Annotated in this window: 55 protein-coding genes and 3 pseudogenes (1 of these 58 running past the window's edge); 14 read left to right on the top strand and 44 right to left on the bottom strand. The window is 26.7% G+C overall.

Going from position 1 to position 57,671, the window contains the following annotated elements; translation table 11 throughout:
* The first annotated feature begins 978 nt into the window (after window positions 1-978).
* The 4 genes from BQ2505_RS06040 (at window position 979) to asrC (ending at window position 4,684) form a co-directional block, all read left to right on the top strand.
* A complete protein-coding gene (locus tag BQ2505_RS06040; protein WP_074016874.1) occupies window positions 979-1,668 on the top strand; it encodes a Crp/Fnr family transcriptional regulator in 690 nt (229 codons plus the stop codon).
* Between the two features lie 153 nt (window positions 1,669-1,821).
* On the top strand, window positions 1,822-2,895 hold the full coding sequence (asrA, locus tag BQ2505_RS06045; RefSeq protein ID WP_074016875.1) for an anaerobic sulfite reductase subunit AsrA: 1,074 nt from the start codon (window positions 1,822-1,824) through the stop codon (window positions 2,893-2,895).
* Window positions 2,896-2,897: 2 nt separating this feature from the next.
* The gene (gene asrB / locus BQ2505_RS06050) at window positions 2,898-3,701 is read left to right on the top strand and encodes an anaerobic sulfite reductase subunit AsrB (RefSeq protein WP_074016876.1); all 804 of its coding nucleotides are present in this window, start codon (window positions 2,898-2,900) and stop codon (window positions 3,699-3,701) included.
* An 8-nt stretch (window positions 3,702-3,709) separates the two neighbouring features.
* On the top strand, window positions 3,710-4,684 hold the full coding sequence (gene asrC, locus BQ2505_RS06055) for a sulfite reductase subunit C (protein ID WP_074016877.1): 975 nt from the start codon (window positions 3,710-3,712) through the stop codon (window positions 4,682-4,684).
* A 57-nt stretch (window positions 4,685-4,741) separates the two neighbouring features.
* Here asrC and BQ2505_RS06060 read toward each other — a convergent pair whose 3' ends face one another.
* The 10 genes from BQ2505_RS06060 to BQ2505_RS06105 form a co-directional block, all read right to left on the bottom strand.
* On the bottom strand, window positions 4,742-5,170 hold the full coding sequence (locus BQ2505_RS06060; RefSeq protein ID WP_074016878.1) for a flavodoxin: 429 nt from the start codon (window positions 5,168-5,170) through the stop codon (window positions 4,742-4,744).
* Window positions 5,171-5,402: 232 nt separating this feature from the next.
* Window positions 5,403-6,047, bottom strand: a complete 645-nt coding sequence (gene tsaB, locus BQ2505_RS06065) for a tRNA (adenosine(37)-N6)-threonylcarbamoyltransferase complex dimerization subunit type 1 TsaB (protein ID WP_074016879.1) — start codon at window positions 6,045-6,047, stop codon at window positions 5,403-5,405.
* Complete coding sequence (gene tsaE / locus BQ2505_RS06070; protein WP_074016880.1) at window positions 6,028-6,495, bottom strand: tRNA (adenosine(37)-N6)-threonylcarbamoyltransferase complex ATPase subunit type 1 TsaE; 468 nt, start codon at window positions 6,493-6,495, stop codon at window positions 6,028-6,030. The genes tsaB and tsaE overlap by 20 nt, the downstream gene beginning before the upstream one ends.
* Window positions 6,496-6,506: 11 nt before the next feature.
* On the bottom strand, window positions 6,507-6,971 hold the full coding sequence (gene rfaE2, locus BQ2505_RS06075) for a D-glycero-beta-D-manno-heptose 1-phosphate adenylyltransferase (RefSeq protein WP_074016881.1): 465 nt from the start codon (window positions 6,969-6,971) through the stop codon (window positions 6,507-6,509).
* Complete coding sequence (locus BQ2505_RS06080) at window positions 6,958-7,575, bottom strand: NUDIX hydrolase (protein ID WP_074016882.1); 618 nt, start codon at window positions 7,573-7,575, stop codon at window positions 6,958-6,960. The genes rfaE2 and BQ2505_RS06080 overlap by 14 nt, the downstream gene beginning before the upstream one ends.
* A gap of 124 nt (window positions 7,576-7,699) precedes the next feature.
* Window positions 7,700-7,981 carry a hypothetical protein gene (locus BQ2505_RS06085; RefSeq protein ID WP_074016883.1) on the bottom strand — a complete coding sequence of 94 codons (282 nt, stop codon included), beginning with the start codon at window positions 7,979-7,981 and terminating at the stop codon, window positions 7,700-7,702.
* 51 nt (window positions 7,982-8,032) lie between these two features.
* Window positions 8,033-8,785 carry a hypothetical protein gene (locus BQ2505_RS06090; RefSeq protein ID WP_074016884.1) on the bottom strand — a complete coding sequence of 251 codons (753 nt, stop codon included), beginning with the start codon at window positions 8,783-8,785 and terminating at the stop codon, window positions 8,033-8,035.
* An 8-nt stretch (window positions 8,786-8,793) separates the two neighbouring features.
* A complete protein-coding gene (locus BQ2505_RS06095) occupies window positions 8,794-10,992 on the bottom strand; it encodes a heavy metal translocating P-type ATPase (RefSeq protein ID WP_074016885.1) in 2,199 nt (732 codons plus the stop codon).
* A gap of 6 nt (window positions 10,993-10,998) precedes the next feature.
* Entirely contained in the window at window positions 10,999-11,385 is a 387-nt protein-coding gene (locus BQ2505_RS06100; RefSeq protein WP_074016886.1) for an HMA2 domain-containing protein, read from the bottom strand.
* 12 nt (window positions 11,386-11,397) lie between these two features.
* The gene (locus BQ2505_RS06105) at window positions 11,398-11,892 is read right to left on the bottom strand and encodes an HMA2 domain-containing protein (protein WP_083232324.1); all 495 of its coding nucleotides are present in this window, start codon (window positions 11,890-11,892) and stop codon (window positions 11,398-11,400) included.
* 240 nt (window positions 11,893-12,132) lie between these two features.
* Here BQ2505_RS06105 and brnQ point away from each other — a divergent pair, with 240 nt between their 5' ends.
* Window positions 12,133-13,407, top strand: a complete 1,275-nt coding sequence (brnQ, locus tag BQ2505_RS06110) for a branched-chain amino acid transport system II carrier protein (RefSeq protein ID WP_074016887.1) — start codon at window positions 12,133-12,135, stop codon at window positions 13,405-13,407.
* Window positions 13,408-13,644: 237 nt separating this feature from the next.
* Here brnQ and BQ2505_RS06115 read toward each other — a convergent pair whose 3' ends face one another.
* The 8 genes and pseudogenes from BQ2505_RS06115 to BQ2505_RS09140 all read right to left on the bottom strand — a co-directional run.
* Window positions 13,645-14,283, bottom strand: a complete 639-nt coding sequence (locus tag BQ2505_RS06115) for a cyclodeaminase/cyclohydrolase family protein (protein ID WP_074016888.1) — start codon at window positions 14,281-14,283, stop codon at window positions 13,645-13,647.
* Between the two features lie 22 nt (window positions 14,284-14,305).
* Window positions 14,306-15,544 (bottom strand): imidazolonepropionase, encoded by a 1,239-nt coding sequence (hutI, locus tag BQ2505_RS06120; protein ID WP_074016889.1) that lies wholly within the window; start codon window positions 15,542-15,544, stop codon window positions 14,306-14,308.
* Window positions 15,545-15,690: 146 nt separating this feature from the next.
* Window positions 15,691-16,656, bottom strand: coding sequence for a glutamate formimidoyltransferase (gene ftcD, locus BQ2505_RS06125; protein WP_074016890.1), 966 nt, complete (start codon window positions 16,654-16,656; stop codon window positions 15,691-15,693).
* A 116-nt stretch (window positions 16,657-16,772) separates the two neighbouring features.
* A complete protein-coding gene (locus tag BQ2505_RS06130; RefSeq protein ID WP_074016891.1) occupies window positions 16,773-17,138 on the bottom strand; it encodes an HIRAN domain-containing protein in 366 nt (121 codons plus the stop codon).
* 26 nt (window positions 17,139-17,164) lie between these two features.
* Window positions 17,165-17,950, bottom strand: a complete 786-nt coding sequence (locus BQ2505_RS06135) for a hypothetical protein (protein ID WP_074016892.1) — start codon at window positions 17,948-17,950, stop codon at window positions 17,165-17,167.
* A gap of 151 nt (window positions 17,951-18,101) precedes the next feature.
* A complete protein-coding gene (locus BQ2505_RS06140; RefSeq protein ID WP_235817375.1) occupies window positions 18,102-19,142 on the bottom strand; it encodes a transposase in 1,041 nt (346 codons plus the stop codon).
* Window positions 19,132-19,236: a helix-turn-helix domain-containing protein gene (locus BQ2505_RS09095; protein WP_235817376.1), complete on the bottom strand. Its 105-nt coding sequence runs from the start codon at window positions 19,234-19,236 to the stop codon at window positions 19,132-19,134. Before BQ2505_RS09095 ends, BQ2505_RS06140 begins: the two co-directional genes overlap by 11 nt.
* Window positions 19,223-19,360: pseudogene (locus BQ2505_RS09140) on the bottom strand (transposase); the annotation flags it as partial. The pseudogene BQ2505_RS09140 and the gene BQ2505_RS09095, both read right to left, overlap by 14 nt.
* Window positions 19,361-19,381: 21 nt before the next feature.
* Between BQ2505_RS09140 and BQ2505_RS06150 the strand changes: the two are divergent.
* The 5 genes and pseudogenes from BQ2505_RS06150 to BQ2505_RS06170 form a co-directional block, all read left to right on the top strand.
* Window positions 19,382-19,621 (top strand): annotated as a pseudogene (locus tag BQ2505_RS06150) (hypothetical protein); the annotation flags it as partial.
* A 111-nt stretch (window positions 19,622-19,732) separates the two neighbouring features.
* Entirely contained in the window at window positions 19,733-21,376 is a 1,644-nt protein-coding gene (locus BQ2505_RS06155) for a malolactic enzyme (protein ID WP_262360292.1), read from the top strand.
* 24 nt (window positions 21,377-21,400) lie between these two features.
* On the top strand, window positions 21,401-22,366 hold the full coding sequence (locus BQ2505_RS06160; RefSeq protein WP_074016894.1) for an AEC family transporter: 966 nt from the start codon (window positions 21,401-21,403) through the stop codon (window positions 22,364-22,366).
* A gap of 83 nt (window positions 22,367-22,449) precedes the next feature.
* Window positions 22,450-22,527, top strand: a pseudogene (locus BQ2505_RS08950) (diguanylate cyclase); the annotation flags it as partial.
* A gap of 14 nt (window positions 22,528-22,541) precedes the next feature.
* Window positions 22,542-22,877, top strand: coding sequence for a nuclear transport factor 2 family protein (locus BQ2505_RS06170; protein ID WP_074016895.1), 336 nt, complete (start codon window positions 22,542-22,544; stop codon window positions 22,875-22,877).
* A gap of 296 nt (window positions 22,878-23,173) precedes the next feature.
* Here the strand turns inward: BQ2505_RS06170 and BQ2505_RS06175 are convergent, their stop codons facing one another.
* Genes BQ2505_RS06175 through aroB form a run of 8 tightly spaced genes read right to left on the bottom strand, consistent with a single transcriptional unit; the run spans window position 23,174 to window position 31,753 of the window.
* On the bottom strand, window positions 23,174-23,860 hold the full coding sequence (locus tag BQ2505_RS06175) for a Bax inhibitor-1/YccA family protein (RefSeq protein ID WP_074016896.1): 687 nt from the start codon (window positions 23,858-23,860) through the stop codon (window positions 23,174-23,176).
* 15 nt (window positions 23,861-23,875) lie between these two features.
* Window positions 23,876-26,371 (bottom strand): AMP-binding protein, encoded by a 2,496-nt coding sequence (locus BQ2505_RS06180; protein WP_074016897.1) that lies wholly within the window; start codon window positions 26,369-26,371, stop codon window positions 23,876-23,878.
* A gap of 9 nt (window positions 26,372-26,380) precedes the next feature.
* Complete coding sequence (locus BQ2505_RS08840) at window positions 26,381-26,530, bottom strand: hypothetical protein (protein WP_187367084.1); 150 nt, start codon at window positions 26,528-26,530, stop codon at window positions 26,381-26,383.
* Window positions 26,531-26,538: 8 nt separating this feature from the next.
* Window positions 26,539-27,231 (bottom strand): response regulator transcription factor, encoded by a 693-nt coding sequence (locus BQ2505_RS06185; protein ID WP_074016898.1) that lies wholly within the window; start codon window positions 27,229-27,231, stop codon window positions 26,539-26,541.
* Between the two features lie 21 nt (window positions 27,232-27,252).
* On the bottom strand, window positions 27,253-28,074 hold the full coding sequence (locus BQ2505_RS06190; RefSeq protein ID WP_074016899.1) for a tRNA lysidine(34) synthetase: 822 nt from the start codon (window positions 28,072-28,074) through the stop codon (window positions 27,253-27,255).
* A 30-nt stretch (window positions 28,075-28,104) separates the two neighbouring features.
* Window positions 28,105-28,890 (bottom strand): Cof-type HAD-IIB family hydrolase, encoded by a 786-nt coding sequence (locus BQ2505_RS06195; protein ID WP_074016900.1) that lies wholly within the window; start codon window positions 28,888-28,890, stop codon window positions 28,105-28,107.
* Between the two features lie 9 nt (window positions 28,891-28,899).
* Window positions 28,900-29,760 carry a rhodanese-like domain-containing protein gene (locus BQ2505_RS06200; RefSeq protein WP_074016901.1) on the bottom strand — a complete coding sequence of 287 codons (861 nt, stop codon included), beginning with the start codon at window positions 29,758-29,760 and terminating at the stop codon, window positions 28,900-28,902.
* Window positions 29,741-31,753, bottom strand: a complete 2,013-nt coding sequence (gene aroB / locus BQ2505_RS06205; protein WP_074016902.1) for a 3-dehydroquinate synthase — start codon at window positions 31,751-31,753, stop codon at window positions 29,741-29,743. The genes BQ2505_RS06200 and aroB overlap by 20 nt, the downstream gene beginning before the upstream one ends.
* 111 nt (window positions 31,754-31,864) lie before the next feature.
* Here aroB and BQ2505_RS06210 point away from each other — a divergent pair, with 111 nt between their 5' ends.
* The 3 genes from BQ2505_RS06210 to BQ2505_RS06220 all read left to right on the top strand — a co-directional run bounded on the left by BQ2505_RS06210 (window position 31,865) and on the right by BQ2505_RS06220 (window position 34,288).
* Window positions 31,865-32,842 carry an aldose epimerase family protein gene (locus BQ2505_RS06210; RefSeq protein ID WP_074016903.1) on the top strand — a complete coding sequence of 326 codons (978 nt, stop codon included), beginning with the start codon at window positions 31,865-31,867 and terminating at the stop codon, window positions 32,840-32,842.
* An 88-nt stretch (window positions 32,843-32,930) separates the two neighbouring features.
* Complete coding sequence (locus tag BQ2505_RS06215; RefSeq protein ID WP_074016904.1) at window positions 32,931-33,584, top strand: ribonuclease H1 domain-containing protein; 654 nt, start codon at window positions 32,931-32,933, stop codon at window positions 33,582-33,584.
* An 8-nt stretch (window positions 33,585-33,592) separates the two neighbouring features.
* Window positions 33,593-34,288: a YwaF family protein gene (locus BQ2505_RS06220; RefSeq protein ID WP_074016905.1), complete on the top strand. Its 696-nt coding sequence runs from the start codon at window positions 33,593-33,595 to the stop codon at window positions 34,286-34,288.
* Between the two features lie 156 nt (window positions 34,289-34,444).
* Here the strand turns inward: BQ2505_RS06220 and BQ2505_RS06225 are convergent, their stop codons facing one another.
* The 10 genes from BQ2505_RS06225 to BQ2505_RS06270 form a co-directional block, all read right to left on the bottom strand.
* On the bottom strand, window positions 34,445-35,806 hold the full coding sequence (locus tag BQ2505_RS06225; RefSeq protein ID WP_074016906.1) for an MATE family efflux transporter: 1,362 nt from the start codon (window positions 35,804-35,806) through the stop codon (window positions 34,445-34,447).
* A 202-nt stretch (window positions 35,807-36,008) separates the two neighbouring features.
* Window positions 36,009-37,754: an ABC transporter ATP-binding protein gene (locus BQ2505_RS06230; protein ID WP_074016907.1), complete on the bottom strand. Its 1,746-nt coding sequence runs from the start codon at window positions 37,752-37,754 to the stop codon at window positions 36,009-36,011.
* Complete coding sequence (gene lpxB / locus BQ2505_RS06235) at window positions 37,751-38,821, bottom strand: lipid-A-disaccharide synthase (RefSeq protein ID WP_074016908.1); 1,071 nt, start codon at window positions 38,819-38,821, stop codon at window positions 37,751-37,753. Before lpxB ends, BQ2505_RS06230 begins: the two co-directional genes overlap by 4 nt.
* Before the next feature lie 8 nt (window positions 38,822-38,829).
* Complete coding sequence (locus BQ2505_RS06240) at window positions 38,830-39,633, bottom strand: LpxI family protein (RefSeq protein ID WP_074016909.1); 804 nt, start codon at window positions 39,631-39,633, stop codon at window positions 38,830-38,832.
* Window positions 39,633-40,406, bottom strand: a complete 774-nt coding sequence (gene lpxA / locus BQ2505_RS06245; RefSeq protein ID WP_074016910.1) for an acyl-ACP--UDP-N-acetylglucosamine O-acyltransferase — start codon at window positions 40,404-40,406, stop codon at window positions 39,633-39,635. The genes BQ2505_RS06240 and lpxA overlap by 1 nt, the downstream gene beginning before the upstream one ends.
* A gap of 12 nt (window positions 40,407-40,418) precedes the next feature.
* Entirely contained in the window at window positions 40,419-40,844 is a 426-nt protein-coding gene (fabZ, locus tag BQ2505_RS06250) for a 3-hydroxyacyl-ACP dehydratase FabZ (RefSeq protein ID WP_074016911.1), read from the bottom strand.
* Window positions 40,845-40,939: 95 nt separating this feature from the next.
* The gene (lpxC, locus tag BQ2505_RS06255) at window positions 40,940-41,767 is read right to left on the bottom strand and encodes a UDP-3-O-acyl-N-acetylglucosamine deacetylase (protein WP_074016912.1); all 828 of its coding nucleotides are present in this window, start codon (window positions 41,765-41,767) and stop codon (window positions 40,940-40,942) included.
* A 14-nt stretch (window positions 41,768-41,781) separates the two neighbouring features.
* Window positions 41,782-43,980 (bottom strand): ATP-dependent helicase, encoded by a 2,199-nt coding sequence (locus tag BQ2505_RS06260; protein ID WP_074016913.1) that lies wholly within the window; start codon window positions 43,978-43,980, stop codon window positions 41,782-41,784.
* 66 nt (window positions 43,981-44,046) lie between these two features.
* Window positions 44,047-44,769: a LytR/AlgR family response regulator transcription factor gene (locus BQ2505_RS06265; RefSeq protein WP_074016914.1), complete on the bottom strand. Its 723-nt coding sequence runs from the start codon at window positions 44,767-44,769 to the stop codon at window positions 44,047-44,049.
* The gene (locus tag BQ2505_RS06270; RefSeq protein ID WP_074016915.1) at window positions 44,762-46,447 is read right to left on the bottom strand and encodes a sensor histidine kinase; all 1,686 of its coding nucleotides are present in this window, start codon (window positions 46,445-46,447) and stop codon (window positions 44,762-44,764) included. Before BQ2505_RS06270 ends, BQ2505_RS06265 begins: the two co-directional genes overlap by 8 nt.
* A gap of 195 nt (window positions 46,448-46,642) precedes the next feature.
* Between BQ2505_RS06270 and BQ2505_RS06275 the strand changes: the two genes are divergently transcribed.
* Window positions 46,643-48,067 carry a carbon starvation CstA family protein gene (locus tag BQ2505_RS06275; RefSeq protein ID WP_074016916.1) on the top strand — a complete coding sequence of 475 codons (1,425 nt, stop codon included), beginning with the start codon at window positions 46,643-46,645 and terminating at the stop codon, window positions 48,065-48,067.
* Between the two features lie 81 nt (window positions 48,068-48,148).
* Here BQ2505_RS06275 and purD read toward each other — a convergent pair whose 3' ends face one another.
* The 8 genes in view from purD to BQ2505_RS06315 are tightly spaced (at most 27 nt apart) and all read right to left on the bottom strand, a layout consistent with a single transcriptional unit that may run on beyond the window.
* Window positions 48,149-49,432 carry a phosphoribosylamine--glycine ligase gene (purD, locus tag BQ2505_RS06280; RefSeq protein ID WP_074016917.1) on the bottom strand — a complete coding sequence of 428 codons (1,284 nt, stop codon included), beginning with the start codon at window positions 49,430-49,432 and terminating at the stop codon, window positions 48,149-48,151.
* Between the two features lie 20 nt (window positions 49,433-49,452).
* Window positions 49,453-50,967, bottom strand: coding sequence for a bifunctional phosphoribosylaminoimidazolecarboxamide formyltransferase/IMP cyclohydrolase (gene purH / locus BQ2505_RS06285; protein ID WP_074016918.1), 1,515 nt, complete (start codon window positions 50,965-50,967; stop codon window positions 49,453-49,455).
* 3 nt (window positions 50,968-50,970) lie between these two features.
* Window positions 50,971-51,522, bottom strand: a complete 552-nt coding sequence (purN, locus tag BQ2505_RS06290; protein ID WP_074016919.1) for a phosphoribosylglycinamide formyltransferase — start codon at window positions 51,520-51,522, stop codon at window positions 50,971-50,973.
* Window positions 51,510-52,529 (bottom strand): phosphoribosylformylglycinamidine cyclo-ligase, encoded by a 1,020-nt coding sequence (purM, locus tag BQ2505_RS06295; RefSeq protein WP_074016920.1) that lies wholly within the window; start codon window positions 52,527-52,529, stop codon window positions 51,510-51,512. The genes purN and purM overlap by 13 nt, the downstream gene beginning before the upstream one ends.
* A gap of 21 nt (window positions 52,530-52,550) precedes the next feature.
* Window positions 52,551-53,933, bottom strand: coding sequence for an amidophosphoribosyltransferase (gene purF, locus BQ2505_RS06300; RefSeq protein WP_074016921.1), 1,383 nt, complete (start codon window positions 53,931-53,933; stop codon window positions 52,551-52,553).
* A complete protein-coding gene (gene purC / locus BQ2505_RS06305; protein WP_074016922.1) occupies window positions 53,933-54,646 on the bottom strand; it encodes a phosphoribosylaminoimidazolesuccinocarboxamide synthase in 714 nt (237 codons plus the stop codon). The genes purF and purC overlap by 1 nt, the downstream gene beginning before the upstream one ends.
* 27 nt (window positions 54,647-54,673) lie before the next feature.
* Window positions 54,674-55,147 (bottom strand): 5-(carboxyamino)imidazole ribonucleotide mutase, encoded by a 474-nt coding sequence (gene purE, locus BQ2505_RS06310; protein ID WP_074016923.1) that lies wholly within the window; start codon window positions 55,145-55,147, stop codon window positions 54,674-54,676.
* A gap of 12 nt (window positions 55,148-55,159) precedes the next feature.
* On the bottom strand, window positions 55,160-57,671 hold the 3' portion of the coding sequence (locus BQ2505_RS06315; protein WP_083232325.1) for a phosphoribosylformylglycinamidine synthase. Its footprint extends 1,229 nt past the window's final position; only the last 2,512 of its 3,741 coding nucleotides appear in the window; the start codon falls outside the window, past its right edge; it ends in the stop codon at window positions 55,160-55,162.

Consider the following 57,671-nt stretch of genomic DNA (forward strand, 5'->3'; position numbering starts at 1 on the left):
ATTTTCTAAATTAATATATATAATTAAACTTTATTTATAAAAATTAATAATTAAATACTTTATAAAATTACTTAATATATACTAGAATAATATATAGATGCATTTTTAAACTAAAATAATATAAATAAAAAAATAAATAAAAATATAGGACAAAAATTAGAAGAACTATAAATTTTTTTATTCTGTAGAAGAATATGGAATTAAAAATTAGAAAATGCTTAATTATTATTAATAAGATTAAAATAAATAAAATTTTGGATTCTATTTTTTTAAAAGTATGAAATTAAATAATAAAAATTAGACTCTAACGTCCGTATTAGTTCGAAGAGTCTATGTTTATTGAGCTTGCAAAACTCATACGGCTATCAAGAGACTTTATTTATGATAAAAAGTTTCGTATGATATGGAACATAAATAAGAAAAGAAAAATTATTTTAAAAGTTGATTTTGAAAACTGCATATAATAATAATTATATGCAGTTAAATATTTAAAATAAAAATTATTTTATAGAATAAAAATATAATAAAAAATATAGGTCTTTTATTAAGACTTATTTTTTTATTATATAGGAAAGTATAAATTTAATATAAAAATTAGTCTCCGACGTCCGTATTACTCTGGAGAGCATTTCGGTGAGCTCGGAAGAGTCATACGGCTGTCAGGAGACTTTATTTATACAAAAATTATAAAATTAAATAGCAAAATTAGTATCTGATCTACGTATTAGTTTGAAGTTGCTGTATACAACTATTAAAAGACTTTTTTTATTTAATATAAATTTTTAGATGCTTGTATATTTTGTTAATTTTTGATAGAATTTAAAATATATAAAATTTCTTTATTTTAATTTATAAATTAAATAAAGAAAATTAGTCTCTGACGTCTGTATTAGTTCGAAGAGCCTCTGTTTATTATCCTCATAGAACTCATACGGCTGTCAAGAGATTTTATTTGTATATATTCGATAAGAGGTTAATATGAAAATAAGTGATGATGATATAAAAACGATAGAAGTATTTAATGGCATCAATAGTAGCACAATAGAAGATATAAAAAAGAGTGCTGATATTATTCAGTTAAAAAAGAATAGAGCACTTTATTCGGATAGGCAAGTTATAGATTATGTATATTTTTTACTTTCAGGAAATATTAGTCTTATAAAGTCAAATGAAAATGGAGAAAGTAGAGTAATTTTTTTGCTTTCTTCGGGCTCTATGATTAATCAACCTTTAATGAGAAAAAATACTTCTGGTTTGGAGTGTTGGGGTTTTGAAGATTCTAAAATTATAAGAATTACTTTTGATAAATTTGATCAACTTATGTCTAAAGATTATACTTTAGCTAGAAATTGTATGTTGTTTATGGAAAGAAGAATTAGAAGGCTTTATAGACAACTTAAAAATTCTGTTACTCTCAGCATCGAAAAAAGACTTTCAGCAAAGTTATATAGACTTGCTCTTGAGCATGGTATAAAAGATAATTCCTTTGAAAATTATACTTTAATAAATTTGAATATAAGTGTTACTTATATGGCAAAGATGCTTGGTTATCAAAGAGAAACTGTTTCTAGAGCTATTAAAATATTGATGAAAAATGAAATTTTAAAAATGGAAGAAAGAAAGTTTTATGTAAATATGAAATTAGCGAATCAATTCTTTAAGAAATAACTAAAGAATTATATTGAAATTATTAAGATTTTTTATAAAAACTGTGATTTTTATTACAGTTTTTTTATTTGTAAAATGTTAAAATATTGAAACGTATGAAATTAAATTATATATATCTTATTTTCTATTAAAATGAGGAGGAAACGAAACTATATGAAATTTAAACTATCCATCGAGCAATTTGATGAGGGTCTTAAAAAACTTTCAGAAAAATACAAGATTTTTGCTCCTAAAACTTTTGAAAAAAGAGGAACATATTCAGATACAGATGTTGTAAGATATGCTCTTGTTAAAAGTTTTTCTGAAATGAACTGGGAAGATAAATCACACTTTCCAGCTAAGGAAGCATTATTGCCAGTTAATGAAGTTTTATTTTATTACACAGAAGATGAATACACAATCCCTAAGGAAGATGAAAGAGAAAATCTAGTTTTTTTAAGAGCATGTGATATGAATGCTATAAAAAGATTAGATCAAATTTATTTAAACAATGGTGCAAGTAAAGATTTTTTCTATACTAAAAATAGAAATAAAACAAAATTTATCGTTGTAGGCTGCACAAAAACTTTTAGAAATTGTTTTTGTGTAAGTATGGGTACAAACAAAAGTAGCAATTATGATGGAGCTATGAATATCAGAGAAAATGAAATTCAGTTAGAAGTTGTGAACGAATCTTTAAATGTATTTGATTATAACAGAGAAATAGACTTTGATATTGATTATGTTAGCTCAAATGAATTCAAAGTTGATTTACCAAAAGAAGTTGACTTTACATATATTTCAAATCATAAAATGTGGGATGAATATGATACTAGATGTATCGGTTGTGGTAGATGCAATTATAGCTGTCCTACTTGTACTTGCTTTTCTATGCAAGATATTAAATATAAGCAAAATAATAACATGGGAGAAAGAAGAAGAGTTTGGGCTTCTTGCCAAGTTGATGGTTACACAAATATAGCAGGTGGACACTCATTTAGACAAAAACAAGGTCAAAGAATGAGATTTAAAACTCTACATAAAATCCATGATTATAGAAAAAGATTTGGTGAAAATATGTGTGTAGGTTGTGGTAGATGTGATGATATGTGCCCTCAATATATTTCTATATCTGAGGCTTATGAAAAAGTTACAAATGCTATGAAAGAAAAAGAAAATGATGATAAATTAGTTTCTGAAGTATATGAAAAAGTTATTCAAGCAATACAAGATAAAAGAGAGGGATAAGAATGTGTAATTGTAGTAATCCATATATACCAAGTCCAGCTGAAATACTTGAAATTATAAAGCACACTGAAAATGAATGGACTTTTAGAGTTAAAGCTGATACGAGTCTAACAAAACCAGGACAATTTTACGAAATTTCTTTACCAAAATTTGGAGAAAGTCCTATATCAGTTTCTGGGATTGGAAAAGATTTTATAGACTTTACAATAAGAGCTGTAGGTAGAGTTACAAATGAAATATTTGAATATAAAATTGGGGACAAACTTTTTATTAGAGGACCATATGGTAATGGTTTTGATCTTAACGAATACAATGGAAAAGAATTGGCTATTGTTGTCGGAGGAAGTGCTTTAGCACCAGTTAGGGGAATTATACAACATGTATATAATAATTTAGATAAAGTAAAATCATTTAAATTAATAGCAGGTTTTAAATCTCCAAAAGATATATTATTTGCTAAAGATTTAGAAGAATGGTCTAAAAAATTAGATGTTATAGTTACAGTAGATGGAGCTGAAGATGATTATAAAGGTCCAAAAGGACTTGTTACAAAATATATACCAGATATAAAGTTTAATGATTTAAATAATTCATCAGCAGTGGTTGTTGGGCCACCTATGATGATGAAATTTTCTGTAGCAGAATTTTTAAAATTAAATTTATCTGAAAAAAATATTTGGGTTTCTTATGAAAGAAATATGCATTGTGGTATAGGAAAATGTGGTCATTGTAAAATGGATGCAACATATATTTGCCTTGATGGTCCTGTTTTTAATTATGAATTTGCAAAAAATTTAGTTGATTAGGAGGAAATATGATAAGAGATCTAAATACAAAAAAAGTTATGAAAAATGCTTTTAGAATAACTAAAACTAAATATAAAACAGCTCTTAGAGTTAGAGTTCCTGGAGGACTAATTAATCCTGAATGTCTAATGATAGTTTCTGAAATCTCTTCTAAATATGGAGATGGTCAAATTCATATGACAACAAGACAGGGATTTGAAATTCTAGGGATAGATATGGAGAATATGCCTGAAGTCAATAAAATGGCACAGCCTCTTATTGAAAAATTAGGCATTAATCAATCTGAAAAAGGTACTGGATATGGAGCAGCAGGAACAAGAAATATCTCTGCTTGTATAGGGAATAAAGTTTGTCCTAAAGCTCAGTATAATACTACAGAATTTGCAAGAAGAATTGAGAAAGTGGTTTTCCCACATGATTTACATTTTAAAATTGCTTTAACTGGGTGCCCTAACGATTGTATTAAAGCTAGAATGCATGACTTTGGAATTATAGGAACTTGTCTTCCAGAATACGAAATGGATAGATGTGTTACTTGTGGTGCATGTGTAAAAAAATGTAAAAAGTTATCTGTTAATGCTTTAAAAATTGAAAACAATAAAATTGTTAGAGATGAGAATAAATGTATTGGTTGTGGTGAATGTGTTATTAACTGCCCTATGTCTGCTTGGACAAGAAGCCCTAAAAAATATTATAAATTAATGATAATGGGTAGAACTGGTAAGAAAAATCCAAGACTGGCTGAAGACTGGTTAAGATGGGTAGATGAAGATAGTATTGTAAAAATCATTGAAAATACATATAAATATGTAACAGAATACATATCAAAAGATGCTCCTAATGGAAAAGAACATATTGGATACATTGTAGATAGAACTGGATTCGAAGAATTTAGAAAATGGGCTTTACAAGATGTAAAATTACCTGCTGAAGCAGTTGAATTAAAAAATATTTATTGGTCAGGTCCTAAATACGACTGGTAATTATAAATAAATAGTCCTTGATTCTCCTTTAAAAGGTTATCAAGGACTTTATTTTTATTAGATAGTTACTAATTTTTGACCAATTTTTCTTAATTGTTCTAATTCTTCATCACTAGGAGCTTCATTAGCTAAAACTGGCATATCAACTATATTAGCACCAAAACCTTCTAATTGAGCTTTCCAGTTGTCAGCGTATTCTCCGCCTCCCCAACCATAAGAACCAAATATATAAACTTTTTTACCATTGAATTTTGCTCCATCTTCTTCCATAAAAGGAACTAAGTAGTTTTCTTCAATAGTTTCTGCTCCTGTTGCAGATGAACCCATAACTATAACATCACTAGCAAAGATATCATCTTTATTCATTTCATCTACTTTGTAAACATTAACAGTTCCTCCTGCTGCTTTTATTCCTTCTTCAATAGCTTGTGCCATAGAGTAAGTATTTCCAGTTGAACTGTAATACACTAAACTTATTTTGTTCATATTTTCATATCCTCCTAAATTAAAATAATTATAAATAAAGTCTCTTGACAGCCGTATCAGTTTACGAGCTCAATAAACACAGGCTCTTCGAACTAATACAGACGTCAGAGACTAATTTTGCTATTTAATTTTATAATTTCTTATAGAAAAAATAAATTCTTTACTTATTAACTCATATATTTATTATACACTATTTTTTTAAATTTTAAAAGCTTAATTTTAATTTCTTTTATTATTGTTTTTCTGCTCTAGATTTACTAATATACTCAGGCTCTAAAGTATAAATATTATCTTCTTTTCTAGTTAATGATAATTCACATAAAATAGAAGCTCTAGGAAATGAATTATACCTAGAGAAAATAATTGCTCTCTCACCTAAGTTATTTTTTAAGATGTCAGTGTAATTAATTGCCCCATCTCCAACAAAAATATATTTTTTATTTGAATCCAATTCTTTTAATAAATCAATCAAATACCCATCAGCACACATATTATCATGCTTATAGTATACCCTTTCTTTTCTAGCATCAATCAATGGAATTACTTCCGTACAAGTATTATCTTCAGCAATAGCTTCTAAAATATCTAATTCATTAATTCCTACAAGCGGTTTATTTAAAGCCATAGCTAGTCCTTTGGCAATACCTAATGCAATTCTAACTCCAGTAAATGAACCTGGTCCTATAGCAACAGCAATTTTATCAATACTATTTATATTTAGTGAAGAAATCTTAAAAAGATTATCTATTATAGGCATAACAATATTAGAGTGATTTTTTTCAACACTTAAACTAGTTTCTGCTATCATTCCTTTTTTATCATCAAATATAGAACAAGTACAAATTTTTGTAGATGTATCAATTCCCAAAACCAACATAGTTTAAAAGTTCCTCCTCTTTTTTAGAATTTCCAATATATTTTATATTAACTTTTCTTTCATCATCTTTAGTAGAGTAAGAAAAATCAATTCTTATATACTCTTTTGGTAAGTCATCTAAAATAATATCAGCCCATTCTATCAATGCTACTCCACCATTATTAATGTAGTCTTCATAACCAATTTCATAAATCTCTTCCGAATTACAAAGTCTATACACATCAAAATGGTAAAGAGGTAATCTACCAGTTAAATATTCAAGAACATAATTAAATGTAGGGCTTTTTAAATTTTCTTTAACTCCAAATTCTTTAGCAAATGTTTTTGTAAAGGTAGTTTTTCCAGTTCCTAAATCTCCAATAAGAGCAATAACTGTATTTTCACTAGCATAGTTAGCAATCTTTTTTGCTAATGTATCTATCTCTGAAAAATTTAAAATCTTTTCCATGATTTCCTCCCTTATTTTTGATTAATCTTATTTATAATATTGGTAGTAGATTTACCTTCAACAAAATTTAAAATTACAACCTCTCCACCATAGCTTTCAACAATTTTAGTTTCCGGCAAATCATCTTTTTGATAATCTCCACCTTTAACATGTACTGAAGGCTTAAGGAAAGCTATTAAATCTTCAGGTGTATTTTCTTCAAAGATAACAGTATAATCAACAGATTTTAAACCATTTAAAACAAAAGTTCTATCTAGTTGAGAATTTACTGGTCTTGTTTCTCCTTTTAATTTTTTAACAGAAGTGTCAGAGTTTACCCCAACAACAAGTATATCCCCTAATTTTTTTGCTTCCTCTAGGTAAGTAACATGTCCTGAATGAAGTATATCAAAGCAACCATTAGTAAAGACAACTTTTTTATTTTGAGCTTTGGCATTTTCTATAATTTCTCTTGCAAGATTTTTATCTATATTCATACTTACAAACGTTTCCTTTCTCTTTTAAAATCTCAATAAATTCAAAAATAATTTCTGCAGTAATTCCCCAAATAGCCTCATTTTCATACATATAAATATATATTTTTCTATCTGGTAACTTCCAATTATTTATATACTTTTTCGTAAAATTATATTTTTTTACATCAAATCTAGCCTTATTCCAAATTTCAATATTTTCAATTATAGGTTTATTATTAATAAAAAATTCTATTGGAACTGCTAAAAGTTTTTGAACTTCATTTTTATTATAATCTATATCTTCTATATTAGTAATATTAAGTTGACAGATATAACATTCAATGAATGCTCCTATTCCAGCAAACATAATTCCAAACTTTTCAATATTGCTAATTTGCTTTCTTTTAATTCTTAATTCTTCAATAGTTTCTCTAATAGCTGTTTGATGAAATGTCTTATCCAACAAATCTTTTTTGCCTCCTGGAAAAGATATTTCTCCACCTTGTCGTATATTTTCAGCTCTTTTTTCTAATATAAAGCAATCTTTACCATTTATTTTTGCAATGCAAATCATAATAGCACTTTCAAAAAATTTACTTTTTGATATTATTCTTTCATTTGACATAAATACTCCAAAGTTTATTTTAATATATTTCCTATTATAGCACAGAGATTAAAATAAAAAAAGTCCTTTAACAGCCGTATGAGTTCTACCCAATACGAATGTTAGGACTAATTTTTACTAAAGATTATTCTACATCACTGATGATAACTTCTTCAGTTGCATCTTCAGTTGCTGATTTTTCAGCTATTAAATCTTCGATATGTTCTTTCATTTCTGTAAGAGCTTCTATATCCATACTTTCAAAATTTGAAGAAGCAGAAGATTTTATATTAATCCCTTGACTTCTTAAAAAATCATCTATTTTAGCTTGATTTTTTTTGTAAAGATAAATTCCAAGTGCTGTAACTCCAACACCAACTGCTACTCCTACTAAATGATCTTTTGTAATTCCGTTTGTTCCAAACATATTAAAACCTCCTATTTAATTTTAAATTTATTATAATATTTTTGAGAAAATTTAATTTTTACTCAAAGTAATATATTTTTCATTTGATTGATATAAATGACTATTTCTTCTAAAAAAAGTTTGATGTATAAAATCAGATAAGTTCTCTACTGAATAATCATCTAATATAGTTGCTGTATATTGATGACCCTTATGTGTCTTTGTTCTAAATACTTTTACTATTTTAGATATATTATGAGATACAGTTAAATGTCTTCCAAAAGTAGTAAGCCACATAATTAATACAGAACTTAATTTTTGCTCAGTGAAGAATGATTTCAATAAATAAAGAGCTGGAAGCACTTCTATATCAAACATACCTCTTCTTTTAACTTCTCCATATGCATGTTCAAAAACAGATCCAACAGTTAATCCCATAGAAAACATATTCATAGAATTTTGAAGTTTTTCATCATTTTTATTAAAAATCATATTTATAGATGAAACTATTATTGAACCTAAAGCATACATAGAAAGTGGTGAAATTGATTTATACTCATGTTCTTCCACTATTTTTACAGGCATTAGTCCATTTTCTATTGAAAAACTTATAGCTGTTCTATAAATAATTTCTTGTAGAAATATTTCAGATGGCTCAAATCTTAATATAATAGTTTTTAAAACTTTATTGTATCTTAATTCTAAAAATTGTAAATTGTTTTTCATATTAGAGTAAAAATTTCTTATGTCTTTTATTGGAGCTGATAACTTTAATCTAACTCTATTAGGTAGCCTATGGACTACAGTTATCGATAATTTTTTCATTTTCCCTCCTAGTTACTCTTAATATCATATTTCAATAGTTTCAAAGAATTCATAACAACAAGTATAGTTGTAGAATTATGTAAAACAGATGCATAGATCGGAGCTAAAATTCCAGTTGCACCCAAAACTAAGGCAAAAGTATTAAGTCCAATTACCATTGCAAAATTTTCTTTAATTGTTTTTACTGTATTTTTTGAAAGCCCAATAACCCCCGGTACTAAAAGTGGATTATCTTGTGTGATTGTAATATCAGCAGCTTCCATAGCAACATCTGTTCTTGTACTTCCTAAAGCAACTCCAACATTTGCATATGATAAAGCAGGTGCATCATTTACCCCATCTCCTATCATGATTACATTTGAACCTTTAGATTGAAATTTTAGGATATTTTTTGCTTTATCTTCAGGCATTAGCTCAGACTCATATCTATCAATAGCCATTCTTGAAGCTATTGTTTCTGCTTGTTGTCTTAAATCTCCTGTTAGTAAAACAATATCATCTACTCCATAATTTCTTAATCTATTTATTGCTTTTTTTATGTTTTCTCTTGGAGGATCTGAAACTCCGATAATACCAATAATTTTATCATCTAGGGCTACATATATTCCAATTTCTCCTCTAGATATAACTCCTCTTTCAGCATCAGCAACTATATTTAAGTCAATTCCAGACTCTAACATAAACTTTTTGCTACCAACTCTAACAACTTTAGTTTTATCGACTTTTACTTCTACTCCTCTACTTACAATAGTTTTTATTTTCCCATGTTTTGGAATTTCTAGTCCTCTATCTTTTATTTCAGACATTATTGCAACTGCAAGAGGATGTGAAGATTGTTCTTCAGCAGCACCAGCAAGAGCTATCATTTCATTTTCTGATACAGAATTCCCAAAAACTTCTACACTTTGAACCTTTGGTTTTCCTTCTGTTATAGTCCCAGTTTTATCAAAAATTACAGTTTCTGCTTTTGATAATTCTTCAATAAAGTTACTACCTTTAACTAAAATACCATTCTTTGCTGCTGTATTTATTGCAGCTGAAAAAGCAACGGCAGTCGAAAGACGAATTCCACAAGAATAGTCTATGACAAGCATACTCATAGCTTTTCCTATATTTCTAGTAGTTGCATAAACTATTCCAGCTAAAATAAAGTTTAAAGGTATAAGTTGAGCAGAGAAAGTATCAGCATAATTTTGAATATCAGCTTTATTTGAATTAGCATCTTCAACTAATTTAATTATTCTCGAAACTGTTCTGTCATCTCCAACTTTTTCAGCTAGAATACTTATATTTCCACTTTTTATAATTGTTCCAGCATAAACTGATTCTCCTTCTCCTTTTTTAACTGGCATATATTCTCCAGTTATTGAAGATTGGTCTATAAGTGCTTCACCTTTTATTATTTTCCCATCAACACTTATTTTTTCTCCTGTTTGAACAACGATGATATCATCTTTTTGTATTTCTTCAATTGGAACTCTTTTTACATTATCTTCAGAAATTTCTTTCCAAACATAATTTTCTCCAACACTTAACATATCTTTAATTGCACCACGAGTTTTTTCCATAGTGTAAACAGTAAGTAATTCAGAAACTTCTTCTAAGAACATTATAGTCAATGCCGCACTTTCTTTTCCAAGTAGAATACTACTTATTATTGCACTAGAACTTAGAGTATCTGCATTAGGTCTTTTATTTTTTGCTAAAGACATTAATCCATTCTTTAACACTGGCATAGCTAAACCTATTGTAGCTAATGTATTATAATTAAAAAACTTTCTTAATCCTGTTGCTGTAACTGGATTTCTTGATTTTACAAAGATATTATAAGCTAAAAGTCCAGCAGTTGTAGCAATTTTTTGTATAATCTCTCTAGGAGATTCTTCTTGTAATTTTCTTTCTATTACATATTTTGATGCTCTCTCATTCTTTTCATTTTTACAAATTTCAAAGATATGAGCATTCAAAGTATTTTGAATAAGATTTATTAAATTTTGGTCACTTAGTGAAATATCTTCAAAATAAATAAGAATGCTTCCTGTAACTAGATTTATTTCAGCACTTTTAATATATTTTACTTGAAGTAATTGTTTTTCTATTTCAGATTTTAGTACTTTTCCCACAAATTTAAAAGCTTTACTTTTTATTCTAATTCTTCCTCTTAACCTATGAACTATTTCACAGGAAAGCAAATTATTATCTTTCATAGATTATTATTTTCCTCCCTCCAATTCATTTTTTAACATATTATAAAACTTTTTCACATTTTTTTCTACTTCATCTACAGACATTCCGTGATAAACTTCTTCATTATTTACAATTATTTCCCAAATTTTATTTAACCAGTTCACAATATCTTCTTCATTCAATTTTGTTTTATCATATTCTATTAAAACTTTACTTGTAAGATAAGAATATTCAATATTATTTATACCAGTTTTTAATTTTATGATTCCTGTAATATAACTTTCGTATTTTTTCATTTGTTCTGGGAATTTATCTAATGATGGAATAAGAAGTCTTACTCTTCCAGGAATACTATGAACAATTTTTACTTTATTAAACATTAAATAAGTTTTCTTTAATAAATTCTTTAACATTACTCCTCCCAATTAACTATTTTTTCCTAATAATCTATATGACCACCAAAGTAATGTTGCTCCACTAGGTAAAATAGGTTCAGTTTTAAATTTCTTAATACCATAACCAAGTAATATAAGACCAACTAAAGAATTTAAATCAAATAATCCCTTAGTTTTATTATATAAAGTTATATTAGCCACCTTAGCAAGCCCATCTAAATTTTCTTTAACTTTACCTTTTCTTTCTTTAAATAATTCTGAATCTAAATTAAGAAGTTTTAAAATAATTCCAAGCATAAACTGAGCATCTACTTGACTGTTATCAAATTCAATAGTTAGACTCCCTAAACTTTTTAAGATTTTATAACTCTTTACAACAGAAATTTTACTAAGATTTTCTCTTAAATTATTAATTTCTGTAATATTATTTTTTAGTTTAGTTATTTCAACCCTTATTCTATTTTTAGTCATGCTTTTTACTTCAAAAATTCCATAAAAATTAGGTAAAACTTTTAATTCATTCACAAAATCCCTCCTATATAAATATTTTTATATACAAAATATATTATAGTTTAATAAATATTTTAAAAACTTTTATTACTTTGATTATAACTTAATAATTTATTTTATGCAAGTATTTTTTTTATTTTTTAAATTAGAATTTAGGAGAATATATAAAAATATATTGATATATTTTACAATTTATAAAATTTAGTGTATAATAAATAGTTCACTTTTAACTAAAATAGAATAAGGAGTTTTTTAATGTATAAAAATAAAGATGTATTTTTAACTGGTTTCGCTTTGTTTGCTATGTTATTTGGAGCTGGAAATTTGATTTTTCCTCCAATGCTCGGATATGAAACTAACTCCACATGGCTTATAACCATAATAGCATTTGTAATAACAGGAGTAGGTTTTCCATTTTTAGGTATAATTTCTGTATCAATTGTTGGAAATAATATGGACGATTTTGCAAATAGAGTTTCCCCAATATTTTCTAAAATATTTGCAATAATATCAATACTTACAATAGGACCTATGCTAGCAATTCCAAGAACAGGAGCAACTGCGTATGAAATTACTTTTTTGTATAATGGCTTAGATAGTCCTATTTATAAATATGCTTACCTTATACTTTATTTTGCTATTGTCATACTTTTTTCTTTAAGAGCAAGTAAAGTTATTGATAGAGTTGGAAAAATATTAACACCTATACTTTTAATATTATTGATATTGATAATTATCAAAGGAATATTTGCAACTGATTTATATATAAATTCTGACACATATCCTCATGCTTTTAAAAGAGGTTTTTTAGAGGGATACCAAACTATGGATACAATAGCTTCCATAGCCTATGCTGGAATTATATTAAAATCTATAAAAAATGGTAGAAATTTAGATAGAAAACAAGAATTTTCTTTTTTGATAAAAGCAGGTCTAGTTGCTATTGGTTCACTAGCTATAATCTATATCGGATTTGCCTTTATTGGTGCTAAAATGCATTCTGTTCTTGTCACAGAAGATAAAATAGAATTGCTAGTAAAAATGACTTCTCACCTTTTAGGAAAATATGGAACTATAATTCTTGCAGTTTGTGTTGCTGGTGCTTGTCTAACTACTGCTATTGGACTTGTTGCCACAGTTGGAGAATACTTTAGTAATATAACTAAAGTAAAATATGAAACTATTGTTATCCTAACAGTTTTTTCAAGTTTTCTATTATCTATATTAGGCGTTGAGAGTATAATTAAAATAGCAGTCCCAATTTTAGTTCTAATATATCCCGTAATTATATCTTTAATAATTTTAAATATTTTTCATAAATATATCGTTAATGACAATATCTATAAAGGTGTTGTCCTTTTTACAGGTATTGTTGGTCTAATAGAAGCACTACAAGTATTGAATTTAAAAAATGATACTATTACTTCTATATATGAAGTTTTACCTTTTTCTGATTTTGGTTTAACTTGGTTATTGCCAGGAATTTTAGGTTTTATTATATTTTCATTTTTAAAAAAGAAAAAGAAATAAAATATAAATAAATAAAGTCTCTGATAGCCATATATGTTCTACAAGTTCAATAAAACAGTAACTTAGAACTAATACGGACATCAGAGACTATTTTTAAAAATTTAATTTTATACTTTCCTTATAAATAATAAAAAAGAGAATTTTTTAGTTTTTAAATTCAAAAAAATTCTCTTAATTATATTAGATCTTAGTCTAAATTTTTTCATCAATAATATTTTGAAAAATAATTTTTAAGAATTAAAGAGCAGAATTAACAATTTCCATAATTCTTTCTTTTTCTTTTTCAGCAACAACTTTTGCTTCAGCTATATCTTTATTAATTTTTTCAACATAAGCTTTATCATCAATTCCTAAAAGATTTATCTTAACATTTAAAATTCCACCTTCTAATCCTGTCATTAAAAGTAAAGCTCCCACTCCTATATCAGTTATTGCATTTTGGTTTCCATTTGTTAAAATTTCTCCAAGTAAACTGATAGCTTTTCCAGATAAAATAACTATATCATAAGGAGTTTTTATTGCTCCCTTAGTAGCTTCTTGAATTGCATCATGTCTTTTAGCTTTATCTTCTTCAGTTTCTTTTGGTAATTTGAATGCAGCTGAGATTGCATTAAATGCTTCTGTATCTTTATCAACTAAAGCAGTTAATTCATCTTTAATTTTTAACAATTCATCAAAGTTTTTAACAAATTTAGCTTTAACATCATCAGGTAAAGCTTCATATTTTTTCTTTCCAAAACTTAAATGAGCAACCATTCTTGCTAAACTTACTCCTAAAGATGAAGCTAGAGCAGCAACAGATCCTCCACCAGGTGCTGGAGAGTCAGAGTCAACAACATCTATAAATTTTGATACTTCTAAATCTACTAATTTCATTTTATTCCTCCTATTATTTTACTTATCTTTTAAAAACTAATTTTCCATTTTTGTAAACACTGTCAGTATGATTTATTCCAAAATGATATAAGAAATAAGCCATATTTGGCACATCAAAAACAGCTATATCTGCTTTTTTACCAACTTCAATAGAACCTATTGTATCTTGTTTAGCAACAGCTTTTGCTCCATTTATAGTAACTGCTTTAAAAACTTCTTTAGGTGTCATTTTTAAATGAGCAGCTCCAATTTGCATAACAAATTGTAAGTTTTCTGATGGACAAGAACCAGGATTATAGTCAGTAGATAATGCAACTTCTATTCCAGCTTCTATCATTTTTTTTGCAGGAGCATAGTGTTCCATTAAGTTAAATGAAGTTGCAGGAAGTAAATCGGCTATTACATTACTATTAGCAAGTGCATTTATTCCTGAGTCAGTTATTTTCATTAAGTGTTCAGCAGTAGTTGCTCCTAATTCAGCAGCAAGTTCAACTCCACCAAGTGAAACAATTTCATCAGCATGAATTTTTAATTTATATCCTAATTCTTTTGCAACAGTTAAAATTCTTCTACTTTCATCAACAGAGAAAACTTTATCTTCACAGAAAATATCACAGAATTCTGCTAAATTTCTTTCTTTAACAATAGGTAACATTCTTATAACTTCTTCTACATAACCTTCTTTATTATTTTTATATTCAGGGGGTGTAGCATGAGCAGCCATAAATGTTGAAACTAAAGTTACTGGTTGTAAGTAGCCTAAAATTTTAGTAACTTCTAATTGTTTTAATTCATCTTCCAAATTTAATCCATATCCACTTTTAGCTTCAACAGTTGTAACTCCAAGCTCTAACATATGTCTTAAACTTTTTAAAGTCTTTTCTATAAGCTCTTGTTCACTTGCATTTCTTGTAGATTTTAAAGAGCTTAAAATTCCTCCACCTTTTTCTAAAATTTCTAGGTAAGGAACTCCTGCAATTTTCATAGCAAATTCATTTTCCCTAGACCCTCCATGAACTAAATGTGTGTGAGAATCTATAAGACCAGGAGTAACTAATTTACCACTTAAATCTACCATTTCTGTTGCTGGTGTTAAAAATTCTTTTGGAACTTCTCCACTTCCAACAGCAACTATTTTATCTTTTTCTATTACTATATATCCATTATTTTCTATTACTTCAATATTATCCATTTTCTTAGAGTTATCAAGCTCTCTTGAAGTTACTAATTGTCCAATATTGTATAAAACTAAATCTGCCATTGTATTCCTCCTTCTTATAGTTTTATAAAAAGGCTGTTATATGTAAAGCCACGATATCCGTATCATTCTACGAACATTAATTCAATAGAATATACATCTATCAGTGGCTTAATAATAAACTAAATAACAGCCTTTTTTTATTTTTATTAGATATTTGCTTCTAATACTTTTTTAATATCAAAATCAGTTAAACCTAAATATTTAACCATTAATTCAACAACTTTTTCCATAGACATAGAATCTACATCATCTTTTACACCATCACAAGCCAGATAGTATTTTAAAGAGTCAGTCAATGATGCATAAGGAGTTGCTCCTATAATTTCACAACCTGTAACTTTAACTCCCCATCTTTTTGCTTCCATTTTTACAGTTTCCATTATTCTGTAAATTGGATTTTTAGTATAATCTTTTATATTCATTGTTACTTGAACAAATCCTTTATCTAAAATTTCAGCAGGTCCAGCTTGAATAAATCTAAATCCTCCACTTGAAAATCTTATAGCTTTAGCAATTTCTTTTGGCACATCAACATTAGTTGTTGCTAAATTAATATTGAAAGCTATTAAAGGCATTCTACATCCAACAGCTGTAACTCCTGCTGTAGGGTGAGGTGCTCTTTCTCCAAAGTCTGGAGCCCATTCAGGTTGTTTCAATTTTTCTGCCATTCCTTCATATTCACCTTTTCTAATATCAGGTAAAGATACTCTGTTAGGTGCAGTTGCAGTACTTTCATACAAGAAAACTGGTAATCCAAATCTTTCCCATACTGCTTTACCTACTTCTTTTGAAATTTCATTACATTCTTCAGTAGTCATTTCTTGAATTGGTAAGAAAGGTACAACGTCTGTTGCTCCCATTCTCTTATGTTCACCTTTATGAACATTCATATCTATTTCCTTAGTTGCAATTCCTATTGATTCAATAACAGCTTTTTTAACTTCTTCAGGATCTCCTAATACAGTTACAACTGTTCTGTTGTAATTTGCATCAGGTTCAACACTTAAAAGTTTAATTTTTTCATTATTCTTATATGGTGCTACAATTTTTTCGATTTTTGCTAAATCTTTACCTTCACTATAATTTGGAATACATTCTACTATCTTTGCCATTTTTTCCTCCTTAGAAATTTAAATTTTTTATTTTTAAAATCATTTTAAAAATGATTTTTATTTAACCTATCATATAACAAAATAAAAGATAAATCAAGTGCTTTTTTTTAGAATTTTTATCTATTATCTTTTACTCTCACAACAACTCTAAATTGTCTATCTGGATGATTTTCCATATTCGCATACTGGATCTTTGCTTCAAATATTTCTCCATAACCGTAATATATTAATGTACTGAAAAAAGAATTTTTTTCTTTTGGTACGTATCCAATTTTTCTGTTCTTATAATAAATAGCAACTGCTTCATTATCATAAGGATTATTTATTTCTTTCACTAAATGAACTTCTTGACCTAATTTTAATTCTTCAATAACATCTAGACCATCATAATAAGCAAAACCAGCTAAGTGAAAATCCATAATATTCCTAGATGGCTCGTATTCTGAAATTTTAGATAATCTAAATTCTTCATTAGTTTTCATAAAAACCTCCTTAACAATCTTGATATTTAAAAATTATGAGTAAAACCAAGTCCAATTATGCTTTCATAGAATTTTTTATTTTTAATACCTCTGTATTGTAAATCAATTAATAAATCGTCATAAATATAATACGAAACTCTTGAAACAAGTTCTAAATTATATTTTTCTCTATCTTCCTGATCATATATTTTGTTATCCATATTAACTTCAATTCCATTGTAGAATTTTAATTTTTTCCATGTATCCTGTCTATTTATTCCTAACTTATAATTAGCAAATTTAAAATTTTCAACAGATTTTTTACCTTTATAAATTCTATTTTCTCCTTCAATTCCTAAATATGCATATGTATTAGGAGTTAAAAATCTTCCATATTCTACATTACCTGAATATTCTCTTTTTTCCACATGTCTTGCTTGAGAGTATCCGACTCCAGCTAAAAATAAATTTTTATCTAATTTATATGAAAAATATGTATGTAAGTCATAATTTCTACCCCAGTATTTTTCATCTGAATTTTTCTGATTATACTTATCATAAGCTATTGTTACTCCGGCACTAACATTTGGATAATCTACAAAATTACTAGAAGTTCCTATCATAAAACCTTTAGTTCTCTCATACTTACTATTACCTCTGTATACATCTATTATTTGTGTGCTCCCACTTTGTTTTGAAAGCCCCATATTTTGATTTATGCTACTTTCTCTCATAAGTTCTAATCCACGATTACTAACATTATTACTTCTTTCAATATTTGAATATGAGTTTACAGATAAAACCATAAGTGCAAATAATAAAACTTTTTTCATAAATCCTCCTTAATACATATTATATTTTTATTTTACCACAAAGTGAACTACTCCCACTTGTAGAAGTGGGAGCTTCTTGGGAAGTATGTGCTTTTATTAGCCACATATATTTAGCAAGCTCTTCGGGTAGTCCCTACCCTGATATATTTTTCTAACTTACTTTTTCTTTTTTTAATATTTCTAAACCTTTTCTTAATATATTTATACTTGCATTGTAATCTCTATCTATTTCTAGTCTACAACATTCACAATGATATATTCTTTCTGACAATTTTAGTGTTTCTTTTATATTACCACAACCAGAACAAGTCTTACTACTTGGATAAAATGTAGGTACTTTTACAATCTTTCTTCCATACCAGTTTGCTTTATATTCTAGTTGTCTTATAAATTCACTCCAACTTACATCTGATATACTTTTTGCTAATTTGTGATTTTTTAACATTCCCTTTATATTTAAGTCTTCTATACAGATTATATCGTGGTTATTGATAATTTTTGTACTCAACTTATTTACAAAGTCTTTTCTTTTATTTCTAATTTTATTATGTATTTTTGCTACTTTTTTCTTTTGTTTTTGATAGTTCTTACTATCTGATAATTTTTTATCGCTATCTTTAGCAAGTTTACATCTCCTTGATAGTTTTCTTTGTTCTCTTTTTAATTTTTTTTCATATTCTTTTGTTAGCTTTAAATTTTCTACTTTTGTAGAATCACTCATTGTTGTAAATTCTTTTATTCCTAAATCTATTCTAATATTTTTATTAGTTTTTGCTAATTCTTCTATTTTTTCTTCACATAATATTGAAACAAAATAATGATCAAGACTATTTTTACTTATTGTTACTGATTTAATTACACCTTTTATTTCTCTATGTAATTTAATTTTGACTAGCGATTTTAGTTTAGGAAGTTTTATGTAACTATCTTTAATATATATTGTGTTCTGATTATTTGTAGTATAGCTTTGGACTGGGTTAGATTTACACTTATATTTTGGAAAACCAAAATCTTTATTTTTAAGGAAATTTTTATAAGCTTTTTCTAAATTTAATTGTGCATTAGCAAGAGCTAAACTATCTACTTCTTTTAAATAAGGATATTCTTCTTTATATTTAGCAGGAGTAGGATATTTATTTTTAATTCCTGTTGATTTATATTCTTCATAATCTTTTTTTCTATCATCTAACATAAGATCTAACACAACCAAAGTTTTTTGAGAAAAAGATTATTTGTTCTAAGGTAAGATATATTCTGAATTTATATGTTTTTTTAACTATTTTCATTTTCTCCTCCTTGCTCTTGAATATATTTTTTAATAATTTTTATACTTGCTCCACTGATGCTCAACACCAAAAAACTTCTACTCCAAAAATATTCTTTTTTTAGTTTTTTAATTATCTTTATTTGATTTAATTATATCATATTTTTGAAACAATTCAATTAATAGTAAAAGGTAATGATAATAATATCTATATGTTAGGAAATAATTATGATTATCAATTTTCTGGGAAAGATGCAGATAGATTATTAAGATTAAGCAACTTTCCAAAAGAATTAAACTTTTCAAGAGAACATTTAAAAAATGCTTCTGTAAATATTCATGTTGATGCAAGAGATGGAAGTGTTGAACTTGATTTCGGAAGTAGAATTACAATTAACAAAAAATCTATTAGAAAAAGCCATTGTAGTTCAAAATTGCATTGGCTTTTTTATATTTTAGGTGTATAATAGTCAAAACTATTGAAAAAATTTCGATTTTTAAATAATTTTAAAAACAAAATTCAGGAGGTAAATATGGTAAAAAAATCTTATGAAGTATTAAATGACCCATTTTTAAACAAAGGAACAGCTTTCACAAAGGAAGAAAGAAAAGAATTGGAATTAACTGGATTACTACCACCACAAATTCAAACAATTGAGGAACAAGCAGAACAAGTATATGCACAATACAAAAGTAAAGAACCTCTAATAAACAAAAGAAGATTTTTAATGGAAATTTTTGACACAAATAGAACTTTATTTTATTATCTATTTAGTCAACATGTAGTTGAATTTATGCCAGTAGTATATGATCCTGTTATAGCTGAAAATATTGAAAATTATAGTGAACTATATGTAAATCCTCAAAATGCTGTATATTTGTCAATAGACTCTCCTGAAGCAATAGAAGAATCTTTAAAAAATGCAACAAAAGATAGAGAAATAAGACTAATAGTTGTAACTGATGCAGAAGGTATTTTAGGAATTGGAGATTGGGGAACAAATGGTGTTGATATTTCAGTTGGAAAGTTAATGGTTTACACAGCAGCAGCTGGGATAGATCCTAAATCAGTTTTACCAGTTGTTTTAGATGTAGGAACAAATCGTGAAACTCTGCTTGAAGATAAATTATATTTAGGAAATCGTCATAAAAGAGTTTATGGAGATAAATATTATGATTTTGTAGATAAATTTGTTCAAACTGCTGAAAAATTATTCCCTAAACTATATCTACATTTTGAAGACTTCGGTCGTTCAAATGCAGCTAATGTTTTACATAAATATTGGAAAACTTATCCTGTATTTAATGATGATATACAAGGAACAGGAATTATTACATTAGCAGGAATTTTAGGTGCATTAAAAATTTCTGGAGAAAAATTAACTGACCAAAAATATATGTGTTTTGGAGCAGGAACAGCAGGAGCAGGAATAGCAGATCGTGTATATCGAGAAATGTTACAACAAGGTTTATCTGAAAATGAAGCTCGTAGTAGATTTTATTTAGTTGATAAACAAGGACTTTTATTTGATGATATGGATGATTTAACTCCAGAACAAAGACCATTTGCTCGTAAGAGAACTGAATTTACTAATGCAAATGAATTAACAAATTTAGAAGCAGCAGTTAAAGCGGTTAAACCAACTATTCTAGTTGGAACTTCTACTCAACCAAATACTTTTACTGAAACGATAGTAAAAGAAATGGCATCATATACAGCAAGACCTATTATATTTCCATTGAGTAACCCAACAAAATTAGCAGAAGCAACTGCTGAAAATTTAATCAAATGGACAGATGGAAAAGCATTGGTTGCAACAGGTATTCCTGCAGACCCAGTTGAATATAATGGAGTAACTTATGAAATAGGACAAGCTAATAATGCTTTAATATATCCAGCACTTGGTTTAGGAGCAATTGCTTCAACAGCAAAATTAGTTACAAATGAAATGATATCAAAAGCTGCACACTCATTAGGAGGAATTGTTGATACAACAAAACCTGGAGCTGCTACATTGCCACCAGTATCAAAATTAACAGAATTTTCTCAAAGAGTTGCTGAAGCTGTTGGTCAATGTGCATTAGATCAAAAATTAAATAGAGAAGATATAACTGATATAAAAGTAGCTATTGAAAAAATTAAGTGGACACCAAAATATTAAAATTTAAAGAGAGGTGCTTAGAAAATGGAAGCATTTATAAGTTCAATAGGAAGTATATTATCCATAGTTTTACTGATAATATTAGGATATATATTAAAAGAAAAAAATTGGTTTAGTGATAGTTTTAGTGGAAATATATCTAAACTGATTATGAATATTGCTTTACCAGCCTCTATTTTTGTATCTGTTTTGAAGTATTTGACATTAAAATCTTTATTATCTTTAACAGGAGCTTTAGTTTATACATTTTTATCTGTAATAATTGGTTATATTTTTGCATACATACTTGTAAAAATTTTAAATGTTCCAGTTGGAAGAAGAGGGACTTTCATAAATACTGTTGTCAATGCAAATACAATTTTTATAGGACTACCATTAAATATTGCCTTATTTGGAAATGAAAGTTTACCATATTTTTTAGTTTACTATGTTACAAATACAGTTTCAACTTGGGCATTTGGAGCAATACTAATTGGCAATGATACAAATGATAAAGACAAACAAGGAGCAACTTTTAATTGGAAAAAGCTGTTTCCGCCTCCATTATTAGGTTTTATAGTAGCTCTTATATTTTTATTTTTAAGTATACCTATTCCAACTTTTGTTAACTCAACATTAGGATATTTAGGAGGAATAGTTACACCTCTATCTTTGATATATATAGGTATAGTTTTACATAATGCTGGGCTAAAAAGTATAAAGTTTGATAGAGATACTATATTTGCACTTATAGGAAGATTTATATTTTCACCAATTATTATGTTTATTTTAATAAAATTTGGTTCAGATATTTTAGGGTTAAAAGAGCTATCAGCTATAGAAATAAAAACATTTATAGTGCAGTCAGCTGCACCAGCACTTGCAGTATTACCAATTTTGGTTAATGAGGCAAAGGGAGATGTGGAATATGCAACAAATGTAGTAACAACAAGTACCTTATTGTTTGTTATTGTTATACCAATCATCACTACTTTATTGGGAAGAATATAAGCTATATAAAAATAAAACTATAGAAAATAATAAGTAAAATTTTCTAAAATGGAAAAGCCATTGCAAAATAGCATTGGCTTTTTTGTATTTTAGGTTATGTAGATGGAGAATATCCAAGTGTTCCAGCAAGAAAAGCAAATCGTGTTTATTATGTTGATTAAGGAGAAAAGAAATTATGAATAATCAATTAGAACAAAATAAGTTAAATGCTATAGCATTTTATAAAACTATGTTTGATGGAGATCCTGAAAAAGCAATAGAATTATATGTTGGGGATGAGTATAGACAACACAATCCTGTAGTTGCAGACGGGAAAGCTGGTATAATTGAATATTTTACTAGAATGAAAAAAGAATATCCAATAGAAGAAGTTAGATTTGTTCGTGCAATAACACAAGGGGATTTAGTTGCTTTACATACTCATCAAATTTGGGGAGAGCCTGATAATAAGGAATATATTACCATGGATTTTTTTCGTTTTGATGAAAATAATAAAATATTAATTTATTAACAGAATCCTGTATCCTATTATACGCATCGGTAGGTTTTAGAGGATTGGGTGATAAATCTGTTAAATCAATAAAAAGAACTGCATTTGGATATTCAAAATTTAACAATTTCAAAAAGCGTATATTAATTCAAGAGGGAATTGTTTCAATTAATGCTTAATTTTTTTATGCAATAATAAATTTTAGTAACAATAAAAAAAGAGAATTTTCAAGTTTTTATTCTCAAAAATTCTCTTAACTATACTAGATCATAATCTAATTTTTTTCATTAACTCAATTTTATAAATAACTAAGAATTTTATCTACTTTTTCTTCCAAAAATTCTAAGAACATACAAGAATAAATTTATAAAATCTAAGTATAGATTTAAAGCACCTATAATACCTATTTTTTCAACAAGTTCAGCATCTCCATCAGCTACATTATAAGCAAGAGATTTGATTCTATTTACATCATAAGCAATAAGTCCAGAAAAAAGTACAACACCTACTATTGTTTCAATCCAATATAAAACTCCTACACCTAAAAACATATTTATAAGTCCCATTATAATAAGAGAAATTAATCCTATTGTAAAGAATCTTCTATAAGAACTTAAATCTTCTTGAGTAGTATAACCAAAAATTGCAGTTACAACAAATATTACTAAAGTCATTGTAAAAGCATATACGATAGTTACTGGATCATAATAAAATCCTATTGTTGAAAGTGTTACTCCATTTAGCAATGAATAAAGTAAAAATAACATTCTAGCCATACCAGATGATATTTTATTTATAAAAAAACTTAAGCCAAAAACCATAGCTACTTCTGCAATAGCAAGAATTCTAAAATAACCTCCTATTCTATACAAAAGTTCTATATTAAATACATACAAATATAAACTTGTTCCCAATGAAATTGCAATTCCTAATACCATATAAAGAAAAACTTTTCTTAAAAAATTATTTGTAGCTTTAATATTAATATCATTATAATTATACATACGATACCTCCATTTTTATTTATTTTTATAAACTTTTTCAATTTTATTTCTAGTTTCTTCAACTATTTCTTCCACAGTTTTATTTTCTGGTTCTATTCTTTCTAAAAACTCAACAGTTAAATCATGTTTCTTTGGAAATTTTTGATTATATGGAAATGCTTCATAAGCTCCTTTCAATACAAAAGGATAAATAGGAACATTCAATTCTTTTGCAAGTATAGCAAAAGTTTTCTTGAAATCTTGTAATTCTCCATCTCTTGTTCTAGCACCTTCTGGGAATATAATTAATTTTTTACCAGTTTTTAAAACTTTTGAAGCTGCTTGTAATGTATTTTTTAAATTTTTATTAACATCAACTAAAATTATATTTCCATTATTTGCAAGGTACTTCATAGTTTTACTCTTAAAATGAAGAGCTGTAGCTATATAGTAATTATTACTCAATTCTTTATTAGTAAAAGAATTATTTACCATAAAAGCATCTAAGAAGCTTTGATGATTTCCTACAATAATACCTGCTCCCTCTTTTATATTTTCTTTTCCACTAGATTTAAATTTGAAATAGAATTTAAATATTGGACTGAAAATAAACTTTAAAAGTTTAGCATAAAATGCACTATTAGGTAGCTTAACATCACTGTCATTTTCAATAATTTTCTTTAAATTTTCATTTTTATCAGTACCTTTTTCAGCTTTTTTATTTATTAATTCTATTATAGAAGATATAGTTTTATGCTCAACAAATTCTTCTTCATTTAAATTTATAGAAAAAGTAGAATTAATAAAATTCATAAACTCTACTATGTCTAAAGAGTCAAAACCTAAATCAAGTTCAATATGAGAATCAAGAGCTATCTCTTTTTGATGTATTTCATTTATATATTTAGCAATTTTATCAAATTTTTCTTTCATTTCTACTGGAACTTCAACTGATTTTTTTACCTCTTTTTTTATTTGCTCATCAGAATTATTTTCTAATAAATCTTTTAACATAAATCTTCTTATTTTTCCTAGTCTAGTCTTTGGCAATTCTTCTTTAACAATTTTTATATCGTGAATTTTTTTATAGTTAGGAGCATTAACATTATACTTATCAATTACTTCCCATTTTATAGCCTCTTTGATATTAACAATTTTTTTAGCAACTATTTCATCAAAATCTGGATAAATAATAGCAAGTAATTGGTCATTATACTCAGTTATAGCAATTTCTTTAATTAAATCAGTACTTTTAATAATAGTAGTTTCAATATCAGCCGGATTTATATTTTTACCATTTGATAGAACTATCATTTCTTTTTTTCTTCCAATAATCACTAAATGATTACCGTCCATTTTACCTAAATCTCCAGTATGGAACCAACCATCTTCATCAAATACTTCTTTAGTTGCTTCCTCTTTCATGTAATAACCTTTCATTACATTTTTACCTTTGACTAGTATTTCATCATCAGAAGCAAATTTAACTTCAACATCTGGAATAACTTCTCCAACTGTATCAGGTCTTTCTCTTCCTGGAACATTGAAAGATATTATTGGTGCAGTTTCAGTCATTCCATATCCTTGAATTATTCTAAAGCCTAAGTATGTGAAATCCTCTAAAATATTTTTATCTATTTTAGCTCCACCTGAAACCATAAGTCTAACATTTCCACCAAAACCTTTATGAATTTTAGAGAATATTATTTTTCTAAGAGCCATAGAATTTGTTTTTTGAGCTAATTTAAACATAAATTTAGCAAGGGAACTTTTATTTATTTGAGCCATTATAGCTTTATCAAGCATTTCCCAAACTCTAGGAACTCCAATTATTACACTAACTTTATGGTCATTTAAAGCTTTCTTTAAGCTAGTAGAAGAAATCTCTCCTAAAAGCACTATTGGAATACCATAATAAAATGGTAAAATCAAAGTAAAACTCAAAGGTAAGATATGATGATAAGGTAACATTGCTAAAATAATATCATTTTCATTTACAAGATTTACAGCACTAACACCTTTAATATTTGCCATAATATTACCAAATGTTAACATAACCCCTTTAGGATTTCCAGTTGTTCCAGAAGTATATGAGATTATAGCAACATCTTCTTCTGAATCAACATCTAGTGTCTCTTTAGGTGATATATAGTCATTCGGTAAAACTATATTATCAACATCTAAAATTTCTACAAAGTTTCCAACTATATTATTTGCTTCTTCAGCAACTTTTTTTGTTTTTTCTGAAACAAAAATATATTTAGGCTTTGAATCATTAAAAACATAGGCAAGTTGTTCTGCTGTATAACCAGCATCCAAACTCATGGCTATTCCTTTTTTATTCCAAACTGAAAGAAATGAAAAAATAGTTTCTGGTCTATTTTCCATCATTAAAGCAACTCTATCTGCTTTATCAATTTTTAGAAAATCTGAATAATAATTAACATATTTTATTACATCAACATATGAAATTTTCCTATCCTCATATGTTACCGCTGTTTTTTTCCTATCATATAAAAATCTAATTGACATTTCTACCTCCTAAATAAGATTATCAATCATTTCCTCAAGTTCTTTCTTTTCATCACTTGATAAGTCATAACCAGATTTTAATTTTTTTAAAATTTCACTGTCGTTGGCAGTCATACTTTTTTCTAAAATTTTTATTAAAAGTTTTAAATAAAAATTCATAAGACCTCCTAATCTTTTATTACATATCCGTATCCTCTAACTGATTGTAAAATTTTACCACTTTTATCACCTATTTTTAATCTTAATTTTCTAATATAAACTTCTAATTTATTTGAAGAATTTTTTAAATTATTCTTTTCATTGCTAGACTTCCAAACATTTTTATCTATTTCTTCTCTTTTTAAAGGTTGATTTTTATTTTTCAAAAGAAGCTCTAAAAGTAAAAACTCAGTAATAGATAATTTTATTATTTTACCTTCTTTTATTAAAGTTCTTGAAAACAAATCTAATTTTATATTATTAAAAATGTAGTTATCTTCTTTTATAATTTGTGAGCTTAAAACTCTTCTGATAAGATTAGTAATTCTTAATTCTATTTCTATTTGTTTACATTCAGAAAGCTCTATAAAGTCATCTATTCCCTTTGCCAACATTTCTAATTTTAATTCTTCATCTTTTTTATTAGAAATAGCAAATAGTCCAACTTTATTACTTTTATTTCTAATTTTCTCACAAAATAAAGAACCTTTTATATTCATAATGATAGTATCTATAATAATTAAATCAAAATCTTCTTGATAAAATTTTTCTAACCCCTCCACAAAAGTAGAGCAATTTTTTATAATATGTTCTTTAGACTCTAAAAATGTGCTCAGAGTTTTTATAAGTTCTTTATTTTGATGTATGATAAGTACTTTCATATACCCTCTTTTTTTTAATTTTTATTTTTTTGTATATCCCAATACATAATCTAAATTTATATTTTTCATTGAATTAAAAATACTTTGCTTTATATTTGGATTTTTTTCCTCTAAATCTTGTAATAATTTTTTTATTTCTTTTCTCTTAGAATCTACTTTACCTGCTTCTATTGGACAACCACAACTCATAGGTTGAATTGTATTATGTCTCATAAAATTAATTATATCTTTTTCTCTAACATAAGCAAGTGGTCTTATAATATCCATTCTTCCAGATGTAGATGGAACTTTAGGTAACATTGTTTTTACAGTTCCAGCAAAAAACATATTTATCATAGTTGTTTCAACTATATCATCAAAATGATGTCCCAGTGCTAATTTGTTAAATCCTAGTTCCTCAACTTTTTTATATAAAACCCCTCTTCTCATCTTAGCACATAAAAAACAAGGGCTATCAGGAGCTTCTTCAAAAGCTATTTTCCATACATCTGCATCAAATAATTCACAATCAATTCCCATTTCAATTAAATTTTCTTTAAATTTATCTACATCTATTGCTTCAAAGCCTGGATTCATTGAAATAAACTTTACTTCAAAATTTTTACTTTTATCTTTTTTTAATTCTTGAAATAATTTACACAATAATAAACTATCTTTTCCTCCAGATACTCCAACAGCAATTTTATCTCCATCTTTTATTAAATCAAAATCTTTTATGGCTTTGACAAATTTTGTCCATATCTTTTTTCTATAAGTAGTTCTCAAACTGTTTTCAATTTGTTCCTTTTTGTTTAAAAATACTATCTCTTCAAAATTAACAATCTCATTTACTATATTTTCCATTTTTTAATTTTTCCTTTCGTATTCATTTATTTATAGTTCAAAAAATTTCTTTAAATATCTTGCTACTCCACTTTCATCATTGCTATATTCAGTAACATTTTCTATTCCCATTTCACTCATATAACTATCTTTCATAGCTACTGGATAAGCTACATACTTTAACATTTTATAATCATTTCCACTATCTCCAAAAGCCATTATATCTTTTTTATCTATTCCAAGTTCTTTAGATATAAATTCAACTCCTGCCATTTTACTACAATTTTTCATATTAAAATCTATACAATCTACAGCTGAAACAACAATTTCAACTTCAGTATCAAAATTTTTATGAGCTAGATTTTTTATTTCTATTAATCTTTCTGGATTTTCTTCAATAATTAATATTTTTTCAAAACCTGGAATAAACTCTATTTTATCTTTCTCTATATAGTAAATAGTATGCTCTTTTTTTAGATATTCTTCAATTTCCATACCATAAGGAACATAACAATCTAAACCATCAAAAGCAAAAAATTCAATATTATTATTTAACAGCATTTTTACTATTCTTTCAGACAGTTCTTTGGGCATAAAATTTCTCTTAATAAGTTCTCCATTTCTACCATAAATATTAGCTCCATTATTACAAATCAAAAAAATATCTATACCCATACTTTCTCTAATCTTATTTGCTGAATTAAAGCTTCTACCTGTTGCTATGGCAAATTCTATTCCTTTTGCTCTTAATTTTTTTATTATTTCTTTAGTTTCTTCACTGACAACACTTTCATTATTTAAAAGTGTACCATCTAAATCTGATACCACTAATTTCATTTTTTCCCCTTAATCAAAATTATAATTTGTTAAAATACTATTTTCTAAATTTCCCTTATCTTTATAAAATTCATTGAATGATATATCTATATAACCACCTAACACATTATGTACTTTAGTAAATCCTAAAGTTCTCATAAAATTTGTTGCATCAAGACTTCTATGGTTACTTCTACAATATACATAAATATCTTCATCTTTAGGAAGACTATCTTTTTTCATTAAGATTTCTCTAAGTGGCATATTAACTGCTCCTTTAATATGTCCTGCTTCATATTCATAATCTTCTCTAACATCTAATAAAAATTTTTTATTTTTTACTAGTTCATCAATATCTAAAGCACAAACATCATTGCTTTCTTCTTCTTTTTGACTAGCCATCATAGCAAGTATATTTAAAATATCGGGATTCCATTCATTATCTGTTGGATTAACTTGATATTTCATCAAATCTATCATAGTCCCTGCTTTTTCAATTATTGTTTTAACTGCTTTTAACCTAGTTTCAACATTTTTTTCATTTACTATTTGGCAACCTAATATTTTTTTGCTTTCTTCATCAAATAGAATTTTTACATAGACAACCTTATTTGTAGGATTTTCTCCATTGTAATCATTCGATATTAACTTTTCAGATAAAAATTCAAATTTTAAACCTTGAAGTTCTCTTTCTGTAAAACCTATACTTCCAAATTTATATTCATTTAATTGAAAAATATTTATTTCAAGCATAGGTAAATCTCTATATCTATTTTTAAAATTCTTTTCAATTTCTTCTTCAGGCATTCCACCTAATTTTAAATCTTTATATATTATCTTATTAACATCATCATCAAAATATGCTGTGATATTATCTATAATTTCTATCATTTAAGCCTCCTAATATTGCTCCAACTAAATTATCGTTTTCTGATACAATTAAATTATTTTTTTCAAAATATTCTAAAATCGATTTTAATATTATTGTACCTCCAATTATTACATCTTTTCTTTTGCTATCTAAGCCAATAATATCTTCATTTTTAATTACTTTATCCATAAATAAAGTTAAATTATCATTAATTTCTTGATATGTCAAGTCTGCTAAATGAATTTTTTTACTATCATAAATTTTCATTTTCTCCCTAACACTTATTTGACTTGTTGTAGTTCCAGCCACTCCAATTAAGAAAAAGTTTTCATTTTTCATATAATTTAAATTTTCTAAATTATCAAAAATCCAATTTTTAGCTTTTTCTATATTGGAAAGAGAATAATCGTATTCTCCATTACTTAAAAAGAATTTTTCAGTAATTCTAACTGAACCAATATTTAAACTTTTAACTTTTTCAATACCCTCAAAACTACCTAAAGTAAATTCTGTAGAGCCTCCTCCGATATCAAAAACTAATATTTTTTTATTTTTTATTTCTTCTTTAGAAAAAGAACTAACTACACCTTTAAAATTTATATATGCTTCTTGCTCTCCACTAATGCATTGAATTTTTATATTAGCTTCTTCTAAGGCTCTTTTAATGAAATATTCTCTATTAGACGAATCTCTTGTTGCAGAAGTTGCAAAACAAATAATATTACTATCCTCAATATAATAATCATCTATAATTTCTCTATATTTTTTAAGACATTTTAATGTTCTATCAATAGCTTCTTCTTTTAAAAATTTATTTTTATTTACATCTTCTCCTAATTTAACAATTTCTAAATCTTTCACTATTTCTTTTTTTAATACTATTTTTTCTTTTTCATTTTTTGTAATAGCAATAAATAGTCTACAAGAATTAGTTCCTATATCAATACTTGCTTTTAAAAAATTTTCTTTATATTTATTTAAAATTTCTTTTATTTCTTCATATGCTATTTCTATTTTAGATAAATTTTTTTCTTCATCAATAAGTATTGTATAAATTTTACCAAAAGAATTTTTTTTATCTTTTTTCATTAAGTCTACAAACTTATCTATTGATAAATAAACTAAATCTGTATCTATATCAAATTTTTCAAAAATTTCCTTTGCTCTAGATAAAAAGTTTTTAGAAATTTTATTTCTTAAGAAAGCTAGTTCTAAATCAAATATAATACCTTTAGATACGGCTTCTCCATGTGTGTAAACCTTATAGTCAAAAAAACTTTCTAAAGCATGAGCATAGGTATGACCCAAATTCAAAAATGCTCTTTCTTTTTTTTCATAAGGGTCTATATCAACAAAATATTTTTTTACTTTTATAGATTCTTCAACAATTTTTTCTAAAACATCGTTCCTATATTTTTTTATATTTTCAATATTTTCTTCTATATAACTTAGATAATCTTTATTTTTTGTCAAAAAAGAATGTTTTAATAATTCTCCCATTCCTGACTTAAACTCTTTAGTCTCCAAAGTTTTTAAAAATTCAATATCAATAATTACTTTATAAGGTTGCTTAAATGTACCCATCATATTTTTACATTTTATATGATTTATAGCTACTTTTCCTCCAACACTTGCATCTACTTGAGCAAGTAAAGAAGTAGGAACTTGTATAAACTCTATTCCTCTCATATATGTTGAAGCTATATAGCCTCCCATATCACAGACAACTCCACCTCCAAGACTAACAACTACTGATTTTCTTGAAAATTCATTATCAACCATAAAATCATATACAGGTAAAATTGTTTCAATCGTTTTATATTCTTCTCCATCTTTTATAGAAAAATAAAAAATTTTATCTTTGTCTTTTAGTATATTTTTAACTTTTTCAAAATATAGATTTCCAACAGTATCATTTGAAAAAATTAATACCTTATCAAAGTCTTTAAAAAATTTATTTAATATTGCTAAAATATCTGACCCTATATATATATCTTCAAAAATTTTTTTCATTTTTGTCTCCATTCTTTTTTCTATATTATAACACAAAAAAAACATATAAAAAAATATTATAAAATGCTATAATCAAAACTAAGAAAAAGAAAAAAGGGGATTGATTTAAAAATGGAAAATAATATAAAAGTTTACACATTGGAAAATAATTTTTTAAAAATTGAAATTTTAAATTTAGGAGCCTGTATAAAAAAAATTGAATTAAAAGATAAAAATAATATACCTAGAAATATTGTTTTAGGCTATGATAATTTAGAAGAATATATTGAAAATCCAGCATATTTAGGAGCAATTATTGGAAGAACTGCTGGAAGAATTAAAAATGGAATATTGAATATAGATGGAAAAGAATATAATCTTTCAATTAATAATTCTACTAATACTCTTCATGGTGGAAAAAATTCAATAAGCCATAGATTTTGGAATATTGAAAAATTAAGCAATAAAATTATCTGTACAATAAAAAGTCCTAACTTAGAAAATGGATATCCTGGAAATATTGATATAAAAATTGAATATATTTTATCTGAAAATGAGTTAGAAATAAAATATTATGCTGATACAGATAGAAAAACTTATCTAAATTTAACAAATCATAGCTATTTTAATTTAAGTGGAGATTATACAAATACAATATATGAAGATATTTTATTAATAAATTCAGACTATTTCCTTGGAATTAATGAAAATTCTATTCCTACAAATTTAATATCTTTAGATAATAGTATCTTTAACTTTAGAGCTCCAAAAAAGATAAAAGACTTTTTTAGTGGAGATGATGAGCAAAAAGATTTAGCAAACAACGGTATAGACCACCCTTATATTTTAAATAATAAAAATGCTGTTATAATCAAAAATGAAAATACTGGAATAAAAATTTCTGTTGAAACAGATAATCCTGCTGTTGTTATTTATACTGCTAACTATTTAAATGAGATAGGATTTAAAAAACATTCTGCAATTTGCTTTGAAACACAAGAAGCACCTAACTTATTCCAAGATAAGAAATTATATATAAATCCAACTTTTATTGATGAAAATAATAGCTATCAAAAATATACAAAATTTATATTTAAAATAGAAAAATAATATATAAATTTTATTTTTTTTTGAAATTATTTATAAAGTATGATATTATATTAAAATAATCAAGTTTATTTTTTAGGGGAGGTAAAAATTGACGAAAAAAAAATATTATGCTTATTATTTTGATGAAAAAACTAATGGCATTCATGATAATTGGGAAGATTGTAAAGAAGTTGCTTACTCTATTAAAGCAAGATATAAATCTTTTAAAACTAAATTAGAAGCTGAAATATGGATAAAACAGGGTGGAGTATATGAAATTAGAGAAAAAAATGAAAAAAATCTTAAAAATATAATTTTAGAAGATGCTGTATATTTTGATGCAGGTACTGGTAGAGGTAAAGGAGTGGAAGTTAGAGTTACTAATAATAAAAAAGAAAGTCTTCTACAAAAAATTACTTCTTCAAATTTTAAAAAATTTTTAAAAGATAATAATTGGTTTATAAATGAATATGGCAATATACAACTTGATAATAACAAAACTAATAATTTTGGAGAATTATTGGGTTTAATATTAGCAATTCAATGTGCCAGAAAATTAAAAATAACTAAGGTTTTTGGAGATAGCAATTTGGTTATAAAATACTGGTCCAAAGGATTCTACCACGAAGATAAGCTTCCAAAAGAAACTGTTAAATTTATAAACTTTTCTATTGAAGAAAGAAAAAAATACGAAAAAAATCATGGTATAATAGAGCATATATCTGGAGATTTTAATCCAGCAGACCTTGGTTTTCATAAATAATAGGAGGTATTATGGAAAAATTTGTTTTATTTAACTTTCCACATTTACTAACAATAGGAATTGGATTTTTCACTTGTTTTCTCTTAATATTTTTGGGATTTTTTATTGAGAAAAAAGAAAAACTTGCAAAATTTTTAGCAGTCTTAATATTTTTTATAAAGATTGCTGAATTAGTTTATAGACATTACCACTATGGTGAAAAAGTTACAGAGTTACTACCTTTTCATTTATGTAATATAGTAATTTTGTTGTCTATTATAATGATGTTCTTTCATAGTGAAGAAATTTATCAACCTGTTTATTTTTGGTCTATAGGAGCTTTCTTTGCAATACTTATGCCAGAACTTAGAGATGGAATGAGTAATTTTGCTTCACAAAGTTTTTTTATAACTCATTTCTTTATACTATTTAGTACAGCCTATGCTTTTATACATTTCAGATTCAGACCAAGTAAATCTGGTTTTATAAGCTCTTTTATAATTTTATCAATAATCTCATTTATAATGTACTTTATAAATGAAAAATTAGGAACTAATTACTTATATGTAAATAGACCTCCTGCAACAAAAAGTTTAGTAGACTTAATGGGTCCTTGGCCTAATTATATATATTCAGTTATGGGAATATATATAGTAATCTCTTTCTTTATGTATTTACCATTTAGAGCGAAAAAAAAAGGAAGATTTAATATTAACACTAGATAAATAAAATGGCTGTCGCAACTATAAATTTGCAACAGCCATTTATTTTTTTTGATAGGAAAGTATAATTTAGTATGAAAATTAGTCTCCGATGTCCGTATTACTCTGAAGAGCATTTCAGTGAGCTCGTAGAACTTATACGACTGTCAAGAGACTTTTTTATTCTCTAGGCATTAGATCAAATTCATGTTTTAAAAATATTATTGCAACTATAAAAGAAATCAAATCTGTTAATGGTGTTGCATATATAATCCCATCAACTCCAAAAATTATTGGTAAGAATATTAAAAGTGGAAATAATATAATTAATTGTTTTGTTAAAGATATTAAAGCACCTTTAAATGCCTTTCCTATAGATGGAAAAAATGTTGCTGTTGTAATTTGAACTCCATTTATGAAAATAAACATTAAAAATATTCTCATATACTTAATAGCAAATTGAAAATATAAGTCACTTCCTTCACCAAATAGTTTTATTATTTGAAGTGGAAATAATTCAAATATTATAAATAAAACTGTTGAAAATGTTATAGCTACTTTTAATAAGAGTTTCATTGTTTCTCTAACTCTATTATATTTTTTTGCCCCATAGTTAAAGCCGAATATTGGCTGTCCTCCTTGGACTAAGCCTAATATAATAGCTATAAATATAATATTTATTTTCATTATTATCCCAGAGACAGCAATAGGAATATCACTTCCATAGTTTGATTTCTCCCCATATATTTTTAGCATATTATTAGTTGTTATTAACACTATCATATTTGAAAATTGGTAAATAAATGAAGCTATTCCCAATGATATTACTAATTTTAAATAATGAAATCTAAGTTTAAAATCACTCAATTCAAATTTAACACTCTTAAATTTTGGAAAGTAAGAAAATAGCATTATTGCGGAAATTACTTGGCTAATGACTGTTGCCCATGCGGCTCCAGCTATTCCCATATCAAAATAAAACATAAATAAAGGGTCAAGTATTGTATTTAAAATAGCTCCTGTCACTATTGCTATCATAGAATATTTTGCACTTCCATCTGCTCTTACCAAAGGATTTATTCCAATACAGCATAACAAAAAAGGTATTCCATAAGATGTTATTCCTGTGTATTGCATTGAATAATCTAATATTTGGTCTGTTGCTCCAAAAGAAATCATTAAAGGCTCTAAGAAAATTTTAACGATAAAACACAATAAAATTCCAACTATTAATGATGTTGTTAATGCAGTTCCCGCAGTTGCTTTAGCTTTTTCAGGATTTCCTCTCCCTAATTCTAAATTAAAATTAGAAGCACTTCCAATACCGATTGTTAGACCTATAGCAAGACATATTGTCATTATTGGAAAAGCTATATTTGTTGCAGCATTTCCTAAATAGCCTAATCTTTGTCCAATAAAGATTTGGTCCACTATATTGTATAGAGCATTAAATAAATTAGCTATTACAGCAGGTATAGCAAATTTAGCTAATAATTTTTTTATAGGTTCATAACCTAAAGGATTCTGGTATTCTTCTGTCATATTTTCTCCTTTTTCTGATAATAAATAGCTCTCCTTAGCCATAATTTTATAATTACAAAAACTGATATGGCTATCAGAGAGCTTTATAAAAATAATTCTTCTTATTTTTTATTTTATAGAAACTAGTCTCTGACGTCTGCATTTAGTTCGAAGAACCTATACTTCATTGAATTTCTAGAACTTATACAGCTGTCAAAAGGCTTTATTTATTGTACTGTATATCATATAAATTTTTATAAATTCCATTCATTGAAATTAATTCTGAATGAGTTCCAATTTCTTTTATCTCTCCATTTTCCATAACTACAATTTTATCAGCACGAACGATTGTAGATAATCTATGTGCTATAACAAAAGTTGTTCTTCCTTGCATAAGAACATCTAGTGCTTCTTGCACAAGTTTTTCTGATTCACTATCAAGAGCAGATGTTGCTTCATCAAGTATCATTACTTCTGGGTTTTTTATCAAGGCTCTAGCTATTGCTATTCTTTGTTTTTGTCCTCCTGATAAAAGAGAACCCCTCTCTCCAACTTGAGTTTCAAATTTGTTAGGTAAATCTTCCATAATAAAATTATATGCATTAGCCATTTTTGTAGCTTTTATTATTTCTTCATCACTAACATCTTTTCCAAAACTTATATTTTCTTTTATACTTCCTCCAAATAAGAATGTTTCCTGAGGAACTATTGCAAACTTATCTCTATATGTAGAAAGTTCAATATTTTTACTATCAACACCATTTATTTTAATTGCCCCTTCAGTAGTATTAAAAAATCTTGCTAGTAAATTCACAAGAGTTGTTTTTCCACTACCACTTTTACCAACAAAAGCAACTATTTCTCCAGCTTTTACATCTAAGTTTATATTTTTCAATACATAATCTTGAGTTTCTTCATACTTATAACAAACATTTTCAAATTTAATATTTTCTATATTGTTATTAAATTCAACTTTTTGTCCAATAACTTCTTCTTCAACCTTTTCATCAAATATTTCAATTACTCTATCAGCTGATGGTAAAGCATCTTGTAAGTCATTATTTTTATTTATCAATCTTTTTAAAGGCTGATGCATAAGCCCCAAAGCTGTAATAAATGATACTAAATCTCCTGATGTTATAGTTTTAGCTATCAATATTTTATATCCTCCATACATAACTACTAAAAGAACCATAAATGTTGTAATTACTTCATTTATTGGGGATACTTTTGCTTTTATTTTTGTTGTATGATAAGATTGTTTAAATTCTTCATCTGTAAATTTTTTATATTTATCAATAATAAATTTTATATTGTTAAATGCTTTTATAACAAATATTCCCGATATAGCTTCTTGTGTAAATGCCGTCACTTTTCCTGTTGTATCCTGTCTTTCTCTTCCTGATTTTCTAATTTTTTTAGTATATTTTCTAACTACTCTAATAACTAAAGGCAACAATACTAAAGATATTAAGGCTAAAACATAATCTACTTGAAACATTCTAGCAGTTAAGACAAAAACTGTCAGAAATTCTTTAAACATTTCAAAAACTATAAACCCTATTCTACCAAGAGAACTTGTGTCATTTGTTAATTTAGACATAATATCTCCAAGTTTATTTTTTTTAAAATAATTTATAGATAATTTTTGTAAATGAGAAAAAATATCAACTTTTATTTCTCTTTTTATTGTTTCAGTTATGTAATTAGAAGTGATATCAGAATAATAAGCAGATACAACCTTTATAATTGTAGAAGCAAAAACTCCTACAACCACTATTAAAAACATTTTTTTATCTTGTTTAACCAATACATCATCTATTAAATATTTACTTAACCAAGCAGGTAAAGCACTCATAGCTGAAGCTAGAGTAGAAAGTATAATTACCAAAAACATAAAAAACTTATATCTGTAACTATACTCTAAGAAAACATTTAAAGATTTATTCTTAAATTTTAATAATTTCATAAGCCTTCCTTTATAAGAAAATTAGCATAGCTATCAACAACAGCTTCGCCTTCTAACTTTTTTCTCATATTTTCTATTTTATTTTCAACTTCTTCTTTTCTAGAAAGTATCTTTTCTAAATTCTCAATTATTTTAGTATCTTCACAATCAGCTTGGACTAATTCTGGAAACACTTCCATATTCATAGTTAAATTAGGTAAAGAAATATAGCCAACTTTTAAAATATACTTAGCTATAAAATAATTTATAGCAGTCGTTTTATAAACTACTATAGTTGGTAAACCTAATAAGGCAAGTTCAAGTGTTACAGTTCCTGATGTGGCAATAGATATTTTAGATTTTTTAACTACCTCTTTTAATTTTTTATCAACAACTATTTCTAGATTACTATACTTTTCTAAATCATTAGTATAAATTAAATCATTTGTAGAATTTAATTTTAAAATAAATTTTTCTTCTTGTTTTATTTTAATTATTTTTTCAAAAATAGGTAATATAGACTTTAATTCTTGTTTTCTACTTCCTGGTAATAAAAGGATATTGTCCCCTTTTCTTTCTACTTTTTTATAGAAATCTGTAAAAGGGTTTCCAAAATAAATAGCATCTATACTATGTTTTTTATAAAAATCAACTTCCCAAGGAAAAATTACCATAATGTAGTCTGCTAATCTCAATTTTTCTACTCTTTTTTCCCCCCAAATCCAAACTTTTGGTGGAATATAATAAAATACTTTTATATCTTTTATTTCTTTTTTCAAAAGTTCTAAAAATTTAAGATTAAAACCTCCATAGTCTACTAAAATAACATTTTTTATATTGTTTTCTTTTATATAATCTAAATATTTTTTTGCTTTTTCTTTTAGAAATTTATATTTTTTTAAAGCTTCTACAAAACCCATTATAGCTAGTTCATCTATATTTTGTAGTATTTCTACTCCTTCTTTTTTCGATTTCTCTCCAGCTACTCCAACAAACTCAATATTTTCATATCTTGTTTTTATGCTCTTTACCAAATAAGATAAATGTAAATCTCCAGAAGCTTCTCCTGTTGAAACAAAAAATTTCATTTTATCTCCTATATTTTTTTCCCTATTATAAATATATTATTTTTATTAGCTAAATCAATACATTCTTTTTGATTTAAAAATATCATTTTATTAGCTTGTGCAACAATACCTTTAAATCCATTTTTTATTGCATTTTCAATAGTAGATAATCCAATTACAGGAATATCTACTCTTGTATCTTGCTGAGGTCTTGCCATCTTAACTAAAATATTATTTTTATCCGAATATTCTCCAGCTCTCTTTATAGTTTTATCTGTTCCCTCTATTCCTTCAACTGCTATAACTGACATTTCTCTACAAACAACACTTTGACCAATGTCAAGTCTACTTAAAAGTCTTGCTGCTTCCATGCCAATAGAAATAGTCTTTTCATCTTCTTGACTTGGTTTCATTTCGGTATAACATTTATTTTCAAAAATAAATTTTTTCATTAAATAATTTTGACCTAAAACCTTTATTCCATTTAATCTTAAAAAGCCAATTATTGCAAATAATAAAGTTTCATCTTTTTTATCTGGAACTATTTCCATCATTTTTTGACCATATTCGTCCAATTCAAGATTTTCAAAAATTATTTTTTTTTCAATTTTTCCTAACATTACTATCTTATTTATATTATTCAGTAACAAATATTTTACGATACTACCTATATTTCCTACATTAAATTCAATATAATTTGGCTCTTTTTTTATTTCTTCGTCAACAGATGAAAAAAGACCTATTGGATAAAGTGAAATGTTACTATTTTTTGCTTCCTCTATAAAATATAGAGGGAATTTCCCATTTCCCACAATAAGTCCTATTTTTTCCATTATCTAGTTATCCCCCTATTACTATTTTTTATAAAATCTACTAGATACATAATATTTTTATCTTCCTTAAATTGTACTTCAAGTTCAGCTAAAGCATCTTTTAGCTGTAAACTTTGTCTAAATAAAATTCTATAAGCCTTTTTTAAATTTGATAACTGCTCATCTGTAAATCCTCTTCTTCTTAGACCAACACTATTCAAGCCTCTAACTTCAGCTTTATTTCCTTCTGCCAGTACAAAAGGACAAATATCTTGGTTTACAGCACTTGCCCCACCTATCATGCAATATGAACCTATTCTTGTAAATTGATGTACAGGAGTAAGCCCACCTATAATTGCATGACTATCTACAACAACATGTCCTGCTAATGTAACATTATTTGCAAGTATACAATCATCTCCAACTATAACATCATGAGCTATATGTACATAGGCCATAAGTAAATTTCCACTACCTATTCTAGTTTCCCATCTATCATCAGTTCCCCTATGAATAGTAACAAACTCTCTTATAGAGTTATTATTTCCAATAATAGTTTTTGTTGGCTCACCTTTGTATTTTAAATCTTGATTTGCTTTCCCAATAGAAACAAAGGAATAGATAGTATTATTTTCTCCTATTTCTGTTATACCTTCTACAACAACGTGTGATTGTAAGACTGTACCTTTTTTTATTGTAACATCTTTTCCAACTATACAGTAAGGGCCAATCTTTACCCCATCTTCCAAAATGGCACCCTCTTCTACGATAGCTGTGCTATGTATATCTACCATTTCTCCTCCTAACTATTGATCTGCAATAACAAAAGTGAAACTTGCCTCTGCTACAACTGCATCATCAACATATGCTTTTCCAGTAGCTTTAACAAAATTTCTCTTTATTTTATCAACTTTTACATCATATATTAATGTATCTCCTGGTCTCACAGGGTTTTTAAATTTTGTGTTATCTATTGCTGCGAAATAAGGAACTTTTCCTTCCACACCTTCCATTACTAAAACACCTAAACATTGAGCCATTCCCTCAACAATTAAAACTCCTGGCATTATAGGATGACCTGGAAAATGTCCATTAAAAAATTCTTCATTCATTGTAACATTTTTTTTACCTTTTATTGATTGTTCTTCCTTATTCATTTCTAGAATTCTATCAACTAACAAAAATGGGTATCTATGTGGTATCCTTTTCATTATTTCTAAAATATCTAACATCTTTTATATTCCTCCTAACTTTTATAACTTAGTATTGTAACTAGTATATCATACTTTTTCTAACTTGTGTTATCAAATAAAAAAATAATTTAAAATTAAATTTTATCTAAAATTCTTGCAAATTCAACATCTATTAAATGTCCTGCTTTTATTGCAATTATATGAGCTCTTATAGGTCTATTTAATATCTTTAAATCACCTATAATATCTAGCATTTTATGTCTTACAAATTCATCTTCAAATCTTAATCCGTCTGGATTTAAAACTCCATCTTTTTTTATTACTATGGCATTATCTAGGCTTCCTCCTAGAGCCAAATTATTTTGTTTTAAATATTCAACTTCATAATCAAATCCAAAAGTCCTTGCTGGTGCAATTTCTTTTCTATAATTTTCCTCAGTTATTTCAAATTCAGCTAATTGTGATTTTAAAAATGTATGTTCAAATCTTATAGCATAAGTTAATTTATACCCATTATAAGGTAAAGCTATTAGATGTTTATCTCCTTTTGATAAATAAACAGGTTCTTTTACGACTATTTCATTTACTTCTTCATTTAAATCTACTATACCAGCTTCATTGAATAAATCTAAAAATTTAATAGCACTTCCATCACAAATAGGTAACTCATTTCCTGTTAACTCTATTGTTAAATCAGTGATTCCAGCAACATATAAAGCCGATAAGAAATGTTCTATTGTAAATACCATAGCACCATGTTCATTCTTTAGATTAGTCCCTCTTGTTAAATCAAAAGTATTTTGATAATCTAATTCAATTTCATTTTTTCCTTCAGGCATATTTAACATTTTAAAAACTATTTTTCCACTTTCTGATGGAATTAGTTTCATTTTTATTATCTCACCTTTATGTAAGCCTATTCCATTATATTCTATTGTATTCTTTAAAGTTTTTCTATTCATATCGTACCTTTCTATTATACTTTAGTTAAAAATTTATTAGCTATAATTACAGCAATTTCTTTTATACCATCAACAAATTCAACTGAAATCTTTTTATCATTAATTGATTTCACTACGCCCAAGCCAAATTTTTTATGCATTACTTTATCTCCAACTTTTATACCCATTGAAGAAATTATTTTTTGAGCTGGTGTATCCAATTTTATTGTATTTTTAGTATCAATTTCTATTCTCTTTTTAAAAGTATGAGTTTCCTCCCTTTTTTCTATTTCATCTGAAAAATATAAATTCTTCTTTTTCTCTTGAATTTTTAATAAATCTTTTGGAATTTCTTCTAAAAATAGAGAAGGACTCATTATTTTATCTATTCCATACATAAACCTAGTTGTTGCATGAGATAAATATAATTTTTTTTCTGCTCTTGTCAATGCAACATAACAAAGTCTTCTTTCTTCTTCAAGTTCTTTCGGCTCTACCATAGACCTTTCACTTGGAAATATACCTCTTTCAAAACCTACTAAAAAGACTATAGGAAATTCCAATCCTTTTGAGTTATGGATAGTCATCAGTTTTATAAAATCACTATTTTCATCTAAATTATCTGTTGCACTAACTAATGATACATTTTCTAAAAATTCATTTAAAGCTAGATAATCTACTACTTTTTCTAGTTCAAGAATGGAGTTTTTAAATTCTTCAATATTTTCCTTTCTTGTTTCATGGTTGTCGTACTCTTCTTCTAAATAATCATAATATCCTATCTTATTTAGTAATGTATCAACAATATATGAAGTTGTTTCTGTTTGTAAAAATTCTTTTAAATCATTTATCATACTGTATAATTGTAATAATTTTTCTTTACTAATAGTTGTCAGACCTGTTATTTCTTCTACAAATTTCAGACTTTCGAACAGACTTAAACCATTATCTCTTGCATAGTCTTGGAGTTTTTCTATACCCCTTTCTCCTAATTTCCTTTTAGGAATATTAATTATTCTTAAAAGATTTAATTCATCTTTAGGATTTACTAATACAGATAAGTAAGCTAAAACATCTTTAATTTCTGCTCTTGAATAAAAACTTACTCCTCCAAAAACTTTATAAGGTATGTTATATCTTAATAATCCTTCTTCAAATACACGAGATTGAAAATTAGTTCTATATAATATAGTCATATCTTTATAAGAAACTCCGTTCTGATACTTTTCTCTTATTATATCTATTACCTTACTTACTTCATCTCTAGCAGTATCACATTCTAATACTTCTATTGCTTCACCTTTTCCATTTTGTGTCCATAATTTCTTATCTTTTTTTGAAGTATTATTTTTTATAACTTCATTAGCTGCTTCCAGTATTGTAGATGTTGACCTATAATTTTCTTCTAATTTTATTATCTTTGCATCTTTATAATTTTCTTCAAAATTAAGTATATTTAGAATATTTGCTCCTCTAAATCCATATATACTTTGGTTTTCATCTCCTACTACACAAAGATTTGAAAATTTTCTTGCTATCAAGTCTATTAATTTATATTGCAAATTATTAGTATCTTGATATTCATCTATCATTATATACTTATATTTATTTTGAATTTTTTCTAAAATTTCTTCATTTTTTAACAGCTTATATGTATTCAATAAAATATCAGAAAAATCCATTGCATTGTTTGCCAACAAATATCTATTATACTTATCGTATATTTCATCAAAATTACTAATGATATAAGTAGCTTCCCTTATATCACTAATTTCTTCTTTTACTTTAGAAATCCATGCTATAATTTCTCTTTCTACTGATTTATCTCCATTTTTACTATTAACTTTAAAACCTTTTAAAATTTCTTTTAGAACTCTTTTTTGGTCATCTGTATCATAGATTGTAAATGATGAAGTATATCCTATTTTATCTGCATATATTCTTAAAAGTCTAACTCCAAAAGAGTGGAAAGTTGAAATTGTACAGTTGTTTGCAATATCTCCAACTAAATCTACAACTCTTTCCCTCATTTCTTTTGCTGCTTTATTTGTAAATGTTACAGCTAAAATATTATAAGGGCTTATTCCTATATTTTCTATCATATGAGCTATTCTATATGTTATCGTCCTTGTTTTCCCAGAACCTGCTCCAGCTAATATTAAAATTGCTCCATCTATTTGTGAAGCTGCTTCTCTTTGTTTATCGTTTAACTTTTTTAACAAGTTTAAATCCATTTTAAACCTCCTATATTGCTTTAATTATAACATACTTTTAATGTATAACAAAACAATTGATTTTTATCATGTTAAAAATAATTCTTTTAATTCTTTTATATTATTTCGACTTACAGGAATAGTTGTAGAATAATTTTTTAATTTTATTATCCAAGATGAATTAAACCATTGCTCTATTTCAACTATTTTATCAAGATTGATAATATAAGATCTATGACATCTATAAAAATTATATCCCTCTAACATCTCTTCCCATTTTGAAATTTTAATCTTGCTTACATATCTTTTTTTATTAGCAAAAATTAAAGTTTCTTTTTCATTTGCTTCAATATAGTCAACATCACTCAAAGATAAAACATAAATTTTTTCATCCATATTTATAGTGATTTTTTTTAAAGATGTATTTCTATTTAAAATATTATCTACACTTTTAGTACTCACTAAAGACTTTAATAAATTTCTTATTCTTTCCTCTGAATATGGTTTTAATAAGTAATCAAAGGCTTTTACTTCAAATGCATCAACTGCATAATCTTTGTAAGCTGTTATAAAAATTATCTTTACTTCCGGATAGATTTTAGAAATAATTTTCCCTAGATTAATCCCATTCATATCTGGCATATTTATATCTAAAAAAACTACATCTATTTTATTCTTTTCTAAAAAGTTTAATGTATCTAAAGGACTTTCAAACTCCTCTATTAACTTAATTTCCTTTTCTTCATTCAAAAAATATTTTAATTCTTCTCTTGCAGGTAATTCATCTTCTACAATTATACAATTAATCATAATTTACACCTCCAAGTATTTTAAATTTAATTCTTGTTCCCTTATTCAATTTCGTTATATTCAATCCTTTTCCATATAAAAGTTTTAATCTTTGATGCACATTCTTTAAGCCTATATTTTCTTCAATTTTACTATCTAGGCTATCTATAATTTCTTGTTTTATTCCAACTCCATCATCTTCAATAATTACTTCAATATCTTTTCCAATTTTTTTTATTTGTAATAAAATATTTCCTTTTTCACTCTTTTTCAATATTCCATGTTTTATACTATTTTCTACAAGTGGTTGTATTATTAAACTTGGAATTTTAAAATTATATAAGTTTTCATTTATATCATACTTTATATTAATTTTTTCTCCAAACCTTGCTTTTTCAATTTTTATATATGTATCCACTTGATTAAGCTCATTTATTAATTCAACACTTTTTAAATTATTATCTAGATTATACCTTAAATATTTAGATAAATCTATTGTAACTTCTCTTGCTTTCTCAGGATTTATCCTTATTAAAGCAGCCATAGTGTTTAAAACATTAAATAAAAAGTGCGGATTTATCTGAGATTGCAGAGCTTTTATTTCTGAATATTTTACCAATGATTTTAAATTTTCAATCTTACTGATTTCCATTTGAGTAGATATCAAATGAGAGAGTCCTATCATTAAATATCTATTTTTTTCTGTAATTTTTTCAGCCGTATCAAAAAATATTTTCATTGTTCCTATAACATCATTTTTCTCATTAAGTGGAAGTATGATACAAGATTTTATATTTGGTGAAATATATAAAAATTCCTCAATTATTTCTTCTTCATCTTTAATAACAACTTTTACCTCTCCATCTTCTATAGCTCTTTTTGTATCTTCACTTTTAATTTCAGTCTTTTCTATATTTATTTTATCAAATGAAAACCCTGCTATTATTTCATTTTTATCTGTAATAACAGTAGCCTTAGCTCCTAAATCCTCTGAAATAATTCTACAAACTTCATTAAGTGCAGTAAAATCTTTAAATTCTCTAAAATAAGGTAATGTTTTATTTGCTATACTTAAAGCTAACTTTGCCTGATTTCCTGCAATCAATTCACTTTTTTCTATTATATCTTCAACTATTAAAATCAATATACTAGCTCCAATTGCATTCATCATAACCATAGGGATATAAAAATTTTTAACAATATTTTGTGCTAAATCTTTATTTTTTAAAAAAATTAATATAAACATCATACTCAAATTTTCTACAATAAATCCCATTAAAAAAGCTACAGCACTCTTACTCTTATTTTTTGTGAATTTTTCAAAGTATGCTATTATAAATCCTCCTAAAATTGTGGCTATTGCACAAGGAAGAGCTGTTTCTCGTCCTACATTTACAAACATTCTATGAAAGCCTGCAACGACTCCTGTTATAACTGCAACATAAGGTCCACCTAAAATTCCTCCAGCTACAACTCCTACATTTCTTGTATTCAGTATAGCCCCTTGAAAATTTAAACCAATATAGGTTCCACTTATTGCTAATAATGAAAAAAAGAAAGATAAAATTACTATATCTTTACTAGTTTTTCCTTTATTTTTTATTACTAAATTGCTTCTATCAATTTTTATAAAGAAAAAGGCTATCATCGAAGAAAAACCAATATTACTTATCAGATGTATAATAAATTGTAAATTCATTCTATTTACTCCCTTTTATTAAAACTTTTATTTTTAGTATAACAGATTTTTTTATTTTATGAAAACTTTTTTACATCTCATGCCTTTAATCTAACATTTAATTCTTTTTCAAATAAAAAAATAGAAAATAATATATAATACTTAAATAGAGAAATTAAACAAAATGTATATTTTTATGTTAGGAGGCGTATACTTATGTATAGTTTTATTGGTTCTATTATTGCACTTGTACTTGGTTACTTATTTTATGGAAAATTTGTTGACTCTATTTTTGGTTCAGATTCAACTAAGATAACTCCAGCAAAAAGATTATCTGATGGTGTTGACTATGTTGAAATGGGCTGGGCTAGAGCGTTCCTAATTCAATTTCTTAATATAGCTGGAACAGGACCTATCTTTGGTGCTGTTGCTGGAGCTTTATGGGGACCAGCTGCTTTTATTTGGATTGTTTTTGGTTGTATTTTTGGAGGAGCTGTTCACGATTTTCTATTAGGAATGATGTCTGTTAGACAAGATGGGGCTTCTGTTTCTGAAATAGTAGGAGAAAATTTAGGACTAACTGCTAAACAAATAATGAGAGTTTTCTCAGTTGTTTTACTTTTACTTGTTGGAGTAGTATTTATAATGAGTCCTGCTCAAATTTTAAAAGATATCACTGGAATTAGTTATGAAGTATGGTTAGCTGTTATAATAATCTATTATCTATGTGCAACTGTATTACCAGTTGATAAGGTAATAGGAAAAATTTATCCTATATTTGGTTTATCATTATTAATAATGGCTGTTGGTATTGGTGGTGGATTGATTATAAATAACTATAACATACCAGAAATAGCATTTGTAAATATGCACCCTGAAGGAAAATCAATTTTCCCTTACCTATGTATTTCAATAGCTTGTGGTGCAATAAGTGGTTTCCATGCAACTCAATCTCCTATGATGGCTAGATGTCTAAGAACTGAAAAAGATGGTAGAAAAGTTTTCTATGGTGCTATGATAGCAGAAGGTATAATTGCATTGATTTGGGCTGCTGCTGCTATGTCTTTCTTTGGAGGTATTCCTCAATTATATGAGGCAGGTTCAGCTGCTGTTGTAGTTAATAAAATTTCTGTTGGAATTTTAGGAAAAGCTGGAGGAGCTCTAGCATTACTTGGGGTTGTTGCTTGTCCTATAACTTCTGGAGATACTGCTTTTAGAAGTGCAAGACTTACTCTTGCTGATTCAATGAAATACAAACAAGGACCTATAGTTAATAGATTTGTTGTTGCTATTCCTTTATTTGTAATTGGTATTGCTTTATGTTTCATTCCATTTGCAGTAATTTGGAGATACTTTGGTTGGTCAAACCAAACATTAGCAACTATTGCTTTATGGGCAGCTGTTAAGTATTTAGCAAACAGAGGTAAAAATTTCTGGATTGCTTTAATCCCAGCTATCTTTATGACTATTGTTGTAACTTCATATATTATTGCTGCTCCTGAAGGATTTGTAAGATTCTTTGGTGAAATGGATATCCATCTAATAGAAAATATTGCTATTGCAATAGGTTGTGTATTCTCACTTGGATGTACTGTAGCATTCTTTATGTCAAATAAAAAAGAAGCACTTATAAAAGAATAATTATAAAATTTTAAATTAAAATAAAAGGTATTCAAATTCTACCAATCGATAAAGATTGTATGAATTGAATACCTTTTTAATTTATATTTTAGAAACTGGAATATATAAAGTACCTATATCTTTACGAGAGTATTTATCTTTAAAATCAATTTTTTCAGTCAATTCATAAGATTTTTTTATAGCTTCATCTAAGGTATTTTCTATTGCAACTATATTTAAAACTCTTCCACCATTTGTATAGAAATTTCCTTCTTTTTCACTAACTCCAGCAAAGAATATTTTTTCATTTTCAGAATTATTATTTACTTTTTCAAGTCCTTGTATAATATTTCCTTTTTCATATTTTACAGGATATCCTCCTGCTGCCATTACAACACAACAAGCAGATTTCTTTTCCCATTCAATTTTAATATCTTTTAATTTTTTATTAAGACCAGCATTTATTACTTCTAAAAAATCTGATTTCATTAATGGTAATACTGCTTGAGTTTCAGGGTCTCCCATTCTCATATTATATTCAAGTAAATAGACTTCTCCTTTAGCAACCATTAGTCCAAAAAATATTATTCCAGAAAAATTCATTTTTTCTTCTTTAATTCCCTTTAATGTAGGCTCTAATATATTCTTAATAAACTTTTCTTCAACAACTTTTGTATAATATGGATTAGGAGCTATGACTCCCATACCTCCAGTATTCAATCCTGTTTCTTTTTCAGAAATCTTTTTATGATCTTTTGCTGAAATAAAAGGTACTATAACTTCAGAATCTGTTATTGATAACACAGATATTTCAACTCCATCTAAAAATTCTTCTATAACTACTGTATCCCCAGCAGAAGCAAAAACTTTATTAAGCATCATATCTTTTAAAGTTTCTTCAGCTTCATTTCTATTTTGAGCTATAACAACGCCTTTTCCAGCTGCTAATCCACTTGCCTTTATAACAACTGGATAAGACATTTCATCTAAATATTTTATGGCTTTATCTAAATCTGTAAATGATTTGTATTTAGCTGTTTTAACTCCATATTTTTCCATAAAATCTTTAGCAAATGCTTTAGACCCTTCAAGCATAGCAGCTTCTCTATTAGGACCAAATATAGCTAAATTATTTTCTTTAAATTTATCAACTATTCCATCAACTAATAATTCTTCACTGCCAACTATTGTTAAATCTATTTTTTCTTTTATAGCAAAATTTAAAATGTCATTAGAAGTTTTTAAGTTTATATTTTCACAATTTTTAATTACTTTATTATAAGCATTTCCCGGTGCTGCATATATTTTAGTAACTTTTGGATTTTGTGAAATTTTCCATGCTATAGCATGCTCTCTTCCTCCTGAACCAACAATCAAAATTTTCATTATTCCTCCCAAATTTAATTTTAATGTTTAAAATGTCTTAATTTAGAAAATATCATTGAGATATTATTTTTATTACATTCTTCAATAGAATCTTTATCATTTATAGAACCACTAGGTTGAATAATAGCTTTAACTCCATACTTCCCAGCAAGTTCTACAACATCTTTAAATGGGAAAAATGCATCTGATGATAATACAATATCTTCTACATTAAATCTTTCTTTTGCTCTTTCTAATGCTTTTTCAGCAGCCCAAATTCTGCTTACTTCTCCTCCACCTATTCCTAAAGTTTGAGAATTTTTTGCAACTACTATTGCATTTGATTTTACATATTTAACCACTTTTAAGGCAAAAATTAAATCTTTTTCTTCTTCTTTTGTAGGCTTAATATTAGTAACAACTTCTAAACCATCATATAAAGAATGATTGGCGTCTTGAACTAATATTCCACCATCGACTTTCACTAATTCTTTTCTATCAGTTGGTTTCTTATTACATTCAATTAATCTTATATTTTTCTTTTTGCTCAATATTTCTAAAGCCTTATCAGAAAAACTTGGTGCTATTATAATTTCTAAAAATATTTCATTTAATAGTTTTGCAGTAGCTTCATCAACTTCTCTATTAAATGCTACTATTCCACCAAAAATAGACACTGGGTCAGTTTCATAAGCTTTTTTGTATGCTTCTTCCATATTACTTCCTAATGCAACTCCACAAGGTGTTGAATGTTTTACTGCACAACAACAAATTTCATCAAATTCAGATACGACTTTCCATGCAAGATCCATATCTCTTATATTGTTAAATGATAATTCCTTACCATTTAATTGTTTAAAACCATTCATAGCACCATCAGACATATTATCTATATAGTATGCAGCTTTTTGATGTGAATTTTCTCCATATCTCATTTCCATAGACTTTTTATAAGAAATATTTAAATATTCTGGGAAATCTTCATCTAATAAGAATTGTGATATAGCTGCATCATATGCAGAAGTCAAATTAAATACTTTTCCTGCTAATTTTTTTCTAGTCTCATAAGAAACATCATCAGACTTATTAATTTCTTCTTTTATAAGTTCATAATCTTTTACATCTGAAATAACAACTACATCTTTAAAAGACTTTGCAGCAGATCTAAGCATTGTAGGTCCACCAATATCAATAAATTCAATTTTTTCTTCAAAAGATAAATCTTCTTTTACTTTTTCAAAGAAAGGATATAGGTTTACTATAACATAATCAATGGTATCTATATTTCTTTCTTTTAAAGTTCTCATATGTTCTTCATTATCTCTTAATGCTAAAATTCCACCATGTATATTTGGATGTAAAGTTTTAACTCTACCATCTAACATCTCTTCAAAATTTGTTATTTTACTAACTTCAATGACTTCGATATTATTTTCTTTTAAATATTTATATGTTCCACCAGTAGAAATAATTTCTATCCCTTTACTGACTAAGAATTTTGAAAAATCCAATATACCTGTTTTATCGTATACTGAAATTAAAGCTCTCTTTTTCATTAATTATCCTCTTTCATTAATTATTTCTTTTACAACTCTAGGCAAAAGTTTCCATTCTCTTTCTAAGACTATTTTTTGTATTTCTTCAGGAGATTTTGCCATACTGATATCAACTTTATCTTGCCCTATAATTTCACCTGCATCAACATCTGATGTAACATAGTGAACTGTACAACCACTTTCCTTATCTCCATTTTCAAAAACTGCTTGGTGAACTTTTAGTCCATACATCCCTTTACCTCCATATTTTGGAAGTAATGAGGGATGTATATTTACAATTTTATTTTTATATTTTTCTAATATTTCTCCATCTAATATAGATAAAAATCCTGCTAATACTATTAAATCAGGTTTTTTTTCTTCAAATATCTTTAACAAATTTTTTGAAATTTCTTTATCTCTATTTAGAAGAATAAAATCAATAGCATGTTCTTCTGCAATATTTTTTGCCTTACATTCTCTATCAGCAATTATACAATCTATTCTTATATCATTTTTTATTAGTTGCAACATATTAGTTCCACTACCAGATACTAACACTATTATTTTAAACATAAAGAATGGTCTCCTTTTTCAATATGTCCTATTTCATAAGCAGTTTCCCCTAATGAAGTTAGTAATTCAATAATAGGTTCAACATCTTTTTCTTCTACTACTAAAGTAAAACCTACTCCCATATTAAAAGTTCCAAATAGTTCTTCTTCTTTTATTTTACTTCTTTCAGCAATTAACTTAAATATTTCAGGGACTCTTACCTTATCTCTAAATACTACTGGTGATAAATCTTTTCCCATACAACGAGGCAAATTTTCAAATAGACCTCCACCTGTTATATGTGCCATACCATTTATATTAAATTTTTCTAAGACTTTCAGTATAGGCTTAACATAAATTTTTGTAGGAGTTAGTAGGACATCTCCCATAGTTACATTTTCTCCGTATTCTTTCAAAGAAACTTTTTCATTGTAGTCAGTAAATACTTTTCTTACTAATGAATACCCATTACTATGAAATCCACTTGAAGCCACTGCTATTATTTTATTTCCTTCTTTTACCTTTGAACCATCTATTAAATTATCTTTTTCAACTATTCCAACACAAAAACCAGCTATATCATAATCTTCTTCTTTATAGAATCCTGGCATTTCTGCTGTTTCTCCACCAACTAATGCAGCATAAGATTGCATACATCCTTCAGTAACTCCAGAAACTAATTGCGCAGCAATTTCTGCATCTAATTTTCCACAAGCTAAATAATCTAAAAAAAATAGAGGTTTTGCACCATGACACAACACATCATTAACACACATTGCAACACAGTCTATACCAACTGTATCATATTTTTTTTGTTTCATAGCTATTTCTAACTTTGTCCCAACTCCATCAGTTCCAGAAATTAAAACAGGATTTTTATATTGCCCTAATTCATACATTGCTCCAAAACTTCCCAAATTTGTTAAAACAGATTTATTATGAGTTTTTAAAACATTTTTCTTCATAAGCTCAACAGCCTTGTATCCTTCTTCTTTGTCAACCCCTGAATCTTTATAAGATTTTATCATTAATCTCTATCCTCCATTTTTTTATTTAAAACAATCTAAATTACAATTCAAACCTTTTAGTGCTTTATTTAAACTTTCAAGTGATAAATAGCCAAGTGAAGTTGCTCCTATATAATCTTTAATTTGATCCACAGTCATAAGATTTCCAATTAATTCTTTATCAGTTGATAAATCAATTCCAAAATATGATTCCCTAATAACTACTGGAGAAGCTGATCTAAAATGTACTTCTTTTGCCCCTGCTTCATATAATATTTTTATTAATATTTTTGAAGTTGTTCCTCTAACAAGTGAATCATCAACCACAACTATTCTTTTATCTTTTATTAAAGTTTTCATAGCATTTAATTTTAATCTAACAGCCATTTCTCTTGAAGCTTGAGTTGGAAGTATAAATGTTCTTCCTATGTATTTGTTTTTTAAAAGAGCTGTTGCATAGGGAATACCACTAGCTTCTGAATATCCTATTCCTGCTGGAACTCCAGAATCTGGAACTCCTATGACTAAATCTGCTTCAATCGGATTTTGCTCATACAAATATCTTCCACAAGAATGTCTCATTTCATATACACTTAGACCATCTATTACACTATCAGGTCTTGCAAAGTAAATATACTCAAACGATGAATAAGATCTTTCTTTTGTTTCATTATATTTTATAGATTCTATTCCATTTTCATCTATAATGATCATTTCTCCAGGTTCAATATCTCTAATAAATTTTGCCCCTACACTATCAATAGCACATGATTCAGATGCTAATATATACATTCCGTCTTCAAATCTACCTAGACAAAGAGGTCTTTTCCCTAATGGATCTCTAACTCCAATCAATTTATCTTCAACTATTAAAGCTATTACAAAGGCTCCCTCTAATTCTTTAATTGTATTTAAAACAGCTTGTTTATATCCTAATTTAGCATTTTTTCCTATAAGTTTTAATATAATTTCTGTATCTGTATCAGATTGTAAAACAGATCCAGATTCATACAATTCATCAATTATTTTCTCTGTATTCTTTAAGTTACCATTTTCAACTATTGAAATTTTACCTAGTAAGGAATCTCCTCTTAATGGTTGATAGCTACGAAATGAACTTCCTCCTTCTGCTGAATATTTAACATGTCCAACAAGAATATTTCCAATATAATTTTTTAAATCTTCTGTTGAAAATATATCTGAAACTAATCCTTTTCCTTTTATTGTTTTATGCCTTATTCCTTCAGAAGTTTCTGTTATAGCATCACATAAGGAAATTCCTGCACTTTCTTGACCTCTATGTTGTAAAGCATATAATCCGTAGTAGGCTATACTTATTAAGTCATCTCTAACATTTTTTGAGTATAGTGCAAATATTCCACCATCTTCTATTTTTAATTCTCTTACTGCTTTAAAATTTTTCATTAGTTTTTCCCACCTAATCTTTTAAAAATTTCTAAATATGCTTCTTCTATATTTCCTAAATCTCTTCTAAATCTATCTTTATCTAATTTTTCTCCTGTTTCTTTATCCCAAAATCTGCAAGTATCAGGAGTTATTTCATCTGCAAGTAAAATTTCTCCTTTTGAATTTTTACCAAATTCTATTTTAAAATCTACTAAAGTTATTCCTAATTTATCAAATTTTTCTTTTAATAAATTATTAATTTTTGCTGTTATAGCATAAATTTCTTTTAATTCATCATAAGTTGCAAGACCTAATGCTACTGCATGATGATCATTTATTAAAGGATCTCCGTATTCATCATTTTTATAACAAATTTCAAATATAGTGTTTGTAGGTTTAGTTCCTTCTTTTATTCCTAATCTTTTTGCCATTGAACCAGCAATTAAATTTCTTACTATAACTTCAAGTGGAAATATTTGAACTCTTTGACATAATTGATCTCTGTCATTTAATTTTTCAACAAAATGAGTTTTTATTCCGTTTTCTTCTAATAAATGGAATATTACTGTTGTTATTTCATTATTCAAAATTCCTTTATTATGAATAGTCCCTTTTTTAGCTCCATTTCCTGCTGTAGCATCATCTTTGTAGTGAACTATGACTAAATCCTTATCAGTTGTTTCATATAATTGTTTAGCTTTTCCTTCGTAAATAAATTTTCCTTTTTCCATTTTATTTCCTCCTAATTTTATATATTACTATAATTCAACATGTATATTTTTTTTAAAATCTTCTTTCATTTCTTTTCTAAATTCTTTAAGTTTTTCTTTTAATTCTTTATTAGCAACAGCTAAAATTTCAACTGCCAACATCCCTGCATTATAAGAATTATTAATTCCGACTGTAGCTACTGGTATTGATTTAGGCATTTGAACTATTGAATATAGAGCGTCTAAACCTTCTATAGCACTTTTTATTGGAACTCCAATTACAGGTAAAGTTGTTTTTGAAGCTATAACTCCAGGTAAGTGAGCAGCAAGTCCAGCTCCAGCAATAATTACTCCATAGTCATCTTTTTCAAAATTTATTAGTGTTTCTTCTAATAATTCTGGAACTCTATGTGCTGATAAAACATGAGCTGAGTACTCAACTCCAAATTTTCTAAGGCAATCAGCAGCACCTTTCATTACATCTAAATCTGACTTACTTCCAAATATAATTCCTACTTTCATTTTTCCTCCGTATTATTTAAAGTATTTTACTCCATTTAATATTATATTTTGATTTTTGTTTCCACTTATATTTTTAAAAGTATCTCTTGAATATCTTTCACAATGTCCCATTTTTCCTAAAATTCTTCCATCTGGAGAAATTATTCCTTCTATTGCTAGTGAAGAGCCATTAGGATTAAATCTAAACTCATTAGTTCCATTCAAATCAAAATCAACATATTGAGTTGCTACTTGACCATTTTCAACTAATTTTTTCAATACTTCATCACTTGCAAAAAATCTTCCTTCTCCATGAGAAACTGGTATATCAAATGTTTCTCCAACTTCAAAAGATGATAACCAAGGAGAATTATTAGTTATAGTTTTAACTTTTACCATTTGAGATATATGTCTACCTATTTTATTAAATGTAAGTGTAGGAGAATTTTCATCAACTTTTCCTATTTCTCCATAAGGTAATAGTCCTGATTTTATTAATCCTTGGAAACCATTACATACCCCTAGAATCAATCCGTCTCTTGATAATAAAGCATTTATTTCATCTCTTAATTTTGGATTTTGTAATACAGCTGCTATAAATTTACCTGAACCATCTGGCTCATCTCCTGCACTAAATCCACCAGGCAATACAAATATTTGTGAATTTCTCATATCTTTACATATTTTTTCTATAGATTCATTCAAACTTTGTTGACTTAAATTTTTAAGTACAGCTATTTTTGATTCAGCTCCACTTTCATTAAATTTGTTATACATATCGTATTCTGAATTTGTTCCAGGAAAAGCTGCTATCAATACTCTTGGTTTAGCTAAAGTGATAGAAGATTTATATATCTTAGGTTCATTCTTTTTTATTGTTAAGTCATAGTTTTCTTTTTCACTTTCTAAATTATATGGAAATACTGGAGCTAATTTATTAAGCCACGCTTTTTCAACTTCTGATAAGTTAATTTTTTCTCCGTTTACTAGTCCTACAAATTCATCTTTAACTTCACCTAAATAAATAGCATTTTCATAATTTAACTCTTCTTTACTTTCAACTATTATAGAAGCAGGTTTTAAACTAAATAAATCTATATCTTTATTTACTATTTCAAATCCTAATCTATTTCCAAAACTCATTTTTGTTAAAGCTTCAGCAACTCCTCCAGCTTTTATAGTCATAGCAGAAACTATCTTTTTATTTTTAATATTTTCTAAAATAAAATTGAAATTTTCTTTCAACTCTTCACTGTTAAATAAGAAATCATTTTTATTTATTTTATTTTCAATTAAATATATTTTATTCTTTTCTTCTTTAAATTCTGTAGATATTACATCATTTACATTAACAGAACTTACTGCAAAAGAAATTAATGTTGGAGGAACAGTTATATCATTAAATGTTCCACTCATTGAATCTTTTCCACCTATTGCTGCTATTCCAAAATCTTTTTGGGCTTTCATAGCTCCTAATAAAGCTAAAAATGGTTTTGACCATTTATACTCATCTTTCCCTAATTTTTCAAAATATTCTTGAAATGATAGTCTAGCTTTTTTATAATCTACTCCAGTAGCTACTAATTTAGCTAGAGATTCAACAATAGCATAAATTGCTCCATGATAAGTAGACCACTCACTAATATATGGATTAAATCCCCAAGTTATAGCTGAAGCAGTATCTGTATTTTTATCTAAAACAGGTAATTTCATCACTGATACATCTATCGGTGACATTTGATATTTTCCACCAAATGGTGCTAGTACTGTCCCTGCCCCAACAGATGAGTCAAACATTTCAACTAAACCTTTTTGTGATACAACATTTAATTTTTTAATATTATGTAACCATTTTTTTTCTAAACTACTTTCTGATGTTTTAAATTTTTCAAAAACATTTTCTTTATCATAATCTCTAACTTCAATATTAATATTTTGTTTAACACCATTAGTATTTAAGAAATCTCTTGAAATATCAACTATAGCTTTACCTTTCCAATTTAATGTAAGTCTATTTTTATCTGTAACATAACCTACAACTGTACCTAATAAATTTTCTTCATCAACAAATTTTAAAAATTTTTCAGTATCTTCTTTAGCTACAATTACTGCCATTCTTTCTTGAGATTCTGATATAGCCAATTCTGTTCCGTTCAGTCCATCATATTTTACAGGAACTAAATCAAGGTTAACTTCAACTCCATCAGCTAACTCTCCTATAGCAACTGAAACTCCCCCAGCTCCAAAATCATTACATTTTTTTATTAACTTAGTTGCTTCAGCATTTCTAAATAATCTTTGAATTTTTCTTTCTTCTGGTGCATTTCCTTTTTGTACTTCAGCACCACATAAAAGGAGTGACTTATCATTATGTTCTTTTGAAGATCCAGTTGCTCCTCCACAACCATCTCTTCCTGTTTTTCCACCTATAATGATTATACTATCATTAGGTTCTGGAGTTTTTCTAACCACATTTTCAACAGGAGCTGCTGCAACAACTGCACCAACTTCCATTCTTTTTGCTTTATAGCCATCATGATAAACC

It is taken from the genome of Fusobacterium massiliense, from assembly GCF_900095705.1.
GTDB lineage: Bacteria > Fusobacteriota > Fusobacteriia > Fusobacteriales > Fusobacteriaceae > Fusobacterium > Fusobacterium massiliense.

Excerpts from the sequence above, each read along its gene's own strand:
- BQ2505_RS06040 (WP_074016874.1), top strand. The coding sequence starts at position 979 with ATGAAAATAAGTGATGATGATATAAAAACGATAGAAGTATTTAATGGC.
- asrA (WP_074016875.1), top strand. The coding sequence starts at position 1,822 with ATGAAATTTAAACTATCCATCGAGCAATTTGATGAGGGTCTTAAAAAA.
- asrB (WP_074016876.1), top strand. The coding sequence starts at position 2,898 with ATGTGTAATTGTAGTAATCCATATATACCAAGTCCAGCTGAAATACTT.
- asrC (WP_074016877.1), top strand. The coding sequence starts at position 3,710 with ATGATAAGAGATCTAAATACAAAAAAAGTTATGAAAAATGCTTTTAGA.
- BQ2505_RS06060 (WP_074016878.1), bottom strand. The coding sequence starts at position 5,170 with ATGAACAAAATAAGTTTAGTGTATTACAGTTCAACTGGAAATACTTAC.
- tsaB (WP_074016879.1), bottom strand. The coding sequence starts at position 6,047 with ATGTTGGTTTTGGGAATTGATACATCTACAAAAATTTGTACTTGTTCT.
- tsaE (WP_074016880.1), bottom strand. The coding sequence starts at position 6,495 with ATGGAAAAGATTTTAAATTTTTCAGAGATAGATACATTAGCAAAAAAG.
- rfaE2 (WP_074016881.1), bottom strand. The coding sequence starts at position 6,971 with ATGAATATAGATAAAAATCTTGCAAGAGAAATTATAGAAAATGCCAAA.
- BQ2505_RS06080 (WP_074016882.1), bottom strand. The coding sequence starts at position 7,575 with ATGTCAAATGAAAGAATAATATCAAAAAGTAAATTTTTTGAAAGTGCT.
- BQ2505_RS06085 (WP_074016883.1), bottom strand. The coding sequence starts at position 7,981 with ATGTTTGGAACAAACGGAATTACAAAAGATCATTTAGTAGGAGTAGCA.
- BQ2505_RS06090 (WP_074016884.1), bottom strand. The coding sequence starts at position 8,785 with ATGAAAAAATTATCGATAACTGTAGTCCATAGGCTACCTAATAGAGTT.
- BQ2505_RS06095 (WP_074016885.1), bottom strand. The coding sequence starts at position 10,992 with ATGAAAGATAATAATTTGCTTTCCTGTGAAATAGTTCATAGGTTAAGA.
- BQ2505_RS06100 (WP_074016886.1), bottom strand. The coding sequence starts at position 11,385 with ATGTTAAAGAATTTATTAAAGAAAACTTATTTAATGTTTAATAAAGTA.
- brnQ (WP_074016887.1), top strand. The coding sequence starts at position 12,133 with ATGTATAAAAATAAAGATGTATTTTTAACTGGTTTCGCTTTGTTTGCT.
- BQ2505_RS06115 (WP_074016888.1), bottom strand. The coding sequence starts at position 14,283 with ATGAAATTAGTAGATTTAGAAGTATCAAAATTTATAGATGTTGTTGAC.
- hutI (WP_074016889.1), bottom strand. The coding sequence starts at position 15,544 with ATGGCAGATTTAGTTTTATACAATATTGGACAATTAGTAACTTCAAGA.
- ftcD (WP_074016890.1), bottom strand. The coding sequence starts at position 16,656 with ATGGCAAAGATAGTAGAATGTATTCCAAATTATAGTGAAGGTAAAGAT.
- BQ2505_RS06130 (WP_074016891.1), bottom strand. The coding sequence starts at position 17,138 with ATGAAAACTAATGAAGAATTTAGATTATCTAAAATTTCAGAATACGAG.
- BQ2505_RS06135 (WP_074016892.1), bottom strand. The coding sequence starts at position 17,950 with ATGAAAAAAGTTTTATTATTTGCACTTATGGTTTTATCTGTAAACTCA.
- BQ2505_RS06140 (WP_235817375.1), bottom strand. The coding sequence starts at position 19,142 with ATGTTAGATGATAGAAAAAAAGATTATGAAGAATATAAATCAACAGGA.
- BQ2505_RS09095 (WP_235817376.1), bottom strand. The coding sequence starts at position 19,236 with ATGAAAATAGTTAAAAAAACATATAAATTCAGAATATATCTTACCTTA.
- BQ2505_RS06160 (WP_074016894.1), top strand. The coding sequence starts at position 21,401 with ATGGAAGCATTTATAAGTTCAATAGGAAGTATATTATCCATAGTTTTA.
- BQ2505_RS06170 (WP_074016895.1), top strand. The coding sequence starts at position 22,542 with ATGAATAATCAATTAGAACAAAATAAGTTAAATGCTATAGCATTTTAT.
- BQ2505_RS06175 (WP_074016896.1), bottom strand. The coding sequence starts at position 23,860 with ATGTATAATTATAATGATATTAATATTAAAGCTACAAATAATTTTTTA.
- BQ2505_RS06180 (WP_074016897.1), bottom strand. The coding sequence starts at position 26,371 with ATGTCAATTAGATTTTTATATGATAGGAAAAAAACAGCGGTAACATAT.
- BQ2505_RS08840 (WP_187367084.1), bottom strand. The coding sequence starts at position 26,530 with ATGAATTTTTATTTAAAACTTTTAATAAAAATTTTAGAAAAAAGTATG.
- BQ2505_RS06185 (WP_074016898.1), bottom strand. The coding sequence starts at position 27,231 with ATGAAAGTACTTATCATACATCAAAATAAAGAACTTATAAAAACTCTG.
- BQ2505_RS06190 (WP_074016899.1), bottom strand. The coding sequence starts at position 28,074 with ATGGAAAATATAGTAAATGAGATTGTTAATTTTGAAGAGATAGTATTT.
- BQ2505_RS06195 (WP_074016900.1), bottom strand. The coding sequence starts at position 28,890 with ATGAAATTAGTGGTATCAGATTTAGATGGTACACTTTTAAATAATGAA.
- BQ2505_RS06200 (WP_074016901.1), bottom strand. The coding sequence starts at position 29,760 with ATGATAGAAATTATAGATAATATCACAGCATATTTTGATGATGATGTT.
- aroB (WP_074016902.1), bottom strand. The coding sequence starts at position 31,753 with ATGAAAAAAATTTTTGAAGATATATATATAGGGTCAGATATTTTAGCA.
- BQ2505_RS06210 (WP_074016903.1), top strand. The coding sequence starts at position 31,865 with ATGGAAAATAATATAAAAGTTTACACATTGGAAAATAATTTTTTAAAA.
- BQ2505_RS06225 (WP_074016906.1), bottom strand. The coding sequence starts at position 35,806 with ATGACAGAAGAATACCAGAATCCTTTAGGTTATGAACCTATAAAAAAA.
- BQ2505_RS06230 (WP_074016907.1), bottom strand. The coding sequence starts at position 37,754 with ATGAAATTATTAAAATTTAAGAATAAATCTTTAAATGTTTTCTTAGAG.
- lpxB (WP_074016908.1), bottom strand. The coding sequence starts at position 38,821 with ATGAAATTTTTTGTTTCAACAGGAGAAGCTTCTGGAGATTTACATTTA.
- BQ2505_RS06240 (WP_074016909.1), bottom strand. The coding sequence starts at position 39,633 with ATGGAAAAAATAGGACTTATTGTGGGAAATGGGAAATTCCCTCTATAT.
- lpxA (WP_074016910.1), bottom strand. The coding sequence starts at position 40,406 with ATGGTAGATATACATAGCACAGCTATCGTAGAAGAGGGTGCCATTTTG.
- fabZ (WP_074016911.1), bottom strand. The coding sequence starts at position 40,844 with ATGTTAGATATTTTAGAAATAATGAAAAGGATACCACATAGATACCCA.
- lpxC (WP_074016912.1), bottom strand. The coding sequence starts at position 41,767 with ATGAATAGAAAAACTTTAAAGAATACAATAGAATATAATGGAATAGGC.
- BQ2505_RS06260 (WP_074016913.1), bottom strand. The coding sequence starts at position 43,980 with ATGGATTTAAACTTGTTAAAAAAGTTAAACGATAAACAAAGAGAAGCA.
- BQ2505_RS06265 (WP_074016914.1), bottom strand. The coding sequence starts at position 44,769 with ATGATTAATTGTATAATTGTAGAAGATGAATTACCTGCAAGAGAAGAA.
- BQ2505_RS06270 (WP_074016915.1), bottom strand. The coding sequence starts at position 46,447 with ATGAATTTACAATTTATTATACATCTGATAAGTAATATTGGTTTTTCT.
- BQ2505_RS06275 (WP_074016916.1), top strand. The coding sequence starts at position 46,643 with ATGTATAGTTTTATTGGTTCTATTATTGCACTTGTACTTGGTTACTTA.
- purD (WP_074016917.1), bottom strand. The coding sequence starts at position 49,432 with ATGAAAATTTTGATTGTTGGTTCAGGAGGAAGAGAGCATGCTATAGCA.
- purH (WP_074016918.1), bottom strand. The coding sequence starts at position 50,967 with ATGAAAAAGAGAGCTTTAATTTCAGTATACGATAAAACAGGTATATTG.
- purN (WP_074016919.1), bottom strand. The coding sequence starts at position 51,522 with ATGTTTAAAATAATAGTGTTAGTATCTGGTAGTGGAACTAATATGTTG.
- purM (WP_074016920.1), bottom strand. The coding sequence starts at position 52,529 with ATGATAAAATCTTATAAAGATTCAGGGGTTGACAAAGAAGAAGGATAC.
- purF (WP_074016921.1), bottom strand. The coding sequence starts at position 53,933 with ATGAAAAATTTTAAAGCAGTAAGAGAATTAAAAATAGAAGATGGTGGA.
- purC (WP_074016922.1), bottom strand. The coding sequence starts at position 54,646 with ATGGAAAAAGGAAAATTTATTTACGAAGGAAAAGCTAAACAATTATAT.
- purE (WP_074016923.1), bottom strand. The coding sequence starts at position 55,147 with ATGAAAGTAGGAATTATATTTGGAAGTAAGTCAGATTTAGATGTAATG.